Genomic DNA, 55,127 nt, shown 5'->3' with positions numbered 1-55,127 from the left:
CAATCAGCACAACCGCGAGGTTGGTGGCCACAAACAGCAAGATGCGCATCATGGTTGTTACGTTCTCCTGACGGATAAAAATGTAGCGTATGCGGGTATATAAGGTGCCCGCCCCGCTGATTCAACCGGGGGACTATTTCAAACTGTGTACTTACCCGCGTGGCAGGCACCGGATTTTTTCGCGCGCCAACGCTGTAATGGCTGTAGGAAAAAACCTTATTAGGTGTGAGACCTGCGCCAGGGGCGGCGCAGGCTGGTTTTGCGGTGCGTTACTGCTTGTACGTCTTGAGGAAATTGCCGATACGACCGATTGCCTGTTCCAGGTCATCCACACGTGGCAGTGTCACGACACGGAAGTGGTCCGGCCATGGCCAGTTGAACGCAGTGCCCTGGACGATCAGCAGCTTCTCGGAGAGCAGCAGGTCGAGAACAAACTTCTCGTCGTTGAAGATCGGGCAGACTTTCGGATCGATTTTCGGGAACGCATAGAGCGCACCCATCGGTTTCACGCAGCTGACGCCGGGGATGTCGTTGAGCAGTTCCCAAGTGCGATTGCGTTGCTCGAGCAGACGCCCCTGTGGCAGTACCAGGTCGTTGATGCTCTGGTAGCCGCCCAGTGCGGTCTGGATGGCGTGCTGGCTCGGTACGTTGGCACATAGGCGCATGTTGGCCAGCATGTCGATGCCTTCGATGTAGCTCTGGGCATGCAGCTTGGGCCCGGAGATGGCCAGCCAGCCGGAACGGAAGCCCGCAACCCGGTAGGACTTGGACAGGCCGTTGAAGGTCAGGCAGAGCAGGTCGGGTGCCAACGAGGCGGTGCTGATGTGCACGGCTTCGTCATAGAGAATCTTGTCGTAGATTTCGTCGGAGAACACCACCAGGTTGTGCTGACGCGCCAGCTCGAGCATGCCCAGCAGCAGTTCGCGGGAATACACCGCGCCGGTCGGGTTGTTCGGGTTGATGATCACCATGGCCTTGGTGTTTGGCGTGATCTTGGCCTTGATATCGTCCAGGTCTGGGAACCAGTCGGCCTGCTCGTCGCACAGGTAGTGAACCGGTTTGCCACCCGCCAGGCTGACTGCTGCGGTCCACAGTGGGTAGTCCGGTGCCGGGATCAGGACTTCGTCACCGTTGTTGAGCAGTGCCTGCATCGACATCACGATCAGTTCGGACACGCCGTTGCCCAGGTAGATGTCTTCGATACCGACACCTTCTACCTGTTTCTGCTGGTAGTACTGCATTACGGCCTTGCGCGCACTGAACAGGCCTTTGGAGTCGCTATAGCCTTGTGCAGTCGGCAGGTTGCGGATCACATCCTGGAGAATTTCCTCCGGTGCCTCGAAACCAAAGGGCGCCGGGTTGCCGATGTTCAGCTTGAGGATGCGGTGGCCTTCCTCTTCCAGGCGTTTGGCGTGCTTGAGCACCGGGCCGCGAATGTCATAGCAGACATTGGCGAGCTTGTTCGATTTGCTGACCTGCATGATGTGATCCCGATTAGAAAAGATCGCCGCGCATTGCGCTGTGAAAACGTTTGAAATGCGTGTAACGCGGGTGCCAGACTGGCGTCTGATGAGGCGCAATAATACGTGCCACCCGCGTTGCCGAAAAGACACGACGCGGGCTTTTTCCGTTACAGAGGTTTCCCCATGGACAAGATCGACAAAACCCTCGACGAATGGCGTGCAATGCTTGACCCGGAGCAGTACCAGGTCTGTCGTCTGAAGGGCACCGAGCGGCCGTTCAGTGGCAAGTACAACGCAACCAGGACTGATGGCGTCTACCATTGCATCTGCTGCAGTGCGCCGTTGTTCGACTCTCGGGCAAAATTCGATTCGGGCTGCGGCTGGCCCAGCTTTTACGAGCCGATTGCCGACAGCGCCATGATCGAAATCCGTGATACCTCGCACGGCATGATCCGTACCGAGGTGACGTGCGCGGTCTGCGATGCTCACCTTGGGCATGTCTTTCCCGATGGCCCGCCGCCGACAGGCCTGCGTTATTGCATCAATTCGGTGTGCCTGGACCTGGTTCCTCGAACCTGACCTGTAGACTATTCAAGGAGAGTCGGTCATGGCTGACGCACTGTTGAGCATCCCTTGCACCACGATCAAGGGCGAGCAGAAAACCCTGGTGGACTTCCCGGCCAAGGCGGTGTTGCTGGTCAATACCGCCAGCGAATGCGGGTTCACCGGGCAGTACAAGGGCCTTGAGCAGCTCTGGCAGCGTTACCGTGAGCGAGGCCTGGTGGTGCTGGCATTTCCCTGCAATCAGTTCGGTAAGCAGGAGCCGGGTGATGAACGGGCCATTGCAGGTTTCTGTGAGTTGAACTTCGGCGTCAGCTTTCCGCTGTTTGCCAAGGTCGATGTCAACGGGCCTGCGGCTCATCCCTTGTTCGTTGAGCTGAAAAAGCGAGCCCCGGGGTTGCTGGGGTCTCAGGCGATCAAGTGGAACTTCACCAAGTTCCTCTTCGATCCGGCAACGGGCCGAGTCAGTCGTTTTGCGCCCAGTACCAAGCCGGAGGCCTTGGTGGAGCAGATCGAGTCGCTGCTCAAGTGAGCACTGTCGGCAGTATGCGGCGTGTTACAGGGGCACCCACTGATTGATCAGGGTGAGCAGCTCCTCGCGGCGAAACGGTTTGGCCAGGTAGTCGTTCATGCCCGCCGCGCGGCAGCGCTCACGTTCCTCGGGCATGGCGTTGGCGGTCAGGGCGATAATCGGCAGCGTTGGCCAGCGTCCGCTCTGGCGGATCCTCCGGCTGGCCTCGTAGCCATCCATCACCGGCATGTTGCAGTCCATCAGCACCAGGTCGAAGTCGTTTCGCTCAAGCTGTTCCAGAGCCTCCACGCCTTGCTTGGCGACACTGACGTCACAGCCGAGCTTGGCCAGCATGCCTTTCGCGACCAGTTGGTTAACCGGGTTGTCCTCGACCAGCAGGATGTGTGCTCGACGCTCGCTGTTCAGGCTGCCCTGCTGGGGCGGCGAGGTGGGGCTGTCTGAGCCGTGCAGGGCGCGTTGCAATGACTGGTACAGGGCGCTGCGGGTGAGGGGGCGTGCTTGTTGTTGCAAGGGCGCCAGTTGTGCGGCGTGTTCGCTGGACAGGAAGTTACCGTATGCCGTGATCAGCAGGATCGGTGCTTTGACGGTGGGGCGCAGGTCGAACAGCCCGCTCAGGTTGTCGGTGATCAGCAGATCAGGTTGCTGTTCGGGCAGCGTGTCGAGGTTGTCGTGCCGCCGATAATCAAGGCCCCAGGCAGGCAGCAGTGTCGCCAGCAGTTCATCCAGGCCGCTGTCTGCAGTGCTGATGGCAGCAATCCGTCCTTGTAACGGTGCCGGTGCGATTGCCAGCGTGTGGGCTGGCAACGGTAACTCGGCACTGAACTGGCTGCCAAAACCTGCTTCGGAACTGATGCTGAGACGGCCTTGCATGGCCTCGCAGAGATTATTGGTCAGGGTCAGGCCCAGGCCGGTGCCACCATACTGGCGTGTGATGCCAGCCCCGGCCTGGGTGAAGGGTTGAAATATCCTGACTTGTGCATCGTAGGGAATACCGATGCCCGTATCGCAGACATCCAGGCGTACGCCGCCAGATTCGCTGCGCAGGCGTACGTCCACGCGCCCAAAGCGGGTGAATTTCAGGGCGTTGGACAGCAGGTTGCTGACGATCTGCCTTACCCGAGTCGGGTCGCCAAGCACCAGTGCTGGAAATTTCGGATCGATGAGGCAGGTGAGTTCGACGCTGGGTGCGGCATTCTGCGAAAGCAGGCTGGCGGTGTCCTCCACCAGCGTGCCGAGGTCGAACGGGATTCGTTCCAGTTCCAGCTGTCCGGCATCGAACTTGGAGAGGTCCAGAATATCGTTGAGCAGTTCCACCAGTACTTTGCCCGAGTCGTGGGCAATCGACAGTTGCTGGCGCTGTTCGGCATTCAGTGGGCTGTCCAGTGAAAGTGCGATCATGCCCAGCAAACCGTTCAGCGGTGTGCGGATTTCGTGGCTCATGTTGGCCAGGAAGGCTGCTCGAGCCTGCGCCATGTCCAGGGCGCGGCGTCGGGCGACTTCGAGTTCTTCATTGGAACGGCTGAGGCTTGCGTTGCTGGCCCGCAGTTCATTGGTGCGTGCCGAGACGATGTTTTCCAGTTCGCTCAGGTAGTCAGTCAGGCGATTTTCGGCATTGCGCCGTTGTTGGATCTCGGTCGCCATGCTGACGAATTGCTGGTTGGCGACTTTTACCAATACCCCAATCTCATCCTGTTCATGGCCTGGCGGGAAGGAGAGCTTGTTTTGGTTGGGGTTGCGTGAGTCACTGTTGCTCAGCGCACGGATTACCCGAACCAGCGGTTTGGTCAGCATGAAGTAAAACAGGGTCAGCAGAATGCACGTCAGCACCAGGCTGCGTACAAAGCCGCTGAGCAGGGTGACTTCCGCACGTTTCAGGAAGCGGCTGCCGAAGGCGAAGGTATCGACTTCCAGAAACAGCGTGCCGAGGTACTCATCCGGCATGTGGCTGAGCTGCAGGCGTTCCTGGAATTCACGATGTTCGCCGAACAGAAAATCGCTGAGCACCCGGTAGCGGCTTTCCAGGCGTGGGCGCTGGACATCAGCCAATACGGTGTCGTTGTTGTCGATCAGGCGTACCTGGATGATCGCGGGAGACTGCAGCAGGCCCTGAGCCAGTTCCTGGGCGAGCTCCGAGTCGATGTTGTAGGCAATTCGGGAGGCCGGGTTGTGACTGATTTCCAGGAGTGCACGCATCTCGCGGTTGATGGAGGCGTCTTCACTGGCATAATCGATGCCGATCTGGAGAAGACTGAGCAAGGTACCCAGGACGAAGCCTGCCAGGACTGTCAGCCTGGCTTGCTTATAGGACAGGCGATTGGTGAACTTGATATCCATGGGTTCCGAGCCAGTTTCACATTCCGTGCGCTGCGCAAGCATAGCCGATCAGCCCCGGCTCCTGGCACGTCCTGTTGCATATTCCGCTTGCCCATTTGCCTGAATCTGTCTTGAGGAATTGATGTGGACTCTCGTGTGAATGCTTTTCTTGAGCGCGCTGAAGCTGTATTGGCGCGGTTGGAACCTCTTTTGCCTGCGCCACGCCCGGCCATTGATTGGGGGCATTGCCTGGCTGCCCGTTGGCAGCGTGAAGGGCGCAGTGGCTTCCTGCTGCCGCTGGACGTGAGCCTGGACATGCGTTTGTCCGACCTGATCGGCATCGATCAGCAGCGTGAGCAGTTAAGGCGCAATACCCGTCAGTTTCTCGATGGCATGCCGGCCAATCATGCGCTGCTGTGGGGATCGCGTGGTACGGGTAAATCGTCGTTGGTGCGTGCGTTGCTGGCGGAGTATGCGACGGCAGGTTTGCGGTTGATCGAAATCGAGCGTGACCACTTGGCGGATTTGCCGCGGGTGGTTGAGCAGTTGCACAAACTGCCTCAGCGCTTTGTGTTGTTCTGTGACGACCTCTCGTTCGAGGCCGGGGAGAGCGACTATCGCGTGCTCAAAAGTGTGCTGGATGGTTCGTTGGAGCAGGCGCCGGACAATGTGCTGTTGTACGCCACGTCCAACCGTCGGCACCTCGTGCCAGAGAAGCAGAGCGACAATGAAAACTGGAAAATGATCGACGGCGAGCTTCACCCCAACGAGGCAGTGGAGGACAAGATCGCCCTGTCTGACCGTTTTGGCCTGTGGCTGTCGTTCTATCCCTTCACTCAGGAACACTTTCTGGATGTGGTCGAGCACTGGATCAGTCAGCTGGCGCAAGCCTCGGACCTGGTCTGGGTGCGTGATGAAACACTGGAAAAGGCTGCGATTCGCTGGGCCACGGGGCGTGGCAATCGTAATGGCCGTTGTGCTTATCAGTTCGCCCGTTACTGGGTAGGACTTAAATTGCTGGAGCAGAAACATGATTGATTTGAATGCAACCGGTGCCGGCTTGTCTGGCTATGGTCTGCTGGCTGCGCAACTGGAGGCCTTGCTGGCTGACGAGCGCGACTTTATTGCCAATGCTGCTCAGTTCTCGGCCTTTCTCTATAGCCAGGTCGATGACCTGAACTGGGCGGGCTTCTACCTTAATCGTAACGAAGAGTTGGTGTTGGGGCCGTTTCAGGGGCAGGTTGCCTGTGTGCGTATTCCGTTTGGCCGTGGGGTGTGCGGTGCCGCTGCCGCTACTCGGCAGACCCAGCGGGTTGAAGATGTGCATGCGTTTCCAGGGCACATTGCCTGCGACAGCGCCTCGAACAGCGAGCTGGTGATCCCGCTGGTCAAGGACGGGTGCTTGATTGGGGTGCTGGACCTGGACAGCCCGAAGCTTGCGCGGTTTACGGTTGAGGATCAGGCCGGGCTGGAACGTCTTGCCGAGATCTTCCTGCGCTCAACGGACTGCTCCCGGGGGAGGTAGGCAGCACGCTGCTCACGGGCAAGTCTGCTTCCAGGGTGTTGCACACGGTATGGAAGCGGGGCTCGCTAACATTGCAGGCGTTGTGTTCTCACTGACACCCCCTGATGCCGTTGCAGGGGGTGTTTCCTGTTTCAGTCGTAGATGACTTTCTTCTTCCAGTCTTCCGTGGTGTCGGACTTCAAGCCCTCGGTGAGTTCGTTGACCTCGTCTTCGGCAGGTTCAAGCGTACTCAGCACCTGTGCATTGGCGCGCGCCAGCAGCTTCTCCATATAAGCGAGCTGCTCCTGGTAGACAGCAGGTTCCGGCTGCTTTCGCAGGTATTGCACGCCGCGCTCGAAGGCCAGGCGGGCATGGCCCGGTTGGTTCTGCTGCAAGGCCTGTTGGCCCAGGTTGTTGAAGAACTCGATATGCAGCAGCACCAGAATATGACGGACTTCCTTGACCCAGTACTTGGCTTCGTTGGTCGGCAGGAAACCTTCCTGGGCTGCACGGGTCACTTGATTGTGCAAGCCTTCAAGTAGAAAGCGCACATCCTTGGCGCGGGCTTCGGTCTGGATCGGCCCTGGCGGATTGTTTACCGGCAAGGCCTCACCTTTGGCAATCAATCCTTCCAGTTCGGCGATGCGTGCCTTGATCTCACTGTTGTGCTTGTCCAGCGCCAGTTGGCGCAGGTTCAGGTTGAGCTCCAGGCGAGTCAGCAGCAGCTTCAATGCCGGGGTCATCAACTGGCCAGGAAAGGTTTCTGTGATTTCGCCACAACGGCGCAGGCGTTCGGCCAGCTCGACTTTCAGTCGGGCCCGCTCCAGCTTGTTGTTCTCGACTACATTGTTCAGGTAGCCGATCACGATCAATAGTGCGATCCCGGCCACTATAAGCAGGGTGATCAGAAGTGGTGTCACCGTTAACGCCTCATGCAGGGTTATTTACCGTTTGAGTGTAGTGGCTTAGCTTTTAACCGGATAGACCTGTTCGAGGGTCGTCGCTTATCAGTAAAGGCGCAGTGCCTTCCCCTGTGTCGGCTGATCCTGCCGAGCCTTGAGCGTGCTGGAAAGCAGGGGGAAGTCATTGATTTAAATAAATTTGTATCTGGGGGTTGACGACTCTTCAAAGCACCCCTAGAATGCGCGCCACTTGCAGCGTAAAGCACACAGCGAAACGCGGCAGGGAGTGAAAAGTTGTAGTGTGTCCCCTTCGTCTAGTGGCCTAGGACACCGCCCTTTCACGGCGGTAACAGGGGTTCGAGTCCCCTAGGGGACGCCAATGCGGGAATAGCTCAGTTGGTAGAGCACGACCTTGCCAAGGTCGGGGTCGCGAGTTCGAGTCTCGTTTCCCGCTCCAGTTTTAACGGTCTTGCTCAAGGGCAGGGCTGGTAAGAAAATCCAGGTTAGGGTCTAAGATTCTGATCTGGTCACTGAAACATGCGTTGCATGTTTTGGGCAGCGTCCCCTTCGTCTAGTGGCCTAGGACACCGCCCTTTCACGGCGGTAACAGGGGTTCGAGTCCCCTAGGGGACGCCATTTTGCGGGAATAGCTCAGTTGGTAGAGCACGACCTTGCCAAGGTCGGGGTCGCGAGTTCGAGTCTCGTTTCCCGCTCCAATTCAAAGAAAACGCCGTTCGATTGAACGGCGTTTTTTTTTGCCTTTGAAAAGCCCATGCACGGTATTTTCCGCCTCAGGATCAGGCCTGTGCGGTTTGCTGCTCTGGCTTTGCTGCGCTGGTCGTTGTGTCAGTGGCCTTGAGCGGTGTTCAGGCAGCGCCCTTGAAGAGCCCTGCCTTCACCTTTGCGTTGTCTTAGTGCTTGCTGTCGTCGTTCGACATGCTCAGCAGCTGTTTTTCCTGGTTCCAGTCGAATGGCTCGTCATTCTGCTCCGCTTCGTAGCGGCGCTCTTCCAGTGCCTGATACAGGTCCAGCTCATCGTCTGGCATGAAATGCAGGCAATCGCCACCGAAGAACCACAGCAGGTCGCGTGGCACCAGGTGGGCAATCTGTGGGTAACGCTGAATGACCTGGCACATCAGGTCCTGGCCCAGGTATTGGCTTTCCAGTGGGTCTTGTGGAAGTTGCGTCAGCAGTTCGTCGAAGCGTTCGAGGAACAGGGCATGGCTCTCTTCCGGTACCTGTTCGGCTTCGCCCAGTGCAACCAGGATGGTGCGCAGGTGGTTGAGCAGGTTGAGATGGTAATCCAGATGCGCGTTGGCCATGCTGGCGATCCTCTTGAGCAAAACGGGCGCGGGAGTATACGGCCCCCGGCGCCCGATGTCCCGGTTCGATTGCCTTTAGCGCACCTTGCCGGCGACCGGTAGCAGTGCATCCTTGTCGAAGGCGTCCACGTCAATGACCCGGCGTCGCGCCCGTTCTGCAGCGTGCAGGGTGAGTGCTTCGCTGGCCTGAAGCACACCAGCCTGCAAGGCTGCGTCAATGGGGGGCTGCCCGGGCGCGGGCACTACCTGACCGCTTTTCAGGGCCTGGTGCAGGGTGTGCTGCAATGGTTCACTGGCGACGAGTTGTTGGCTGGCATGGTGCAGGGCGCCAACCGGGTCTTCGGGGTTCTCTGGCCGGTAGCAGCCGGACAGCAGCGCCTCCAGTGCCGGGTCGCCTTGCGCTCGACCGATCAGCGCCGCGACTTCAGCGTCCAGTTCATCGCTTGGGCCGGTATGGCGGCGCCCAAACGGAAACACCAGCAGCCGCAGCGCGCAGCCGAGAAAGCGATTGGGGAAGTTGTCGAGCAGGCGGTCCAGGGCTTTTTCAGATTGGCCGAGGTTTTCTTCCATGGCCCAGCGCAGCAACGGTTGCAAGTGATTGGGTGACGCCTGGTCGTAATAGTGCTTCAGTGCTGCCGAGCTCAGGTACAGGTGGCTGAGCACATCACCCAGGCGAGCCGAAAGCCGTTCGCGCCGTTTCAAGCTGCCTCCCAGCAGCATCATGCACAGGTCTGCCAGCAAGGCAAAGGCGGCAGCCTGGCGATTCAGGGCGCGGAAATAGCCTTGGCTGAGTGCGTCGCCCGGCGCTTTCTCGAAATGCCCCAGGCCAAGGCCGAGTATCAGGGTGCTGGCGGCATTGCCCATGGCAAAACTGATGTGGCGCAGCACAAGGGCGTCGAACTCCTTGAGTGCCTGATCGTGGTCCTCGCGCCCGGCCAAGGCCATTTCCTTGAGTACAAAGGGGTGGCAGCGGATGGCCCCCTGACCAAAGATCATCAGGTTGCGCGAAAGGATATTGGCGCCTTCGACGGTGATGAAGATTGGCGCACCTTGCCAATTGCGCCCCAGGTAATTGTTCGGCCCCATGATGATGCCCTTGCCGCCATGAACGTCCATGGCGTGCTGGATGCATTCGCGGCCGCGCTCGGTCAGGTGGTACTTGAGAATGGCAGAGAGGACCGACGGTTTTTCCCCGAGATCGACCGCCTTGGCCGTCAGTATGCGAGCGCTGTCCATCAACCAGGCGTTGCCGGCGATGCGCGCAAGGGATTCCTGGATTCCTTCGAAGGCGGCCAGCGGCACGTTGAACTGCTCACGAATTCGCGCGTATTGGCCGGTCACCAGGCTGGTGTACTTGGCAACGCCTGTACCCACAGCCGGCAGTGAGATGGAGCGACCCACCGAGAGGCAGTTCATCAGCATCATCCAGCCTTTGCCCAGCATGGCTTGGCCGCCGATGAGGTAATCCAGCGGTATGAACACATCCTTGCCGCTGTTTGGGCCGTTCATGAAGGCGGCACCGAGCGGTAGATGACGTTTGCCGATCTCGACACCGGGCGTGTCGGTAGGAATCAGCGCCAGGCTGATGCCGAGGTCGTCTACGTCGCCCAGCAGGTGTTCGGGGTCGTAGGCTTTGAAGGCCAGGCCCAGCAGGGTGGCTACCGGGCCAAGGGTGATGTAGCGCTTTTCCCAGTTCAGGCGCAGGCCGAGCACTTCCTGACCTTGCCATTGGCCCTTGCAGACGATGCCGGTGTCGGGCATCGACCCGGCATCGGAGCCGGCCAGTGGCCCTGTCAGGGCAAAGCAGGGGATTTCATCGCCGCGTGCAAGGCGAGGCAGGTAATGGTTGCGTTGTGCTTCGGTGCCATAGTGCAGCAGCAGTTCGGCAGGGCCCAGTGAGTTGGGAACCATCACGGTGGAGGCCAGATCGCCGCTGCGGGTCGCCAGTTTCATGGCGACCTGTGAGTGGGCATAGGCCGAGAACCCCTTGCCGCCATATGCTTTGGGAATGATCAGGGCGAAGAAGCCCTGTTCCTTGATAAAGGCCCAGGCCTCAGGGGGCAGGTCGAGATCCTGGCTGATCTGCCAGTCGCTGACCATGGCGCAGAGCTGTTCGGTCGGGCCGTCAATGAAGGCCTGTTCCTCTTCGCTCAATTGTGCTTTTGGGTACGCCAGCAGGGTGTTCCAGTTCGGGCGACCGCTGAACAGCTCGCCATCCCACCACACCGTACCGGCATCGATTGCGTCGCGCTCGGTTTGTGACAGGGGGGGGAGCGTGCGCTGGAACCAGGCAAACAAGGGGGCGCTGAACCATTTACGGCGCAATTCTGGCAGCACAAAAATGCATGACTTGATGATCAGCATCAACCAGAGCAGGGTCATCAACCACGTGGGGGCGCTGCTGAACAGGCCCATTGCCAGCAAGTAGGCAGCAACGATGCCCAGAATCGGCAGTACAGCGATGCGGCGATGCATCAAGTAGGCTGAACCGACTACGAGAACCACGAACCACAACAGCAACATAGGTCTTCCTCCGTGAAACGTCAGGGCAACGGGTCGTCCCTGACAGCGTAGACGGCATCGCCCAAACGGCCGCCTCAGATCACTGACCGTGGCGCTGGGCAGGTGTTCAGTAGTGAGTGTGTCGAACGATTACCTGAGCAAACGACTGGGTTAGACTGAGGGCACCACAAATGGCTTAAGGATTTGTCATGCTCAAGATTTGGGGCCGAAAGAACTCGACCAATGTCAGGAAGGTACTGTGGTGTGCAGAAGAGCTGGGCCTGGACTACCAGTCGATTGACGCTGGCGGTGCTTTCGGGGTGGTGCAAGAGCCGGAATACCTGGCGAAGAATCCGAATGGGCTGGTGCCACTGATCGAAGAGGACGGCCTGGTGCTGTGGGAGTCCAACACCATCGTGCGCTATCTGGCGGCACGTCATGCGCCGGATTCGAGCTGGTACCCGAGTGATGTTCGGCAGCGGGCCGAGGCGGAAAAATGGATGGACTGGGTAACGTCCTCCTTGGCTACGCCGTTTCGCCCATTGTTTTGGGGCATGCTGCGGACACCGGCAGAACAGCGTGATTGGGTCGCCATCAACGCAGCGCACAAGACCTGCGCCCAGGTCTTGTCAATTGCCGATCAGGCGCTGGCGCGGCAACCTTACCTCAGCGGTGATGCACTCGGCTTTGGCGATGTGCCGCTGGGCTGTTTCGCCTATGCCTGGTTCGAGATGCCCATTGAGCGTCCAGAGATGCGTCACCTGCGTGCCTGGTATGAACGGCTGAAAGAGCGCCCGGCCTATCAGGTTGCCGTGATGACGGCGCTGACCTGATTGCAGCGCTTATTCTGATAGTTATTATCGATACACGTGACTGTACTTGTGTGGCCGCGCCCCTCACCATGGCCACTCAGCCTGTTGTTCTTAAACCCTTCCACACTGGTGCATAGACCCGTTATGAGTTCTGCTCTGTCCATAAGGCAGCTAACCAAGACCTACGGCAACGGCTTCCAGGCCCTCAAGGGCATTGACCTGGATGTCGCCGAAGGTGACTTTTTTGCCTTGCTCGGCCCCAACGGCGCCGGCAAATCCACCACCATCGGCATCCTCTCCACGCTGGTGAACAAGACCAGCGGTACCGTGAAGGTCTTTGGCCATGACCTGGACCGCGAACCGGCCGCGCTCAAGCGCTGCCTTGGCGTGGTGCCCCAGGAGTTCAACTTCAACCAGTTCGAGAAGACGTTCGACATCGTCGTGACCCAGGCGGGTTACTACGGCATTCCGTCGAAGGTGGCCAAGGCCCGTGCCGAGCAGTATTTGACCCAACTGGGGCTGTGGGACAAGCGCGATGTGCCATCGCGTTCGTTGTCCGGTGGCATGAAGCGCCGCCTGATGATTGCCCGGGCGCTGGTTCATGAGCCGCGCTTGCTGATCCTCGATGAGCCAACCGCTGGTGTGGACATCGAGTTGCGGCGTTCGATGTGGAGTTTCCTGACTGAGCTGAACGAGCAGGGCATCACCATCATCCTGACGACGCATTACCTCGAAGAGGCTGAGCAACTGTGCCGCAACATCGGCATCATTGATCACGGCACCATTGTCGAAAACACCAGCATGCGCAAACTGCTGGGTTCCTTGCATGTGGAGACCTTCCTGCTCGACCTTAAGCAGGAGTTGCCACAGGCCCCGCAGTTGGCCGGCTACCCGTGCCGACTGATCAGCCCGCACACCCTGGAAGTCCAGGTGGACAAGGCCGCGGGCATCACCGCGCTGTTCGGCCAGTTGGCCCTGCAGAACATCGAGGTGCAAAGCCTGCGTAACAAAACCAACCGTCTTGAGGAGCTGTTTGTGTCCCTGGTGGAGAAGAATCTGGCGAAGGTGGCGGTATGAGTTCGGAGCTGCGCGGCAATCTGGTCGCCCTCAACACTATCGTCTACCGCGAAGTGCGCCGTTTTACCCGGATCTGGCCGCAGACCCTGCTGCCGCCGGCGATCACCATGGTCTTGTATTTCGTGATCTTCGGTAACCTGATCGGTCGGCAGATCGGTGATATGGGTGGCTTCACCTATATGGAATACATCGTGCCGGGCCTGATCATGATGTCGGTGATCACCAACTCCTATGGCAACGTGGTTTCCAGTTTCTTTGGCAGCAAGTTCCAGCGCTCCATCGAGGAACTGATGGTCTCGCCAGTGTCGCCACACACCATCCTTATTGGCTACACCCTGGGTGGCGTGTTGCGCGGGTTGGCGGTAGGGGTCATCGTGACCCTGTTGTCACTGTTCTTTACCCAACTGCAGGTGCACCATCTGGGTGTAACGGTGTTGGTGGTGTTGCTGACGGCAACGATCTTCTCGCTGTTGGGCTTCATCAACGCAGTGTTTGCACGTAATTTCGACGATATCTCGATTATCCCGACATTCGTGCTGACCCCGTTGACCTACCTGGGGGGCGTTTTCTACTCGATCAACCTGCTGCCGCCGTTCTGGCAGACGGTATCGTTGGCCAATCCCGTGCTGCACATGGTCAACTCGTTCCGCTACGGCATTCTGGGCGTGTCCGATATTCGCATTGGCGTGGCCATCAGCTTCATGCTGGTCGCGACCGCCGTGCTGTACGTCGGCTGCGTGCGGCTACTGGTCAGTGGTCGAGGAATGCGTAGCTGATTTTTCCTTGCGCTGGCGCCACTGCCTGCCCACCCACCAGCGCCAATAGAGCATGGTCAGGCAGTAGGCCAGCCCACCCAGCAGCAGGCCGCAGACCACTGAGCCCAGCAGGAAGGGTTGCCACAGTGTCGAGAGCTGATCGGTGATCCATTCCCAGGTCAGCTCGTCGGGCAGGGTGCGGGGAGGGATCTGCATCAGCCAGGCGCCCATCTGATAGGTGCAGAAGAACACCGGCGGCATGGTAATCGGGTTGGTCAGCCAGACCAGGCTGACGGAAATCGGCATGTTGCCCCGCGCCAGTATTGCCAGGCTGGCGGCCAGCAACATTTGCATCGGGATCGGTATGAATGCGGCGAACAGGCCGACAGCCATGGCGCGTGCCACTGAATGGCGATTCAGGTGCCAGAGGTTGGGGTCGTGCAGCAGTCGCCCGAGAAAGCGTAAGGATTTGTGTTCCCGAATGCTGGTCGGATCGGGCATGTAGCGTTTGAAAAGTCGACGCGGCATGTGGGTTCTCGGCGTTCTTGATCCGCCAGTATGCACGGATTCTAAAAGCCTCCAATTCAGACTTTGTGACAATTAATAAGCAAGCATATGCCGTCGCTGATCTAAGCCTCTGGGGTGATTCTTTTTCAGGAGCTTCAGATCATGCGCACAGGGATGATTGCGCTTGCACTCGGGCTGTTATGCCTGCGTTGGCTTCCTGCACTGCCTTCGGTCGGGGTGTGGGTTGCGCTGATACTGCTTGGGCTGTGCTGTCTGCCGTCGCGGGCGTACCCCTTGGGGTGTTTCCTGCTGGGTTTTTGCTGGGCCTGTGTATCGGCGCAAGGCGCGCTGGATGATCGCCTGTCGCCAGAACTGGACGGCCGCACGCTGTGGGTGGAGGGGCGAGTGGTTGGCTTGCCTGAACACACGGCGCAGTCGGTGCGCTTTGAACTTGCCGAGGTCACCTCACGCCGCGCCCAGCTGCCTCAGCACTTGCGTCTGAGCTGGTATGGCGGGCCGCCTGTTAACAGCGGAGAGCGCTGGCGCCTTGCCGTCAGCCTCAAGCGTCCGGCGGGCCTGCTCAACCCTCATGCGGCCGATCAGGAAATGACCCTGTTGGCGCGTCGTATCGGCGCGACCGGCAGTGTCAAGGACGGTGAGCGCCTGGCGCCCGCGAGCATGGCCTGGCGCGACGCGATTCGACAACGGCTAATGGCGGTCGATGCCCAAGGGCGCGAAGGGGTACTGGCTGCCCTGGTGCTAGGCGATGGTAGTGGCCTGGCACGCGCTGACTGGCAGGCGTTGCAGGCCACCGGCACGGTACACCTGTTGGTGATCTCAGGGCAGCACATTGGTTTGCTGGCCGGGTTGGTCTATGCGGTGGTGGCGGGGCTGGCGCGTTTCGGGCTCTGGCCGCGTGCGCTGCCCTGGTTGCCCGCGGCCTGCTTGCTGGCGCTTGCCGCTGCGCTGGGGTACGGCCTGCTCGCCGGGTTTCAGGTGCCAGTGCGTCGAGCCTGCATCATGTTGGCGGTGGTGTTGCTCTGGCGTCTGCGTTTCCGTCATCTGGGGGTAACGCTGCCGTGGCTGCTGGCGCTCAATGCGGTATTGCTGATTGAACCGCTGGCCAGCCTGCAGCCGGGGTTCTGGTTGTCCTTTGGTGCTGTCGCGATCCTGATCTTCACCTTTAGCGGGCGGCTGGGTGCCTGGCGTGTCTGGCAGGCATGGACCCGGGCGCAATGGATGATCGCCTTGGGGTTGCTGCCATTCTTGCTGGTGCTTGGGTTGCCCGTGAGCCTCAGTGCGCCGCTGGCCAATCTGCTGGCGGTGCCCTGGATCAGTGTGCTGGTGTTGCCCGTCGCCCTGGCAGGGACGTTACTGCTGGGTGTGCCGGTTCTCGGTACAAGCCTGCTGTGGCTGGCAGGTGGTTTGCTCGATGTGCTGTTTGGTCTGCTCGGGCAGGTCGCCGATTGGCAGCCAGCGTGGGTGCCGGCCGCCTTGCCGTTATGGGCATGGCTGCTGGTCTGCCTTGGGGTGTTCCTGGTGTTGTTGCCCAAAGGGCTGCCGATGCGGGTATTGGGTTGGCCGGCTGTCCTGCTGGCGGCGTTTGCCCCGCGTGATGAGGTGCCAGAGGGGCAGTTGGACGTCTGGCAACTGGATGTAGGGCAGGGGCAGGCCTTCATTCTGCGTACCCGTCACCACACCCTGTTGTATGACGCGGGGCCGGCCATGGGGGAGGTCGATCTGGGGGAGCGCATCGTACTGCCTACGCTCCTTAAGCTGGGGGTGAGTACGCTCGACCTGATGTTGCTCAGTCATGCCGATGCCGACCACGCCGGAGGCGCGCTGGCGGTGAAGCGTGGTTTACCGGTTGCGCGGGTGCTGGCCGGTGAGGTGCAGAGGTTGCCCCAGGCCTTGCAGGCGCAGCCCTGTGTTGCCGGTGAACACTGGGAGTGGGATGGCGTACGCTTTTCTGTATGGCAATGGCACGATGCCGCCGACAGCAATCAAGGCTCATGCGTGTTGTGGGTCGAGGCGTCGGGTGAGCGTTTGCTGCTCACCGGGGACATCGATGCGGACGGTGAGCGCGCTTGGCTCCAGGCCGCGACAGCGCCCCACGTCGACTGGCTGCAGGCGCCCCATCATGGTAGCCGCAGCGCTTCCAGCCTGGCTTTTCTTGAGGCGTTGGCACCCAAGGGGGTCTTCATTTCGCGCGGGCGTTACAACGCCTTCGGCCATCCTCATCCCGAGGTGATGGCGCGTTTTGCGATGTTGGGTATCACGCCCTACGACAGCGCAGTGGAAGGTGCGCTGTCGCTGCGCTTGGGACGTTTTGACGAGCCTGAAGGGATACGCAGCCAGCGGCGCTTCTGGCGTTAGCCGACATGACGACCTGCGGGCGGTGGGAGCCCTATGGTAAAGTGGCGGACTTTTTCGAGGGGGTCGTTACTGTGTGGGAATTGGTCAAGTCTGGCGGTTGGATGATGCTGCCGATCATTCTGAGTTCCATCGCCGCCATGGCGATCGTCGCCGAGCGCCTGTGGACCCTGCGCGCCAGCCGCGTCACCCCGCCACACCTGCTGGGTCAGGTCTGGCGCTGGATTCAGGACAAGCAACTCAATAGCGAAAAGCTCAAGGCCTTGCGCGCCGATTCGCCACTGGGCGAGATCCTCGCCGCGGGCCTTGCGAACTCGCGGCACGGTCGCGAAATCATGAAAGAGTGCATTGAGGAAGCCGCTGCCCGGGTCATTCACGAGCTGGAGCGCTACATCAATGCACTGGGCACCATTGCGGCCATGGCACCACTGCTCGGCTTGCTGGGAACGGTGTTGGGCATGATCGATATCTTCAGCTCGTTCATGGGCACGGGCATGTCGGCCAACGCCTCGGTGCTGGCGGGCGGTATTTCCAAGGCGTTGATCACCACGGCGGCCGGCCTGATGGTGGGTATCCCTGCGGTCTTTTTCCACCGCTTCCTGCAGCGACGTATCGACGAGCTGGTAGTGGGTATGGAGCAAGAAGCAATCAAGCTGGTCGAAGTGGTTCAGGGCGACCGTGATGTTGATCTGGCCGAGGGCAGGGCGTGAAATTCCGGCGCAAGCCACGGGAGACCGTGGACATCAACCTGGCCTCACTCATCGATGTGGTGTTCATCCTCCTGCTGTTCTTTGTGGTCACCACCACCTTCACGCGTGAAACCCAGTTGCGCGTCGAGTTGCCGGAGGCGGTCAGTGGTACGCCGGCCCCGGAGTCGGAGCTCAAGCAGCTGGAAATCACCATCAGTGCTGAGGGCGTGTACTCGCTGAACAATAACCTGCTGCCCAAGAGTGATCTGGCGACGCTGATCGATGCCTTGCAAAAAGAGTCGGGTGGGGACACCCGCCTGCCGTTGTCGATCAGCGCTGATGGCAAGACGCCGCATCAGGCGGTGGTCACCGCGATGGATGCGGCGGGCAAGCTGGGCTTCAGCCAGTTACGCATGACCACGGTCGAGGCGGCGCCGGGGAATCCTTGATGGCCTTTGCCGATCGATTGCTCAAGGCCTGGTATGCCGGGCATCCGGCCCTTGGCTTGTTGCGGCCGCTGGAAGCCCTCTACCGGCGCGTGGTGTTGCGCAAGCGCCAGCGTTTTCTGGCCGGTGAGAGCAGCAGTTACCGTGCCCCGGTACCGGTGGTGGTAGTGGGTAATATCACCGTCGGCGGTACCGGCAAGACCCCCCTGATTCTTTGGCTGATCGAACACTGCCGCCGCCAGGGGCTGCGTGTCGGTGTGGTGAGCCGCGGCTATGGCGCCACACCGCCGCAGCTCCCCTGGCGCGTGCGTGCCGACCAGTCTGCTGCTCAGGCGGGCGATGAGCCGTTGTTGATCGTCCAGCGTAGCGGTGTGCCGCTGATGATCGATCCCGACCGGTCGCGCGCGGTCCAGGCGTTGTTGGCTGCCGAGCCGCTGGACCTCATCCTCAGTGATGACGGTTTGCAGCATTATCGGCTGGCCCGCGATCTGGAACTGGTGCTGATCGATGCTGCACGCGGCCTGGGCAATCGTCGCTGCCTGCCGGCGGGCCCACTGCGTGAGCCGGTCGAGCGCCTGCATGAGGTCGATGCGGTACTGTTCAATGGTGCTGCGGCCGACAGTGACGAAGGCTATGCCTTTGGGCTTGAGCCGACCGCGCTGGTCAATGTTCGCAGTGGCGAGCGTCGTGGCGTCGAGCATTTTCCGCCTGGTCAGGCCGTGCATGCGGTGGCCGGGATCGGCAATCCGCAGCGTTTCTTCAATACCTTGCAGGGGCTAAACTGGCGACCAGAGCCACATCCCTTTGCCGATCATGCGGTCTATAGCGCCGAGGCCTTGAACTTTACGCCGTCCTTGCCGCTGGTGATGACCGAAAAGGATGCGGTGAAATGCCGTGCCTTCGCCGCTGCCGACTGGTGGTACCTTGCTGTAGATGCGGTGCCTTCGCCGTCCTTCGCCCGCTGGTTCGACGGCCAACTGGCGCGTTTGCTGCCCGGGCATCGGCAACCCTGAACCTTTTCTTTTTCCGGCCACAGGCCTGAGGAATTTCCATGGACACCAAATTGCTCGATATCCTTGCTTGCCCGATCACCAAGGGCCCGCTCAAGCTCAGCGCTGACAAGACCGAGCTGATCAGCAAGGGCGCCGGTCTTGCCTACCCGATTCGCGACGGTATCCCGGTCATGCTGGAGAGCGAAGCGCGCACCCTGACCGACGAAGAGCGCCTGGAAAAATGAGTCAAGCGTTCACGGTTGTGATTCCGGCCCGTTTGCGTTCCACCCGGCTGCCGGGCAAACCGCTGCTGCTGATTGCCGGCAAGCCGATGATCCAGCATGTCTGGGAGCAGGCGCGCAAGAGCAGCGCGGCACGGGTGGTCGTGGCCACCGATGATGCCGAGATCTTCAAGGCCTGTGAGGCCTTTGGCGCTGAAGTGCTGATGACCCGTGAGGATCATGACTCGGGTACCGACCGTCTGGCCGAAGTGGCGACCCAGTTGGGCCTGCCTGCCGACGCGATCGTGGTCAACGTGCAGGGCGACGAGCCCCTGATTCCGCCCGTGATCATCGATCAGGTGGCGGCTAACCTGGCCGCTCACCCGGAGGCCGGTATCGCTACCCTGGCCGAACCGATTACCGAGGTCGAGGCCTTGTTCAATCCGAATGCGGTCAAGGTGGTCAGTGATTGCAACGGTCTGGCCCTGACCTTCAGTCGTGCCCCGTTGCCATTTGCCCGTGATGCCTTTGCGCAGAGCCGCGATCAGCTTCCGCCGGGTGTTCCGTATCGCCGACACATTGGCATGTATGCCTACCGTGCCGGTTTCCTGCAGGACTTCGTCGGCTGGGGGCCGTGCTGGTTGGAGAAAACCGAGTCGCTTGAGCAGTTGCGGGCGCTTTGGAACGGTGTGCGTATCCATGTGGCCGATGCCCTGGAGGCCCCGCCGGTGGGGGTTGATACCCCTGAAGATCTTGAGCGCGTGCGGCGCTTGCTGGAGGCTTGATGCGGGTTCTTTTTGTCTGCCTGGGCAACATCTGCCGCTCGCCGACCGCTGAGGGTGTTTTGCGCCATCAGTTGAAGGAGGCGGGCCTGGCTGAGGTGATCGAGGTGGCATCGGCCGGAACTGGTTACTGGCATGTCGGCAACCCTCCAGACAGCCGTACCCGGCGTGCGGCTCAGTTGCGTGGCTATGATCTGTCCCAGCAGCGTGCGCAGCAGGTCAGTGTCGCCGACTTCGAGCGTTACGACCTGATCCTGGCGATGGATAACAGTAATCTGGGGCACTTGCAGGCGATGCGTCCAGCGCAGGCCAAGGCAGAGCTGGACCTGTTTCTGCGGCGCTTCGAGGGTGCTGTCGATGAAGTACCAGACCCTTACTACGGTGGCGAGCAGGGCTTTGAGCGGGTGCTCGACCTGATCGAGAGCGCCTGTCGGGGGCTGGTTGTCGAGTTGAAGGGGCGTTTATGAGCGTACAGGTGCTATCAGGTGTTTCGCTCAAGCCTTACAACACCTTTGGTATTGATGTGCGTGCAGCGCATTTTGCCGAAGCGCACACCGATGCGGAGGTGCGTGAGGTATTGGCCCATGCGGCTGCGCAGCAGTGGCCGGTGCTGGTGATTGGGGGCGGCAGCAACCTGTTGCTCACGGCCAATATCGACGCGTTGGTACTGCGCATGGCCAGCAAGGGGGTGCGGATTCTCGCCGATGACGGGCAGCGGGTCATCGTGGAGGCCGAGGCTGGTGAGCCGTGGCATGCGTTTGTCCAGTGGACCCTGGCGCAGGGGCTATCGGGGCTTGAAAACCTCAGCCTTATTCCGGGTACGGTCGGTGCTGCGCCGATGCAGAACATCGGTGCTTACGGCGTAGAGATCAAGGATGTATTTGTCGGGCTGACTGCGTTGGATCGTCAGACCGGTGAACTGCATGAGTTTGCCCTTGAAGACTGTGCATTTGCCTACCGTGACAGCCTGTTCAAGCGTAATCCCGGGCGTTGGTTGATCCTGCGTGTGCGCTTTGCGCTGAGCCGGGTCATGCACTTGCATCTGGACTATGGGCCAGTGCGTCAGCGCTTGAGCGAGCAGGGTATCGAACAGCCAACGGCGCAGAATGTCAGCGATGCGATTTGCAGCATTCGCCGGGAAAAACTGCCGGACCCTGCTGAATTGGGCAATGCGGGAAGTTTCTTCAAGAACCCAGTGGTGTCTGCTGCGTTGGCTGAGCATATTCGTCAGGCTCATCCAGGGCTTGTGGCATACCCTCAGGCAGATGGTCGGGTGAAGTTGGCGGCGGGCTGGTTGATCGAACTGGCCGGCTGGAAAGGCTATCGTGATGGCGATGCTGGAGTTCACCGACTTCAGGCATTGGTGCTGGTCAATTACGGTCAGGCCAGTGGCGCACAGCTTCATCGGCTGGCACAGAAGATCCAGGTCGATATCCTTGAGCGTTTTGGTGTCGAACTGGAGATGGAGCCTAATCTGTACTGAGTGTGGCGCAGCCGCCGTGTGCGGTGTCGCGGTGAGTCCGAGTTGAGTTTCAAGCCAATAAAAAAGCCCCGCCAGCGTTAGCTGGCGGGGCTTTTTTTCAGCCGTTGGAATCAGGCGAGCGGTTTAGGCTCTTCTGTGGTTTCCAGGGCTTTTGGGCTTTGCTCGGTCACTTCTTCTGCCGTTACGACAGCTTCGGTGGACGGTTGCTCAGCTTGTGCGGGGGCTTCTACTGGGGCCTCGACGGCTGCAGCAGGTGCCTCTGCGGCTTTAGCGGCTGCCGCGGCTGCAGCAGCTTCAGCTTCGCGCTTGCGACGACGCACTTCGCGTGGGTCGTTTGGTGCGCGGCCACTGCTTGGTAGCGGCAGGGCAGGTGCTTCGGCGGCGACTACCGGCTCGGCAGCGGGTGCTTCAACCACAACCGGAGCAGGTGCTTCGACTGCAGGCTCGGCCTCCTTGGCAGCAGCGATCGGGGCCTCGACCACAACTTCAGCTGGGGCTGAGGTGACTTCCACCACCGGAGCTGCGCCGGGTTCAACGGCTTCGACAGGTGCCGCAGGCTGTTCGGCGGCAGGGGCAATGTCGACCACGGCAGATTCAACTACTGCAGCTTCAACTACCGCAGGTGCGGCTTCTACCGGTGCTGCTTCGACTGCAGGTGCAGCCTCTGCGACGACCTCGGTAGCGGCTACAGGTGCTTCGACAGCAGCGGTAGCGTTTTCAGCTTGCTGGTTGGCCTGTGCTTCGGCTTCAGCGCTGATGGCTGCGCCTGCAGCAACGACAACGCCCGCTGCCTGTTCGGCACTCGACTCTTCAGCCGCTTCTTCGCTGCCTTCAACGACGTTGCCATTGGCATCACGTTGACGTTCACGACGGTTGCTACGGCGACGCTGACCGCGAGAGCGGCGACGTGGGCGCTCGCCATCGGCGCCTTCGGCTTCTTCTTGCAGCAGCTCTTCGTTTGGCAGTTGCTCTTCGGTCGCTTCGGCAGCAACCTCGGCAGGACGTGGCTGACGCTCTTCACGTGGTGGGCGCGGTTGGCGCTCTTCGCGTGGTGCACGTTCTTCGCGTGGTGCACGCTCTTCACGTGGCGCGCGTTCTTCACGCGGTGCACGCTCTTCGCGTGGAGCGCGTTCTTCGCGGGCTACGCGTTCTTCACGAGGGGCGCGCTCAGGACGCTCTTCGCGTACGGCCGGTGCGGCGGCAGCAGCCGGTGCAGTGGCATCCAGGGGCTCGCGCAGTTCACGAACGCGTTCGTCACGGCGACGCTCTTCACGCGGTGGGCGTGGTTGGCGCTCTTCGCGCGGCGGGCGTGGTGCGCGTTCTTCGCGGGCCGGGGTTTCTTCACGGGCTTCGCGCGGCTGACGCTCTTCGCGTGGGGCACGCTCGGCGCGTTCTTCACGTGGCTTGCGCTCTTCGTCACGACGACCGTTGCGGCTGCGGCTCTGCTGACGACCGCTACGGCGCTCTTCGTTGCGCTGTGGGCGTTCGGCGGCCGGCTTCTCGGTGACAACCGGTGCGGCGGCAGGCGTTTCCTTGCTGGCGAACAGGCTCACCAGTGACTTGACCAGGCCTTTGAACAGGCTTGGCTCCGGCGCAACGTGCACGGGGGCGGCAGGCTGTTCTGGTGCGGCAGGTACCGGTGCATTGGCGCGGGCCGGTGCAGTCTTGACCGCAGCTTCCTGGCGAACCAGGGTGCGAGTCGCGGCAACTGGCTGGACTTCTTCGGTCTCGGTGGCGGCGATTTCGTAGCTGGACTGGCCGCTCAGCGCTTCTGGATTGTCATCGCGCAGGCGCTGCACTTCGAAGTGCGGGGTTTCAAGGTGATCATTTGGCAGGATCACGATGCGTGCACGGGTACGCAGTTCGATTTTGGTGATCGAGTTGCGTTTTTCGTTGAGCAGGAACGCTGCGACCGGAATCGGCACTTGGGCGCGCACTTCAGCAGTGCGGTCCTTCAGGGCTTCTTCTTCGATCAGGCGCAGGATGGCCAGCGACAGGGATTCGACGTCACGGATGATGCCGGTGCCGCTGCAGCGTGGGCAGACGATGCCGCTGCTCTCGCCCAGAGATGGGCGCAGGCGTTGGCGGGACATTTCCAGCAGGCCGAAACGCGAGATGCGGCCAACCTGAACGCGTGCGCGGTCGGCTTCCAGGCATTCACGTACCTTCTCTTCGACGGCGCGCTGGTTTTTCGCCGGCGTCATGTCGATGAAGTCGATGACGATCAGGCCACCAATGTCGCGCAGGCGCAGCTGGCGAGCGATTTCTTCGGCTGCTTCCAGGTTGGTCTGCAGCGCGGTCTCCTCGATGTCGCTACCTTTGGTGGCGCGCGCCGAGTTGATGTCGATGGAGACCAGGGCTTCGGTTGGATCGATGACGATCGAGCCGCCCGACGGCAGTTCGACCACGCGCTGGAAGGCGGTTTCGATCTGGCTTTCGATCTGGAAACGATTGAACAGCGGGACGCTGTCTTCGTAGAGCTTGATCTTGCTGGCGTACTGCGGCATCACCTGACGGATGAAGGTCAGGGCTTCTTCCTGGGCGTCGATGCTGTCGATCAGTACTTCGCCGATGTCCTGGCGCAGGTAGTCGCGGATGGCACGAATGATGACATTGCTTTCCTGGTAGATCAGGAAAGGAGCCGCGCGGTCCAGGGAGGCTTCCTTGATTGCAGTCCAGAGCTGCAGCAGGTAGTCCAGGTCCCATTGCATCTCTTCGCTGCTGCGGCCCAGGCCGGCAGTGCGAACGATCAGGCCCATGTCGGCAGGGGCGACCAGGCCATTGAGGGCTTCGCGCAGTTCGTTGCGCTCTTCGCCTTCGATGCGGCGCGAGATGCCACCGGCACGCGGGTTGTTCGGCATCAGTACCAGGTAGCGGCCAGCCAGGCTGATGAAGGTGGTCAGGGCGGCGCCCTTGTTGCCACGCTCTTCTTTCTCGACCTGGACGATGACTTCCTGGCCTTCGCTCAATACTTCCTTGATGTTGACGCGGCCTTCTGGGGCCTTCTTGAAGTATTCGCGGGAAATTTCTTTCAGTGGCAGGAAGCCATGGCGCTCAGAACCGAAGTCGACAAATGCGGCTTCGAGGCTGGGTTCGATCCGGGTAATCCGGCCTTTATAGATGTTGGCTTTCTTCTGCTCGCGAGCGCCGGACTCGATATCCAGGTCGTAGAGACGTTGGCCGTCCACCAGAGCAACACGCAACTCTTCGGGTTGAGTTGCGTTAATCAGCATTCTTTTCATGTAGTACCGTCGGTTTCCGGGCTGCCGGAAACGGCGTTCGGCACACACGACTTCTCACGGTCGGTGTCAGGGTGCGTCAGGGGTGGCGGGCCACTCCCGTGTCTAGCGAGATTCGGCCTGACTGGAATCCAGTGCTGCCGAAGTCGCGACGACGCGTCCTGCTAGCTGTGGTGTCAAATGCACTCAGTCAGGAGGAGGAATCAGCCTTCGGCCATGGACGCCACGGGGGCATCTTGATCAAGAACGGGTCTGGACGAGTGGGCCCGTAGAGGCCTGTCGACCGGACGCATTACTACACGGTCCGACGGTTGTGCATCTCCACCCTACACGTATCCCTGATAATTCGGGTGCTGCCGCGCGCTGAATCCGCAACGGGTTGCATTTATCGCCGGCTCCGTACGGGAGCCCGCGCATTTATGGCTAAGGCTTGTATTTCCGAAGCGTTCGCCATAACTGCGCGGAAGCGATTGCACTGACGGAGTGGCATCGAAAAAAACGTGAAGGGAGGGTAATGCACCGCTCTTTTTGTTTTTTATCGGTCTTCTCTCGTCTGCGCTGGTGGCTATTCCAGGCATTTTGTAAACTGGCAAACACCCCGTCGGACGGCCTCGCGTCCTCAAGAATTGCGTAGGTCAGGGCCGGCTCAAAGCCATTGGTCCGCTGGCCAGCCGCTTTTGGCGGCGTTCGCGACTATAGCAGCAATCATTAAGTGCTTCAAATCCATAAAAAATTGTTATGATGCGCAAATGACGACCAATACCCCTCCGACCCCCGGCGTTCAGCTGATTGAGGTCGCGCCGGAACTTGCCGGCCAACGTATCGACAATTTTCTTATCACTGCACTCAAGGGCGTTCCCAAGACCTTGATTTACCGCATTTTGCGTAAAGGCGAAGTGCGGGTTAACAAGGGGCGGATCAAGCCTGAGTACAAATTGCAGGCGGGCGATGTGGTGCGCGTGCCGCCCGTTCGTCTGCCCGAGCGCGACGAGCCGGCGCCGGTTGCCCAGGGTTTGCTGCAGCGCCTGGAAGCGGCCATTGTCTACGAAGACAAGGCACTGATCGTGCTGAACAAGCCTGCCGGGATCGCCGTGCATGGTGGCAGCGGCCTGAGCTTCGGTGTCATTGAAGCCTTCCGTCAGTTGCGCCCCGATGCCAAGGAGCTGGAGCTGGTCCACCGCCTCGATCGGGATACCTCTGGCCTGCTGATGATCGCCAAGAAGCGCAGCATGCTGCGCCACCTGCACGCGGCCTTGCGCGGTGACGGCGTAGACAAGCGCTATATGGCGCTGGTGCGCGGTCATTGGGCGACGGCCAAGAAGCAGGTCAGCGCGCCGTTGCTCAAGAGCAACCTGCGCTCCGGTGAGCGGATGGTCGAGGTGAACCCTGAAGGCAAGGAGGCGTTGACGCTGTTCCGTGTTCTGCGCCGTTTCGGTGAGTTCGCCACGATGGTCGAGGCGCGTCCGGTGACGGGGCGTACTCACCAGATCCGGGTGCATGCCTTGCATGCCGGGCATTGCATTGCTGGCGACAGCAAGTATGGCGATGAAGACTTCACTCGCGAGATCCGTGAGCTGGGTGGCAAGCGCTTGTTCCTGCATGCCTATGCCTTGAATGTGCCGATGCCTGATGGCGGCGTGCTCAAGCTTGAGGCGCCGGTGGATGACATGTGGTCCAAGACTGTGGAGCGTCTGAGTGCGTCGTGAGTACGACCTGCTGATCTTCGATTGGGACGGCACGCTGACCGACTCGATCGGGCGTATTGTCGAGGCGATGCACCTGGCGGCAGATCGTGGCGGCCACCCGCGCAGCGAAGTCGAGGCGGTCAAGGGGATTATCGGCCTGGCCTTGCCTGAGGCGATCAGCACGCTGTATCCGCAGCTTGATGCGTCGGCGGTGGCGGCGTTCCGGCAGCACTATGCTGACGTTTACATGGCGCTGGATCAGCAGCCATCGCCGTTGTACGACGGGGTTGTCGAGGCGCTTGAGGCGTTTCGCGCGGATGGCTATCGGCTGGCGGTTGCGACCGGAAAGGCGCGTCGCGGCCTTGATCGGGTGCTCCAGGCCAATGGCTGGGAGCATTTCTTCGATATCACCCGTGCCGCTGACGAGACCCGGGGCAAGCCCCATCCCTTGATGTTGGAAGAGATTCTCGCGCATTGTGGTGTCGAGCCTGCGCGTGCGCTGATGGTCGGGGATTCGGCGTTTGACCTGTTGATGGCGCGCAATGCAGGTGTGCATTCGGTTGCGGTCGGTCATGGTGCGATGTCGCTGGAGGTGTTGCGCGCCTATGAGCCTCGGCTGTCCATCGATCATTTTTCTCAGTTGCAGGATTGGCTGGGCCTTGCTGGCGCGCCGGTCGGCTGTGACGGTATCCCAGGGTAGGTGAGCATGGCTGATGAATGGAAAGCGCCCAGCGCTGAAAAGAATGAAGAGCAGAAAAGCTGGCAGTTGCTTGAAAAAACGCTGCTGGCCGGCGTGCAGGAGCAGCGGCGCGCCAGGCGCTGGGGCATCTTTTTCAAGCTGTTGACCTTCGCTTATCTGTTTGGCGCCCTGATGCTGTTCACGCCGTTGATGGATGTCGAGAAGGCGGCGGCTCGTGGCTCCAGTCATACCGCGCTGATCGAAGTGCGTGGCATGATCGCTGATCAGGAGCCTGCCAGTGCCGACAACATAGTCGGTAGCTTGCGTGCGGCGTTTGAAGATCCCAAGACCAAGGGCGTGATCCTGCGCATTAACAGCCCGGGCGGCAGCCCGGTGCAGTCTGGGTACATTTATGACGAGATTCTTCGTCTGCGTGCGCAGTACCCGGCGATCAAGGTGTACGCCGTCATCAGTGACCTGGGGGCGTCTGGTGCCTATTACATCGCCAGTGCGGCTGATCAGATTTATGCCGACAAGGCCAGCCTGGTAGGGTCGATTGGTGTGACTGCTGCAGGTTATGGCTTTGTCGGAACCATGGAGAAGCTGGGTGTTGAGCGCCGTACCTACACGGCCGGCGAGCACAAGGCATTCCTGGATCCGTTCCAGCCGCAGAAGCCTGAAGAAACCAGGTTCTGGCAGGGTGTGCTGGAGACCACTCATCGGCAGTTCATTGCCAGCGTCAAGCAGGGGCGAGGTGAGCGACTCAAGGATAAAGAGCATCCAGAGTTGTTCAGCGGCCTGATCTGGTCGGGCGAGCAGGCGGTGAAGTTGGGGCTGGTGGACGGCCTTGGCAGTGCCAGTTATGTCGCGCGCGATGTGATCGGCGAGAAAAACCTGGTGGACTTTACGATTGAAGAGTCGCCGTTTGATCGCTTCTCCAAGCGCCTGGGGGCCAGTGTTGCCGAGCATTTGGCAATGTGGATGGGTTTTCAGGGGCCGACGCTGCGCTGATCGTGTCGCGGTGTTGCGTGTTTAGGCAGAAGCCGACCTGAGGGTCGGCTTTTTTGCGCCTCAAGGAATGGTGACGCCTTCCTTGAGCAGCATGTCCACCAGGCGAATCAGCGGCAGGCCCACCAGGCTGGTTGCGTCGACGCCGTGGGTGCTTTGAAACAGGCTGACGCCCAGGCCTTCGGCCTTGAAGCTGCCGGCGCAGTCATAGGGTTGTTCGGTGCGCAGGTAGCGCTCGATGCGTGGCAGATCCAGTTCGCGCATGTTGACCGTGAAAGGCACGCAGTCAACCTGAGCGTGGCCAGTGCTGCTGTTGAGCAGGGCAAGCCCGGTGAGGAAGGTGACATGATTGCCGCTGGCTGCCAGCAGCTGTTCGCAGGCCTTGTCGAAAGTGTGCGGCTTGCCGAGAATCTGCTCGCCCAGTACCGCGACCTGGTCGGAACCGATGATCAGGTGGTTGGCGTGGGTGGTGGCCAGCGCTTCGGCTTTTTCCAGTGCCAGGCGCTTCACCAGCTCTACGGCGGGCTCTTCATCCAGGCGTCGCTCGTCAATGTCCGGGGCGGCCCAATTGAAGGGGAGTTGCAGGCGCGCCAGCAATTCGCGCCGGTAGGGTGAGCTTGAAGCCAGTAATAAAGGCAGCATGATGAACTCCTGAGCGGGTTCGCCAATTCTAACATGAGCCATGGGGCCTAATTTCCTTTGACAGGGGCGGGGGGCATCCCTAGAATGCTGCGCCTATGTTGAATGACCCGATTCCACCTCACGTTGACCCGCGCAAATTGGCAGATCGTGGCGTTTCCCTTGAAGGGAAAGTGCTGCTGGCCGATTTGGAGAGACTCTGCGACCCGCTTTCCGACAATGTCGGTATGGTGCAGGCGAAATTCGATTTTGAGCGAGACGAGCAGAAGACAGTGGTTATACACACTGACCTCAACGTCGAAGTCAAAATGGTTTGCCAGCGTTGTCTTGAGCTGGTTACCCTGCCGATCCATAGCGAATGTACTTACGCTGTGGTGAAGGAGGGTTCGAATACCCAGTCGTTACCGAAAGGTTATGACGTGCTGGAACTGGGCGAAGATCCATTGGATCTGCAGGCATTGATCGAGGAGGAGCTTTTGCTCGCCTTGCCCATTGTGCCTGCTCATCATCCGGAAGAATGCCAGCAGCCGGCGGGCGCCGATGAGCCCGAGCCGAGCGAGGACGAGGTAACGCGGTCCAACCCGTTCAGTGTATTGGCGCAGTTAAAGCGTGACCCAAACGTTTAGGAGTTAATCAATTATGGCTGTTCAGCAGAACAAAAAATCCCGCTCTGCCCGTGACATGCGCCGTTCGCACGACGCCCTCGAGGCCAGCGCTCTGTCCGTAGAAAAAACCACCGGTGAAGTTCACCTGCGCCACCACGTATCGCCAGAAGGCGTATACCGTGGTCGTAAAGTGATCGACAAGGGCGCTGACGAGTAATCCTTGTCCGCTCAGATCATCGCGATCGACGCAATGGGCGGGGACTTCGGTCCCCGCAGCATTGTTCAGGCGAGCATTGCTTGCCTTTCGGCTACCCCCTCGCTGCACCTGACCCTCGTTGGTCAACCCTCCCTCCTTGAAGATTTGATCGCTGGCCAGTCGGCAGCGGATCGCTCGCGTCTGCAGATTGTTGCGGCCAGTGAAGTGATCGGCATGGATGAGCGGCCTTCGCAGGCGTTGCGTGGCAAGCCGGATTCGTCCATGCGCGTCGCCCTTGAATTATTGCGTGATGGCAAGGTTCAGGCCTGCGTGAGTGCTGGCAATACCGGTGCGCTGATGGCGCTGTCGCGTTATGTGCTGAAAACGCTGCCAGGTGTTGATCGCCCGGCGATGGTGGCAGCCATTCCTACGCAGGCAGGCTACTGTCAGTTGCTTGATTTGGGGGCCAATGTCGATTGCAGTGCCGAGCACCTTTATCAGTTTGCAGTGATGGGCTCGGTGGCGGCTCAGGCGCTGGGTGTCTATCGTCCGCGCGTGGCGCTGCTCAACATAGGCACTGAAGACATCAAGGGTAATCAGCAGGTCAAGCTGGCTGCCAGCCTGTTGCAGAATGCCAAGGGCTTGAACTACATCGGCTTCGTCGAGGGTGATGGCTTGTACCGTGGTGAGGCTGATGTCGTGGTCTGCGACGGTTTTGTCGGCAATATCCTGCTCAAATCCAGTGAAGGCCTGGCAACCATGATCGGTGCGCGTATTCAGGCGCTGTTCCGTGAGGGGGTGTTTGCTCGCGTGGCAGGTGCCATGGCCATGCCATTGCTCAAGCGCTTGCAGGCCGATCTTGCGCCAGCGCGACACAATGGTGCGAGCTTTCTGGGGTTGCAGGGTATTGTTATCAAAAGCCATGGTTCTGCGGGCGTTCAGGGGTTTCAGAGTGCTATTCAGCGTGCACTGATCGAAATCCAGGAAGATCTGCCGCAGCGCTTGCATGGGCGTCTTGAGGATCTGTTGCTTTAGGCATATCGGCAAGGAAGTGGTTAAATGTGACCGCTTGGTTCTCGTTACCATCCAATTTTCAGTTTCTTGCGATCAGTCCTGCGACTGTTCGCTCAATTTTCGACGACAAGATCATTAGGGGCTTGTTCAATGTCTGCATCCCTCGCATTCGTCTTTCCGGGTCAAGGTTCGCAGTCCCTCGGCATGCTGGCCGAGCTGGGCGCCCAGTACCCACTGGTCATCGATACCTTCCGCGAGGCCTCCGAGGCTCTGGGTTATGATCTCTGGGCACTGACCCAGCAGGGCCCGGAAGAGCAACTCAATCAAACTGACAAAACTCAGCCGGCTATCCTGACCGCTTCGATCGCCCTGTGGCGCCTGTGGTTGGCGGAGGGTGGTGCTCGCCCTGCGTTCGTCGCCGGTCACAGCCTGGGCGAATACAGCGCCCTGGTGGCCGCGGGTAGCTTGTCCCTCGGCGATGCCGTGAAACTGGTCGAGCGTCGCGGTCAGCTGATGCAGGAGGCCGTACCGGCCGGGCAGGGCGCCATGGCTGCGGTCTTGGGCCTGGATGATGCGGATGTCATCGCTGTGTGCGCTGAAGCGGCACAGGGTGACGTCGTCAGCGCGGTCAACTTCAACTCGCCTGGCCAGGTCGTCATCGCCGGTTCGAAGGCCGCTGTCGAGCGCGCAATCGAAGGGTGCAAGGCGCGTGGCGCCAAGCGTGCCTTGCCACTGCCGGTCAGCGTGCCGTCGCACTGTGAACTGATGCGCCCGGCTGCTGAACGGTTCGCTGAATCGGTTGCTGCCATCGATTGGCAGGCGCCGCAGATTCCGGTCGTGCAGAACGTCAACGCGACGGTCTCTGCTGATCTGGACACGCTCAAGCGCGACTTGCTGGAGCAGTTGTTCAAGCCAGTGCGCTGGGTTGAATGCGTTCAGTACCTCGCAGCACAAGGCGCTACCTCGCTGGTCGAGTGCGGCCCAGGCAAGGTCCTGGCTGGTTTGAACAAGCGCTGCGCTGACGGTGTGACCACCTATAACCTCAATACCCCAGACGCTGTCGCCGCCACCCGTGCGGCGCTGGCCTGAAATTAGGAGAAGCTTGCATGAGCCTGCAAGGTAAAGTTGCACTGGTGACTGGTGCCAGCCGTGGCATTGGCCAGGCCATCGCCCTGGAGTTGGGTCGCCTGGGCGCTACGGTCATCGGTACGGCCACCTCGGCTGCTGGTGCCGAGCGCATCGCTGCGACCCTCAAGGAGCACGGTATCGCGGGTACCGGCCTTGAGCTGAACGTCACCAGTGATGAGTCGGTTACCGCCACCCTGGCCGCGATTCAGGAGCAGTTCGGTGCGCCGACGATCCTGGTCAACAACGCCGGTATCACCCGCGACAACCTGATGCTGCGGATGAAGGATGATGAGTGGTTCGATGTTATCGATACCAACCTCAACAGCCTGTACCGTCTGTCCAAGGGCGTGCTGCGCGGCATGACCAAGGCGCGCTGGGGTCGTATCATCAGCATCGGTTCGGTAGTCGGTGCCATGGGTAACGTCGGTCAGGTCAACTATGCAGCTGCCAAAGCTGGCCTGGAAGGCTTCAGCCGTGCGCTGGCGCGTGAAGTGGGCTCCCGTGCGATCACCGTCAACTCGGTGGCGCCTGGTTTCATCGACACTGACATGACGCGCGAGCTGCCAGAAGCGCAGCGCGAAGCCCTGCAGACCCAGATTCCTCTGGGGCGTCTGGGACAAGCCGAGGAAATCGCCAAAGTCGTGGCTTTCCTGGCGTCCGAGGGTGCAGGTTATGTCACCGGTGCAACCATTCCGGTCAACGGCGGGATGTACATGTAAGGCAAATGTGACGGATTGCTTCAAAAAAATGTCATACGTGGCGTGTAAAATCCGTTATAAAGCTGCAACCAAATTCTAGTCAGCGGTTGGGTGTGACGTTCGAGAAGCGCTTGGCGCTTGAAAAGCCAAACTCTTTCTATACACTTACACCCCGGCCAGCTGCCTGACATATGTCCATTAGGAGTGAAAACAAGGTATGAGCACCATCGAAGAACGCGTCAAGAAAATCGTCGCCGAGCAACTGGGCGTTAAAGAAGAAGAAGTAGTGAACACTGCTTCCTTCGTCGAAGATCTGGGTGCCGATTCCCTTGACACCGTTGAGCTGGTGATGGCTCTGGAAGAGGAATTCGAGACCGAAATCCCTGACGAAGAAGCCGAGAAGATCACTACTGTTCAAGCAGCTATCGACTACGTCACCAGCCACCAGGCTTAAGACGTTGTAGTCGTCGCTTCTTGTCATGGAAAAACCGCACTGCCTTCACTGGCGTGCGGTTTTTTCTTTGCGAGAGATGTAGACCTTAGAAAAAGGAGAGTGCTGTGTCGCGTAGACGCGTCGTGGTCACCGGTATGGGTATGCTGTCGCCACTGGGTACGGACGTGCCGAGCAGTTGGCAGGGCATTCTGGCTGGCCGCAGTGGCATTGGTCTGATCGAACATACAGACCTTTCTGCTTACTCCACCCGTTTTGGCGGCTCGGTAAAGGGCTTCGAGGTTGAGCAGTACCTGTCGGTCAAGGAAGCTCGCAAACTCGACCTTTTTATCCAGTACGGCCTGGCGGCCGGTTTTCAGGCAGTGCGTAATGCTGGCCTGGAAGTGACCGATGCCAACCGTGAGCGTATCGGCGTGGCCATGGGTTCGGGCATCGGTGGCCTGACCAATATCGAAGAAACCAGCCGCACCTTGCATGAGCAGGGGCCTCGGCGTATTTCGCCGTTCTTCGTGCCAGGCTCGATCATCAACATGATTTCCGGCTTCCTGTCGATCCACCTGGGCGTACAGGGGCCTAACTACGCCATTGCCACGGCATGCACGACCGGTACGCATTGCATTGGCATGGCCGCACGCAATATCGCCTTTGGCGAAGCCGATGTGATGATTGCCGGTGGTGCTGAAATGGCTGCGTGTGGCTTGGGTATGGGGGGCTTTGGCGCTTCTCGTGCGCTGTCGACCCGCAACGACGAGCCGACCCGTGCCAGTCGTCCATGGGACAAGGGCCGTGATGGCTTTGTTCTGGCCGACGGCGCCGGTGCGCTGGTGCTTGAAGAGCTGGAGCACGCTAAGGCCCGTGGTGCGACCATTTATGCCGAGCTGGTAGGTTTCGGTATGAGCGGCGACGCGTATCACATGACCTCGCCACCGGAAACCGGTGCCGGTGCTGCACGCTGCATGGCCAATGCCCTGCGTGATGCTCGCCTCGACCCGAGCGAAGTCAGCTACATCAACGCCCATGGCACGTCGACTTCGGCGGGTGACCTGGCGGAAGCATCGGCGATCAAGTCGGTGTTTGGTGAGCATGCGTACAAGCTGGCGGTCAGTTCCACCAAGTCCATGACCGGTCACCTGCTGGGCGCTGCCGGGGCTGTGGAAGCGATCTTCAGCGTGCTGTCGATCAACGGCCAGGTGGCTCCACCGACCATCAACCTCGATGAGCCGGACGAAGGGTGTGACCTGGACTTCGTGCCGCATCAGGCGCGTGAAATGTCGATCGATGTGGTGTTGTCCAACTCCTTCGGTTTTGGCGGTACCAACGGCTCGCTGGTGTTCCGCCGGTTCGCTGGTTGATGCAAAGCTGGGTCGATGGTCAGCCGGCCGATACCCTGGCACTGCAAAGTCGAGGGTTGGCCTACGGCGATGGTCTGTTTGAGACCATCGCGGTCAAGGCCGGCAGGCCATCATTGTTCGAGTATCACCTCGAACGCTTGGCGCTGGGTTGCCAGCGCCTTGCGATTAACGCCGATCTGGCACTGATTCGCGATGAGTTGAGCCGTTACGCCAGCCTGCTGGGCGAGGGCGTGCTCAAGCTCATTCTGACCCGGGGTGACAGTCAGCGTGGCTATGCGCCCGCCGCTGGCGTGCCGCCGCGGCGTATCTTGCAGGGCAATCCGCCAGCGGCTTACCCCGCTGGCAATGCCGAGCATGGTGTGAAGCTGTTCGAATGCCGTACCCGCCTGGCGGAACAGCCGCTGTTGGCGGGGCTCAAGCACCTCAATCGTCTTGAGCAGGTATTGGCCCGTTCCGAGTGGCAGGATCCCGACTATGCCGAAGGGTTGATGCGTGACATCACCGGCCGCGTGGTCGAAGGGGTCTACAGCAATCTGTTTCTGGTCAGGGATGGCGTGTTGTTGACTGCCGACCTCAGCCGTTGCGGGGTTGCCGGGGTCATGCGTGCGGCGCTGATGGTCGAGGCTGCGCGCCTCGGGATCGACGTTCGTGTCGGCGACCTGGCCCTTGAGGATCTTGCGCGAGCCGATGAGGTCTTTCTCTGTAACAGTGTTTACGGTATCTGGCCGGTGTGCTCGTGTGGATCGATGAACTGGTCGTCGGGCCCGGTCACCCGTAAACTGCAGGCCATTGCCCGTACGTTACTGGATGCCTGATTTGTGAGACGTAAATTCTTGGTACTGCTGGAGATCGGCCTGATCCTGGGTGGCCTGCTGTTGGGGTACTCCGCCTGGAAGTTGAACTCGGCCCTTCAGCAGCCGCTGCATGTGTCCCAGGAGCAGTTGCTCGATGTGCCGACCGGTACGACGCCCAATCGCATGTTCTACCGTATGCAAACGGATGGCTTGCTCAAGGATGCTTTCTGGTTACGCCTGTACTGGCGTTTCAATATGGTCGGTGTGCCGCTGCACACAGGCGAGTATCGTCTCAGCCCAGGCATGAGCGTGCGCGAGCTTTTCGAGCTGTGGCGTCGCGGTGAGGTGGTGCAGTACAACCTGACGCTGGTTGAAGGCTGGAACTTCCGTCAGGTGCGCGCCGCTTTGGCCAAGCACGAAAAAATCGAACAGACGCTTAACGGTCTGAGCGACAGCGAGGTCATGGAAAAGCTCGGGCACGCTGGTGTGTTTCCGGAGGGGCGCTTTTTCCCGGATACCTACCGCTTTGTGCGCGGCATGACCGATGTCGAGTTCCTCCAGCAAGCGTATGCGCGCCTGGAAGAGGTGCTGGCTCAGGAGTGGAATGCCCGTGCCCCTGAAACCCCTTATCGCGATCCTTATCAGGCGCTGATCATGGCTTCGCTGGTGGAAAAGGAAACCGGCGTTCCTCAGGAACGTGCCCAGATCGCGGGTGTATTTGTGCGACGCATGCAAATCGGCATGTTGCTGCAGACGGACCCAACGGTGATTTATGGCATGGGCGAGCGCTACAACGGCAAGATCACCCGTGCTGACCTGCGCGAGCCGACCCCTTACAACACCTATGTGAATGCGGGCTTGCCGCCGACGCCAATTGCCATGGTGGGGCGTGAGGCGATTCATGCGGCGTTGAACCCATTGCCTGGCAGCAGCCTGTACTTCGTGGCGCGTGGCGATGGCAGTCATGTCTTCTCCGATGACCTGGACGCGCACAATTCGGCGGTGCGTGAGTATCAGCTCAAGCGTCGCGCCGATTATCGCTCGAGCCCGGCACCGCAAGCCCAACAGTCGACACCCGATGACATGGTCGTCGAACCGAGCGAGTCTTCGACAGCGGTCGATGAGTCCTCCCGTACTGATCAAAATTAAGGACTGCCTGTGAGCGGCTTGTTTATTACCCTGGAAGGCCCTGAAGGTGCGGGCAAGAGCACCAACCGCGAGTACCTGGCCGAGCACCTGCGCAGCCAGGGCGTGGACGTGCTGCTGACCCGGGAGCCGGGTGGCACGCCGCTGGCGGAGCGTATTCGCGAGCTGTTGCTGGCGCCCAGTGAAGAGCTGATGCACCCCGATACCGAGCTGTTGTTGGTCTTCGCTGCGCGTGCCCAGCACCTGGCCGAAGTGATCCGCCCGGCATTGGCACGGGGCACCGTCGTGCTTTGTGATCGCTTCACGGATGCGACCTACGCTTATCAGGGTGGCGGTCGCGGCTTGTCGCTAGAGCGCATTGCCACGCTTGAGCAGTTCGTTCAGGGTGAGTTGCGCCCTGACCTGACCCTGGTGTTCGATCTGCCGGTGGAGGTTGGCCTGGCGCGCGCTGCCGCGCGTGGCCGTCTCGACCGCTTCGAGCAGGAGGGGCAGGCGTTTTTCGAGGCTGTGCGTCAGGCTTATCTGGCGCGTGCCGAGGCCACGCCTGCGCGTTATCGCCTGATCGATGCCGCCTTGCCGCTGGAGCAGGTGCAGCGTGCCATTGATGCCTTGCTGCCTGAAATCCTGGAGCGTTGCCGTGGCTGAGGCCTACCCTTGGCAGGACGCGCTGTGGCAACAGTTGGCAGGGCGTACGCAGCATGCTCATGCCTACCTGCTGCACGGTCCTCAGGGCATCGGCAAGCGGGCGTTGGCCGAGCGCCTGATGGCCTTGCTGTTGTGCCAGCGTCCCAAGGGGCTGCAGGCCTGCGGTGAGTGCAAGTCATGCCTGTTGCTGGCGGCTGGCAGCCATCCGGACAACTATGTCCTGGAGCCGGAAGATACCGACAAGCCGATCAAGGTCGATCAGGTGCGTGACCTGGTGTCGTTCATCGTCCAGACTGCCCAGTTGGGTGGTCGCAAGGTGGTGCTGATCGAGCCGGTAGAAGCGATGAACATCAATGCGGCCAACGCCCTGCTCAAGAGCCTTGAGGAGCCGTCCGGCGATACCGTGTTGTTGTTGGTGAGCCACCAGCCCAGCCGGCTGCTGCCGACCATCAAGAGCCGCTGCCTGCAGCAAGCTTGCCCGTTACCGGGTTTCGAGCAGAGCCTGGCCTGGCTCGGCAAGGCGTTGCCCGACAGTGACGAGCAAGAGCGCCTGGAGTTGTTGACCTTGGCTGCGGGCTCGCCGCTGGCGGCTGTCAGCTTGCAGGCACAGGGCGTGCGCGAGCAGCGTGCGCTGGTGGTCGACGGGGTGAAGAAGTTGCTCAAGCAACAGTCGTCGCCCAGCCAGCTTGCCGAGGCCTGGAGCGCGGTGCCGCTGCTGTTGCTGTTCGACTGGTTTTGCGACTGGTCCAACCTGGTCCTGCGCTACCAGTTGACCCAGGATGAGGAGGGGCTTGGCCTCGCCGACATGCGCAAGGTGGTGCAGTACCTTGCGCAAAAAAGCAGCCAGGGCAAGGTGCTGGAAATTCAGGACTGGATTCTTGCCCAGCGCCAGAAGGTGCTGGCCAAAGCCAACCTTAACCGCGTGTTGCTGCTCGAGTCCTTGCTGGCCTCATGGGCGATGCTTACGGCTCAGCGCTGAGCGCCGATTTTTCAATTACTTCTGTGTAAAGACCTCATGCTTGTAGATTCCCATTGCCACCTCGACCGTCTCGACCTTACCGCCTGCCAGGGCTCTCTGGATGCTGCCCTGGATGCTGCCAGGGCGAGGGGGGTTGGGCACTTTCTGTGCATTGGCGTCAGTGCGGAGAATGCCGCAGCGGTGAAGGCAGTCACTGAGCGCTACGGTGATGTCGACTGTTCGGTAGGGGTTCACCCACTAGACCTGGCACCCGGTGCCGAGCCGGCCCTGGACTGGTTGCTGCAGGAGCTGAATCACCCCCATGTCGTGGCGATCGGTGAGACCGGCCTGGATTATCACTACGAGCCTGAAGCTGCCGAGCTGCAGCAGGACTCTTTTCGCCTGCACCTGGATGCCGCGCGTATCACCGGCAAGCCGGTGATCGTGCATACCCGTGCGGCGCGCGCCGATACCCTGGCACTGCTGCGTGAAGCTGCATTGCCGCAGGCTGGCGTGCTGCATTGCTTTACCGAGGACTGGGACATGGCCAAGGCTGCGTTGGACCTGGGTTTCTACATTTCCCTTTCCGGCATCGTCACCTTCCGTAATGCGGATGCCTTGCGCGATGTCGCACGCCAGGTGCCGGTCGATCGCCTGCTGGTGGAAACCGACTCGCCGTACCTTGCGCCGATTCCATACCGCGGCAAGCCAAACCTGCCGCAGTATGTGCGGGAAGTTGCGGAGTTCGTTGCCATGCTGCGTGGGGAAACCTACGAGCGGCTTGCCGAGCAGACTACAGCTAACTTCAAGCGCCTGTTTCCATTGGCGCGTGTCGCCAAGCACTGAATCGCAGGCAAAAAAAACCCGGGTTCTGGGGGGTGAATCCGGGTTAAGACCATTAGGAGTAAAACAAAGGTACTCAATCCTTTCGCACCTTTATCAGCGCGACACTTGGGGGGGGTATGCCGCGCTAACAGTTCAAGTATTGGTCAGGATTGGCGCTATTCCACTGCAGGTTGGTCGATTTTTAAACAAATTTGGAATACGCGTGGGGTTGTTGAGCACTCATTGCTCTGCAAGCCGGCGTACCAAGGCCAGTGTTTCGTCGATCACGCGCTTATCTGTGTAAAAATGTGGGGAAAAGCGTATACCCGGTCCTCGCGGTATGCAGACGACCTGTTCGGCTTTGAGTGACTGGTACACCTGCGCATGTTCCTGGCCATCGATGCTGAACGAAACAATCCCGGCGCGGCGGGAGGGCTCCAGTGGGCTGTGCAGGCGCACGCCGGGGATGGCGGCAAGCCCATTGCTCAGCCATTGCACGCGTTCTTCGATGGCGCTGGCCACGCGCTCCATGCCCACTTCTTCCAGCAACGACAGGCTGGCCTCCAGGGCCACAGCACCGAGCATGTTCGGGCTGCCACATTCAAAGCGCCGTGCACTGCGCGCCGGTTCCCAGGTGGTACGGTTGTAATCACCCATATGTTCAAGCATATGCCAGCCATACTCGCTGAGCTCCAGCTGTGGCCGAATTTCGGCGCGGCAGTAGAACACCCCGAGCCCCTCCGGGCCGAGCATCCACTTGTGGCCGTCAGCCATGGCAAAGTCGCAGTCATAGGCCTGGACATCAAAGGGCAGGGCGCCCAGTTGCTGAATGGCATCGATGCAGAACAGCACGTTGCGCTCGCGGCAGCCGCGCCCCAGGCGCGTAAGGTCCAGGCGAAGCCCGCTGGCGAACTGCACGGCACTGATTGCCAGTAGCCGCGTGCGCGCATCACAGGCCTCCAGCAGGTCGCCTTCCGGGTCGTGGCCCTTGAGGCTGACTTGTCGGACCTTCACGCCTTGGTTGGCCAGCGCCTCCCAGACCACCCGATTGGAAGGGAACTCCTCATCGCTGATGACGATTTGATCGCCAGCCTGCCAGTCGAGGCCGAAGGCGACGAACGACAGTGCTTCCGAGGTGTTTTTGACCAGCGCGATATCATCCGTCGACGGTGCGTTCGTCAGGCGCTTGAGCCGTTCGCGAAGTCTCTGCTCCATGGCCATCCAGTCTGGATAGTCGCGGGCGCCGATCAAAACGTTCTCGTTGGCGAAGCGTGAGACCGCCTCGCTCGCGCGTTTTGGCCAAGGGGCGACGGCGGCATGGTTCAGATAGCGGAGGCCGTCAGCGTGTGGGAACTCATCATGAAACATAGACATGGTTGGATGATCCGTGCATTTTGGCGCAAGTTAGGCATAATACCTGGCTTCGATTTTGATCCAGTCCTTCTTATGCAGAAAGAACCTCGTAAGGTCCGTGAGTTTCGTCGCCGTGAGCAAGAGATTCTCGACACCGCGCTCAAGCTGTTTCTCGAACAGGGTGAAGACAGTGTCACCGTCGAGATGATCGCTGATGCTGTCGGTATCGGCAAAGGCACGATCTACAAGCACTTCAAGTCCAAGGCGGAGATCTACCTGCGCCTGATGCTCGACTATGAGCGCGATTTGAACCAATTGCTGCACTCTGCCGACGTCGACCGCGATAAGGAAGCCCTGTCGCGTGCCTATTTCGAATTCCGGATGCGTGATCCGCAGCGCTACCGGTTGTTCGACCGCCTGGAAGAAAAGGTGGTCAAGGGCAATCAGGTGCCGGAGATGGTCGAGGAGCTACACAAGATCCGCGCATCCAACTTCGACCGTCTGACCCTGTTGATCAAAGGGCGTATCAGTGAAGGCAAGCTTGAGGATGTCCCGCCATACTTCCATTACTGTGCCGCCTGGGCGTTGGTGCATGGTGCCGTAGCGCTCTATCACTCGCCGTTCTGGAGCAATGTGCTGGAAGATCAGGAAGGCTTTTTCCAGTTCCTGATGGATATCGGTGTGCGTATGGGCAACAAGCGCAAGCGTGACCCCGAAGCCTCCGGTAACTGAGCCGCTCGGCAGAGCTTTAGTGCTACTGGCGTGAGTCACTCGGGAATATACTCGAGGATGAGGCTTGCAAATACCTGATTTTTGAGTCAGGTTTTGCAAGCCAACTTCATTCGTGCCGGAGTCATCATGATCGTCGATCATCAAGGCAGACGCTTTCGCAATTTGCGTGTCAGCCTTACTGCCGCCTGCAACTACGCCTGCACCTATTGTGTGCCGGACGGCAAGCGGCTGGTCGCGGCTCAGGATGAGCTGTCGGCTGAGGCAATGGCGCGTGGTGTTGCCTACCTGATCGAGGCGGCCGGTATCGAGCGCCTGCGCATCACGGGCGGGGAACCGCTGGTCAGCCCGAAACTTGAAGCCTTTCTCAAGGCCGTTGCCGGTTTCGGCCTGGATGAAATCAGCCTGACCACCAACGGCCAATTGCTGGCGCGCAAGCTGCCGTTGCTGATAGAGGCCGGAATTGCGCGGCTTAACGTCTCCCTCGATACCCTGAATGCCGAAGCCTTTCGCAGCATTGCGCGTGGCGGCGACCTGGCCACTGTGCTCGACGGCATGCGTCAAGCCAGCGCTGCGGGAATGAAGATCAAGGTCAATATGGTGCCGCTGAACGGGCAGAACCTTGATCAGGTGCTACCGCTGCTGGATTACTGCCTGGAGCACGGCTATGAGCTTCGCTTCATCGAGTTGATGCGCATGGGGCATCTGGCGCGCGACAGTAATGCCTTCTTGCAGCAGTTTGTTGGCCTGCAGCAGTTGCTGCAGGTAATTGGTGAGCGCTACGAGTACTTGCAGGCCGATGCGCCGGTCGATGCGACCGCCTTGCGCTACTGCATTCCCGGCCAGGGCTTCTTTGGTGTGATTGCCAATGAAAGCGTGCCGTTTTGTCGTACCTGCTCGCGTTTGCGGTTGTCGTCCACAGGCTGGTTGCATGGCTGCCTCTCTTCCAGCAATCGTCACTATGTCGGTGATCTTCTGGACAAGCCGCGCCACCAGGCACTTCCCGCGTTGCAGGGCTTGCTGGTCAAGGCATTGGCTGACAAGCAGCCGGTGGCCTTCTCGGGTGGTGCAACGGTGATGAAAATCATCGGTGGTTAACCTGGTCCTTCTGGAGCTGGCGCAAAATCTGCATCTGCCGGCTATTCGCCGGTTTTCCGTCGCCGGCCATTGGAGGAAAGATGCGTAGCCTGGTTGTGCTGCTGGCGCTGACGGCGCTGAGCGGCTGCATGAATGTCAGCGATATGGGCGAGGGTGCCCGTTACCATTTGAGCGATGCCGGCTTGCTCGATCACAGTGAGACTCGGCGCTCGATGTCATTGCGGCTGCAACCCGACTCGTTTATCTATATCGGTCAGGGGGCGTTCGTACCGCCTGGCGGCGCTTACCCGCGCCCTAACGTTGTGGCTGAAGAGGCGTTCAAGGGGTTCATTGAGTACTTCCCGATGGTGCGTCGTGCTCAGGGGCCATTGGGGCTCGAAGACGCGTTGAATGAGGCGCGGTCAGTGGGGGCGCATTACCTGTTGTATGCACGCTTTGCCAAGGCCGATGACCGTATTGGCAATGGCGACGAATGGTATGACCAGCAGGCGGTCGATCGTCTGGGGATCGACACCGGTGTGATTCAGTTGATGTTGATCGAAACCAATACCCGCTACTTGATCGATACGGCTCGGATCAAGAGTCGTGGCGGTTTGCTGACGTTCCACGACAATAAACCGGAAGATTTGCTTGCCCAGCCGCTGGAAGACTACGCTCGCAGCCTGTTGGGCATGAGTCTTTGAGGAAGGGATGATGGACGGTACCGGCAAGGCTAACGATTTATTGGCGCAGATCCCCAAAACAGAAAAGGGGCTGCCACCGGTGCATCTGTGGAATCCGGACTTCTGTGGCGATATCGACATGCGTATCGCCCGTGATGGCACCTGGTACTACATGGGTACCCCGATCGGTCGCAAGCCGATGGTTCGGTTGTTCTCGACCATCATCCGTCGAGATGGCGATGACTACTTCCTGATTACGCCGGTAGAAAAGGTAGGTATCAAGGTTGACGATGCGCCTTTCGTTGCTGTCAGCCTGGAGGTGCAGGGGAGTGGCGAGCAGCAACTGCTGCGCTTTACCAGCAACGTCGACGAGCAGGTCGAGGCCGGTGCTGAGCACCCATTGCGTTTTGAAATTGACCCGCTAACGCAGGAGCCTTCGCCCTACGTACACATGCGCAGCAACCTTGAAGCGCTTATCCACCGCAATGTGTTCTACCAGTTGGTGGAGCTGGCGGTGCATCGGCGGATTGATGAGGAAGACTGGCTGGGTGTGTGGAGTGGGGGGCGTTTCTTCCCGATCGGTCGAACCTGACAGCGCGGTCGTTCAGCACATTGATTGTCAGTACGGATTGTCAGTGTGCTGAAACGAAAAAACCTCCAGTGCTTGCGCAACTGGAGGTTTTTCATATGTTTGGCTCCGCGACCTGGACTCGAACCAGGGACCCAATGATTAACAGTCATTTGCTCTACCGACTGAGCTATCGCGGAATCTGTGGCGTATCTTACTGATTGCTAAGGGGAAGTCAAGCTTTTGCTAACTTCCCCTTGGCAAAAAACAGCTTACAACACCTCGACGATTGCCTTGGTCACCACGTGAATGTTGCTCTGGTTCAGCGTGGCGACGCAAATGCGGCCGGTATCCAGGGCATAGATACCGAATTCGCTCTTCAGGCGGGCAACCTGCTCAACTGTCAGGCCGGAGTAGGAGAACATCCCGCGCTGGCGACCGACGAAGCTGAAGTCGCGCTTGGCGCCGTATTCGGCCAGCAGTTCGACCATCTGCTTGCGCATGCCGTGGATGCGCTGGCGCATTTCACCCAGCTCGGCTTCCCACATGGCACGCAGTTCCGGGCTATTGAGCACGGCGGCGACGATGCTTGCACCGTGAGTCGGTGGGTTGGAGTAGTTGGTGCGAATAACGCGTTTGACCTGCGACAGTACCCGCGCGCTTTCTTCCTTCGACTCGGTCACGATGGACAGTGCGCCAACGCGCTCACCGTACAGCGAGAACGACTTGGAGAACGAGCTGGAAACGAAGAAGCTCAGGCCCGACTCAGCGAACAGGCGCACAGCAGCGGCGTCTTCGGTGATGCCGTCGCCAAAGCCCTGGTAGGCCATGTCGAGGAATGGCACGTGACCTTTGGCCTTGATGACCTCCAGGACGTTTTTCCAGTCTTCTGGGCTCAGGTCGACGCCAGTCGGGTTGTGGCAGCAGGCGTGCAGGACGATGATGGAACCCGACGGCAGGGCGTTCAGGTCTTCCAGCATGCCGGCGCGGTTTACGTCATTGGTGGCGGCATCGTAGTAACGGTAGTTCTGTACCGGGAAACCAGCGGCTTCAAAGAGCGCGCGGTGGTTTTCCCAGCTTGGGTCACTGATGGCGACGACAGCGTTTGGCGACAGTTGCTTGAGGAAGTCGGCACCAATCTTCAGTGCGCCGGTACCACCGACGGCCTGGGTGGTGATCACGCGGCCAGCGGCCAGCAGTGGCGACTCGGCACCGAACAGCAGCTTCTGTACCGCCTGATCGTAGGCAACAATACCGTCGATCGGCAGGTAGCCACGGGAGGCGTGCAGGGCGGCGCGTTGGGTTTCGGCTTCGATGACCGCGCGCAGCAGTGGAATGCGCCCCTCTTCGTTGCAGTAGACCCCTACACCCAAGTTGACCTTGTTGGTGCGGGTATCGGCGTTGAATGCTTCGTTGAGGCCCAGAATGGGATCGCGTGGTGCCAGCTCGACAGCGGAAAACAGGCTCATTATTACCTTGGCTCTGAATGGAGGGTGAAAGAGGTCGCACGCTCCAGTCGGATGCACTAGAGCGGTGCATAAACGGGGAGTCAGTATAGTGATACCCATCGGTCACGGCGACAGCCTGACGCAGCTTTTCCTGCTGTTTGGCCGATTATTTTTTTACCGTTAGTCGATTTACCGGGTTGAATGCAGGAAAAGCACCGCATGTCAGGTTGAAACTGGCGTCAGGTGCCCTTCATTCGGTATAAATACTGTCTATAAATACAGTTGCCTGTATCCGTACATTTCAGGGGTTTGTCATGTCCGAGTTTCAACTCGTCACCCGTTTCCAGCCAGCTGGTGATCAGCCAGAAGCCATCCGCCTGATGGTCGAAGGTATCGAGGCCGGGCTTGCACATCAGACCCTGCTCGGTGTGACCGGCTCTGGCAAGACGTTCAGCATTGCCAACGTCATCGCTCAGGTTCAGCGGCCAACATTGGTACTGGCGCCGAACAAGACCCTTGCGGCGCAGTTGTACGGCGAATTCAAGGCGTTTTTCCCGAACAACGCCGTGGAGTACTTCGTTTCGTACTACGACTACTACCAGCCTGAGGCCTATGTACCGTCGTCTGACACCTTCATCGAGAAAGATGCGTCGATCAACGACCATATCGAGCAGATGCGCCTGTCGGCGACCAAGGCGTTGCTGGAGCGACGCGACGCGATCATCGTGACCACCGTGTCCTGCATCTACGGTCTGGGCAGCCCGGAGACCTACCTGAAAATGGTGCTGCACGTGGACCGTGGCGACAAGCTCGACCAGCGTGCCTTGCTGCGTCGTCTGGCCGACCTGCAGTACACCCGCAATGAAATGGATTTTGCTCGTGCCACCTTTCGCGTGCGCGGCGATGTGATCGATGTGTTTCCGGCCGAATCGGACCTGGAGGCCATTCGCATCGAGTTGTTCGATGACGAAGTGGAGAACATTGCCGCGTTTGATCCCTTGACTGGCGAAGTGATTCGCAAGCTGCCGCGCTTCACCTTTTACCCCAAGAGTCACTACGTCACTCCGCGTGAAACCCTGCTGGAGGCGGTGGAGGGCATCAAGGAGGAGCTCAAGGAGCGTCTGGAGTACCTGCACAAGGCGAACAAGCTGGTCGAGGCGCAGCGTCTTGAGCAGCGTACCCGTTTCGACCTGGAGATGATCCTTGAGCTGGGCTACTGCAACGGTATCGAAAACTACTCGCGCTACCTCTCGGGACGTCCTGCCGGTGCGCCGCCGCCAACCTTGTACGACTACCTGCCCGATGACGCCTTGCTGGTCATTGACGAATCCCACGTCAGTGTTCCTCAGGTTGGCGCCATGTACAAAGGCGACCGTTCGCGCAAGGAAACCCTGGTCGAGTACGGTTTTCGCTTGCCGTCGGCGCTGGATAACCGACCGATGCGTTTCGATGAATGGGAGAGCGTCAGCCCCCAGACCATTTTTGTCTCGGCAACCCCGGGGCCTTACGAGGCCGAGCATGCGGGGCGGGTGGTCGAGCAGGTGGTGCGGCCGACAGGGCTGGTCGATCCGCAGGTCGAGATACGTCCGGCAACCACGCAGGTGGACGATCTGCTTTCGGAAATCCGCAAGCGTGTCGCGGTCGAGGAGCGGGTGCTGGTGACCACCCTGACCAAGCGCATGGCTGAAGACCTGACCGACTACCTTGCTGATCATGATGTTCGGGTGCGTTACCTGCACTCGGACATCGACACGGTCGAGCGGGTCGAGATTATCCGCGACCTGCGCCTTGGAACCTTCGATGTCCTGGTAGGCATCAACCTGTTGCGCGAAGGCCTGGATATGCCGGAAGTGTCGCTGGTGGCCATTCTCGATGCCGACAAGGAAGGTTTCCTGCGTTCGGAACGCTCGCTGATTCAGACCATTGGCCGGGCTGCGCGGAACCTCAATGGCCGGGCGATTCTCTATGCCGACCGTATGACCGGTTCGATGCAGCGCGCCATCGATGAAACCGAGCGCCGTCGGGAGAAGCAGGTGGCCTTTAACCTGGCCAATGGCATCGTGCCCAAGGGCGTGGTCAAGGACATCACCGACATCATGGAAGGAGCCACTGTCCCCGGTTCGCGCAGCAAGAAACGCAAAGGCATGGCCAAGGCGGCAGAGGAGAGTGCGCGTTACGAAGCCGAACTGCGTTCACCGGCCGAGATCACCAAGCGCATCAAGCAGCTGGAAGAGAAAATGTACCAGTTGGCCCGAGACCTGGAGTTCGAGGCCGCGGCCCAATTGCGGGACGAGATCGCGGCCTTGCGTGAGCGCTTGTTGACGGTCTGACCGCACAGGTCAGTGTGCTTCCCCGGCCTTGAGTCCTGCTGGCAGTTTACGTGTCAGCAGGACCACCAGCATGCTGATTGCCAACCCGAGCCCAACCCAGTGGAACGCATCGTTGTAGGCCATGATTTGCGCCTGCTGATGGGTGATCTCGCTGAGCTTGCCCAATGCTGCGGTTTCACTGCCCAGCTTCTCCGCGAGCAACCCCAGGCGTTCGGCAACCTGCGGATTGCTGGGCACCAGTGATTCGCGCAAATAGTCGAAGTAGACCTTGGTGCGGGCGTCCAGCAAGGTTGCCAGCAGGGCAATGCCGATGGCACCCCCGAGGTTGCGCAGGATATTGAACAGGCTCGATGCCGAGCCCGCGTCCTGGGGCAGGATGTAAGCGGTAGCAATCAGCGAAATGGTCACCATGATCATCGGTTGGCCGAGGGCGCGGATGATCTGGATCTGGTTGAACTGACTGCCGGCAAAGTCCGGGTTCAGTACCCCGGAGCTGAAGCTGGCGATGCCGAACAGGGCAAAGCCCAGCGTGCAGAGGATTTTTGGCGAAATCACCTTCATCAATTGTGGAACCAGCGGAATCAGAAACAGCTGGGGGATGCCCATCCACATGATGACTTCACCGATCTGCAGGGCGTTGTAGTGCTGAATTTGCGCCAGGTACAGCGGCAGCAGGTAGACCGAGCCATACAAGCCAAAGCCCATGCCGAGGCTGGCAATACTGCACAGGCCAAAATTACGGTTGCCAAGGATGCGCAGGTTGATCAGCGGGTTGGGTTTGGAAAACTGCAGAATGACAAAGGTAATCAGGCTGAAGGTGGCGATGCTGAGCAGGCTGACGATCAGGCTCGATTCGAGCCAGTCTTTGCGGTGACCTTCCTCCAGGAAGACCTGCAGGCAGCCCAGGCCTATACCCAGGCTGACGATGCCTGCGTAGTCGGTGCTTTTTAGCAGCTCCCAGTGCGACGCCTTTTTCTCCAGGCCATAGAGCATGCCGGCAATCATCAGCAGCCCGGGCGGGATGTTGATATAGAAGATGTATTCCCAGCCCCAGTTTTCGGTCAGCCAGCCGCCCAGTGTCGGGCCGATGGAGGGCGCGAAGGTGGCGGTCATGGCAAACATGGCCATGCCCTTGGCGCGGTGGTGTTCCGGTAGCTTGATCAGGGTGAGGCTGAAGGCCAGCGGGATAAGTGCGCCGCCGGTGAAGCCCTGCATTGCACGAAAGATGATCATGCTTTCCAGGTTCCAGGCCATCGAACACAGCAAGGATGACCCCAGAAAGCCCAGCGATACCCAGGTCGCCAGGCGTCGAGCCGAAAGCAGTTGTACCAGCCACGCGGTGAGCGGAATCATGATGATTTCCGCGACCAGATACGAGGTGGAAATCCAGGAGCCTTCTTCCAGGGTCGCTGACAGCGCCCCCTGGATATCCTGGAGCGAGGCGTTGGTGATCTGGATGTCCAGCACCGCCATGAACGCGCCAAGCATCGCGCTCATGACGGCAATCCAGTCCCGTCGGCTCGGTTCGCCGATGGGGCGGATCAAGGCGTCACCGGCCATTGTCAGGGTTGCCGGTGCTGCGCAGGTCGACTGTGGCAGTGACAGACATGCCAGGCCGAATCTTGCCGTGCAGTGCGTTGTCTGGGGCGAAGGTCAGTTTCACCGGAATGCGCTGAACCACCTTGGTGAAGTTGCCAGTGGCGTTGTCCGGTGGCAGCAGGCTGAACTGGGCGCCAGAGGCTGCGAACAGACTGTCGATCCGGGCTTCGATCGGCGTATCCGGGTAGCTGTCGAAGCGCAGTTCGGCGCGCTGGCCGGGTTGCATCTTGCCGATCTGGGTTTCCTTGAAGTTGGCCTGAACCCAGATGTCCTGGTCTGGAACGATCGACAGCAGGTAGGCGCCGGCCTGCACATATTGGCCATTGCGCGCGGCACGTTGCCCGATAAAGCCGCTGATCGGCGCATGGATTTCGCTGCGCGTCAGGTTCAGTTCGGCCTGGGCCAGCTCGGCGCGGGCACTGGCGATCTGTGCGTCGAGGCGTTTGATCTCGGCACTGAGGGCGTTGACCTGTTGGCGCTGGCCCTGCAGGTCAGCCTGGGCCTTGCTCACCTGGGAACGTGCGACATGGCTTTCCGCTGACAGCGTGGTAACGCGCTCCTCCGAGACAAAACCGGGTTTACGCAGTGCTTCTGCCCGATTGAGGTCCAATTGGGTGCGCTCGAGCGTGGCTTCGTTGGCGGCAACCTGTGCTTGCCCTGCGGCGATCAGGCTGGCTTGTTGGGTCAGGCGGCTTTCGGCTTGCAAGCGCTCGGCCTCTCGTGTCGCGAGGTTGGCGCGAGCGTGTTCCACCGCCAGGTCGAAGTCGTCACGTTCCAGGCGAACCAGTACCTGGCCTTTCTCCACCCGTTGGTTGTCCTCGACCAGTACCTCGTCGATACGTGCGCCAAGTTGGCTGGAAATACGCGTGATTTCACCTTGAACATAGGCGTTGTCGGTGGTTTCGTAGAAGCGTCCCTTGAGGTACCAGTGCGCCAGGAAGGCGAGGGCGATGAGCAGAGCCAGCGTGAAGAAAATCAGCAGGCGACGTTTGAGTTGGGCAGGCATGGGTACGATCGTTCTAAAAATGTAAGCAGATTTAACAGCGTTTGGATCCGCTGGCACAAGTGACGATCGCGCCCATTGCTGGAGCCGAGTGCCCGCTCCCTGTTAACATCCAGCCTTTGTTTCATCTCTTGTTCGAGACTCTCAATGACCACCGTTCGCACGCGAATCGCGCCATCGCCGACTGGCGATCCCCATGTCGGCACCGCTTACATCGCCCTGTTCAACTACTGCTTTGCCAAGCAGCACGGCGGTGAGTTCATCCTGCGTATCGAAGATACCGACCAACTGCGATCGACCCGTGAGTCCGAGCAGCAGATCTTCGACGCCCTGCGCTGGCTCGGTATCGAGTGGAGCGAGGGGCCGGACGTCGGTGGCCCGCACGGCCCTTACCGGCAGAGTGAGCGTGGCGATATCTACAAGCAGTACGCTCAACAACTGGTCGACATGGGGCACGCCTTCCCGTGCTTCTGCACCGCCGAAGAACTGGACCAGATGCGTGCCGAGCAGATCGCGCGTGGCGAGACGCCGCGTTATGACGGTCGCGCCTTGCTGCTCTCGCCTGAGGAAGTACAGCGCCGTCTGGCCGCGGGCGAGCCTCACGTTATCCGCATGAAGGTACCGACCGAAGGTGTCTGCGTGGTGCCGGACATGCTCCGTGGCGACGTCGAAATCCCGTGGGACCGTATGGACATGCAGGTCTTGATGAAGACCGATGGCCTGCCGACCTACTTCCTGGCCAACGTCGTCGATGACCACCTGATGGGCATCACCCACGTCTTGCGCGGTGAAGAATGGCTGCCCTCGGCACCGAAGCTGATCAAGCTCTACGAGTACTTCGGCTGGGAGCAGCCGGTGCTGTGCTACATGCCGCTGCTGCGTAACCCGGACAAGAGCAAGCTGTCCAAGCGCAAGAACCCGACCTCGGTGACGTTCTACGAGCGTATGGGCTTCATGCCCGAGGCCATGCTCAACTACCTGGGGCGCATGGGCTGGTCGATGCCGGACGAGCGTGAGAAGTTCTCCCTGGCCGAGATGGTCGAGCATTTCGATCTGTCGCGGGTTTCCCTGGGTGGGCCGATCTTCGATATCGAGAAGCTGTCCTGGCTCAACGGTCAGTGGTTGCGCGATCTGCCGGTCGAGGAGTTTGCTGCTCGCGTTCAGCAGTGGGCCTTCAACAGCGATTACATGATGAAGATCGCACCGCACGTGCAGGGCAGGGTGGAAACCTTCAGCCAGATCGCGCCACTGGGCGGGTTCTTCTTTGAAGGTGGCCTGAAGCTCGATGCGACGCTGTTCGAGCACAAGAAACTGTCCGCTGATCAGGTTCGTCAACTGATGCAGTTGATCCTGTGGAAACTGGAAAGCCTGCGTCAGTGGGAAAAGGATCGCATCACCGGCTGCATTCAGTCCGTGGTCGAGGCGTTGTCGCTTAAGCTGCGCGATGCCATGCCGCTGATGTTTGCCGCGATTACCGGTCAGGCCAGTTCGGTCTCGGTGCTCGACGCCATGGAAATCCTTGGCCCGGACCTGACCCGCTACCGCTTGCGCCAGGCGCTGGACCTGCTGGGTGGTGTGTCGAAGAAAGAAAACAAGGAGTGGGAGAAGCTGTTCGCGTCCATCGCGTAAGCGTGCTGCCTTGCATAACGCCCCTGTGGCGCCGGCAACCCCGGCCTCACGGGGGCGTACACCCCTGAATTACCGGGTGTTTTCCCGGTGAGGGCGGTAAGTGTTTGTTATCTCGGAAAAAAACTTTGGATTTTGTTGAAAATTTATTTGACAGGTCTTTGATCCGATCTTAATATGCGCCCCGTCCACAGCGATGAACGAAACGAAACGCGAAGCACCCAGCCCAGCGATTCAGTTCAAAGCGACTTGTGGGGCTATAGCTCAGCTGGGAGAGCGCCTGCATGGCATGCAGGAGGTCAGCGGTTCGATCCCGCTTAGCTCCACCAATTTCCAGGTTCGCAGTTGTTGTCTAACTGCGAATACGATCAGGATGAAGTCTGATCGATTGGTAGAAGGGTTGCGTCCCCTTCGTCTAGTGGCCTAGGACACCGCCCTTTCACGGCGGTAACAGGGGTTCGAGTCCCCTAGGGGACGCCAGTTTTACACAAGCGATGTCGTAAGAGGTCGCTGCGCCGCGAGGCGAAAAATCTGGGGCTATAGCTCAGCTGGGAGAGCGCCTGCATGGCATGCAGGAGGTCAGCGGTTCGATCCCGCTTAGCTCCACCAATTTTGCCAGGATTCGTGAAAACGGATCTGCACGAAGGTTACATGTCCCCTTCGTCTAGTGGCCTAGGACACCGCCCTTTCACGGCGGTAACAGGGGTTCGAGTCCCCTAGGGGACGCCAATTTACCCGCTTTGCGGGATTTCAAGGCTCATTCGATTATTGAATGAGCCTTTTGTTTTTGTTCCGAAAAAAGTTTTGAGCCTGGCGCGATGAGCGGCGGGCTTTTTTGCTTGCCAAAAAATATTATGTAGATAATATTTCGATCATAATATTTTGAGGTGTGCCATGAACGACAAGAAGGTCAAGACCCGCGATCGGATTCTCGACGCCGCTTGCAGTGCGTTGATTCAGCACGGTCCGGTAGAGCCTAGCGTCAACCAGGTGATGGGGGCGGCTGGGCTTACCGTCGGTGGTTTTTATGCTCATTTCGAAAGCAAGGATGCGTTGATGCTCGAGGCCTTTCGCCAGTTGTTGGGCGAGCGTCGATCCTTGCTGGCACAGGTCGATCCGGCACTTGATGGTGAAGGCCGTCGGGCCCTGGTGGCGGCATTCTACCTGTCACGTAAGCACCGAGATGCGACCGAGCATGCATGCCCGCTGCCCACTTCCTTGAGCGAAATGACGCGCTTGCCCGACAGCTTCCGTCAGGTCCTGGCCGAGCACATCGAGCTGATGATGGTTCAACTGGCCGATCGTCCTGAGGACGCCGACAAGGTCCTGGCTGATCTGGCCTTGATGGTGGGTGGTCTGGCATTGGCGCGTGCGCTTGGTACCGATGAGCTGTCTGACCGTGTCCTGCGTGCCGCCAAGTCGGCGGTGATCTGATCGTGTAACAGGAGCAAAGCGATGAGCCGTTTGAGCTGGATTCGTGGTGTGAACGGTACCCTTGGCCGGCTGGTGCCTGAGCGTGTGGCGAGCACGATGCGCCAGGCCTTCATGACCCCACGCAACCTGCCGCCCAAGGCCTGGGAGTTGCCGCTGCTGGCCAGTGCCGAGCGGATAACCCTGCGGTTCGGGCTTTCAGCACTGCGTTGGGGGCAGGGGCCAGCGGTACTGTTGATGCACGGCTGGGAAGGCAGGCCCACTCAGTTCGCGCATTTGATCCAGGCGCTGGTGGCGGCCGGATATACGGTGGTGGCGCTGGATGGGCCGGCCCATGGCCATTCCCCAGGGCAGCAGGCGCATGTGGTGCTGTTCGCCCGCGCTTTGTTGGAAGCTGCCGCCGAACTGCCACCGTTGCGTGCGGTGATCGGGCACTCGATGGGCGGTGCCAGCGTGCTGCTGGCGTTGCAGTGGGGCTTGCGCGCTGACGCCGCGGTGAGTGTGGCAGCCCCGGCGCGTCTGCTTGAGGTGCTGCGTGGTTTTGCCCAGCATCTGGGCATGCCGTCGCGGGCGCGAGCCGCGTTCATTCGGCAGGTTGAGCGGGACGTCGGTGTGCAGGTGTCACGGCTTGACGTTAACGGCTATCAGCTCGAGCTGCCCGGGTTGATCGTGCATGCGCAGAACGACGAGCGGATTTCGCCCAGTGAAGCACAAGTCATTCATGACGCCTGGTTTGACAGTCGCTTGTTGCTGTTGCCTGAGGGTGGGCATCAACGGGTGTTGTCGGCACCTCAGTTCATCGAGGCGGTATTGGCATTGCTTGAGCGCATTACCTTGGCGGCGCGCCAATCGGCCTGAGCATCCGTTACACTCTGTCGGTCTACCTAGCACCTGGAGCGGGCATGAGTTGGGATCTTGAAACGCCATTCGTCATCGACCTGCGCGTTGGCGCAGAAGACATCGATGGCCTTGGTCATGCCAATAACGCGGTCTATGTGACCTGGCTGGAGCGTTGCGCTTGGCGCCATTCGCAGCGCCTGGGCCTGGATCTGGTCGAGTATCGGCGACTTGACCGGGCGATGGCTGTGGTTCGGCATGAAATCGATTACCTGGCCAGTGCGTATCAGGACGATGAGTTGCAGTTGGCGACCTGGATCGTCGATTGGGATCAGCGCCTGAAAATGACACGTCGTTTTCAGTTGGTGCGTCCCAGCGATGGCGCCACCTTGCTACGGGCGCAGACCACCTTTGTCTGCATCGAGTTGTCCACAGGCAAGCCTAAGCGCATGCCCGCAGAGTTTCTTGAGGGGTATGGTCAGGCGCTGATGGCCGGGGCCCGATAGACCTGGCTTTTTGCTAGACTGCGCGCCTTCTTCGCTCGAGACACAACCTATGCAAATTGCCCTGGCCCCCATGGAGGGGCTGGTCGACAACATTCTGCGCGACGTCCTGACCCGGGTTGGCGGCATCGACTGGTGTGTCACTGAGTTCATTCGGGTCTGCGACCGTTTGTTGCCGGCTGCGCATTTCCACAAGATGGCGCCTGAGTTGGCCTTGGGCGCGCAAACCGCAGCCGGCGTACCGCTGCGCGTGCAATTGCTGGGTTCCGACCCGGTGTGCCTGGCCGAGAACGCCGCGTTGGCCTGTGAGCTTGGCGCGCCGGTGATTGACCTGAACTTTGGTTGCCCGGCCAAGACGGTGAACAAGTCGCGCGGTGGCGCAGTATTGCTCAAGGAGCCTGAGCTGCTGCACGCCATTGTTCGCGAGGTGCGGCGGGCAGTGCCGGCGCATATTCCGGTGACCTCGAAGATGCGCCTGGGTTTTGACAGCCCGGACGGTGCGCTTGACTGCGCCACGGCGCTGGCCGAAGGCGGTTCGGCGCACCTGGTGGTGCATGCGCGCACCAAGGTGGATGGCTACAAGCCGCCTGCCCATTGGGAGTGGGTGGCGCGGGTGCAGGACGTGGTCAAGGTGCCGGTGTTTGCCAACGGTGAGGTCTGGACCCTGGAAGACTGGCGACGTTGCCGTGAAATCAGTGGTGTCGAGGACATCATGCTGGGTCGTGGCCTGGTATCCCGGCCGGACCTGGCGCGGCAGATCGCCGCCGAGCGCGATCGGGTCGAATTTGTGCCGCTGGACTGGCAGGCGCTGATGCCGTTGCTCCAGGACTTCTGGCGCCAGGCCAGGGCCGAGCTGACGCCACGTGCGGCACCTGGGCGCCTGAAACAGTGGGTGGCGATGCTGACCCGTACCTACCCCGAAGCGACCGCGCTGTTCACCGAATTGCGCCGGGAAACCGACTGTGATCGCGTCGGGCAATTGCTCGGTATGCCGTTCACTGAGGCGGCCTGAAAAATTTTTCAGAGGGCGCTTGAAATCGTTTGTCGGGTCCACATCTAGGGAGTACGCGATGCCGAATTCGGGTCGCGTTGAATCCCTCGCTGATTATCAGGAGATGTACCATGACGACTGCTTTTTCTTTGGCTCCACTGTTCCGCCATTCCGTTGGTTTCGACCGTTTTAATGACCTGTTCGAATCGGCGGCACGTAATGAAGCGGGTAGCAGCTACCCACCTTACAACGTGGAAAAGCATGGCGATGACCACTATCGAATCGTCGTTGCCGCTGCTGGCTTCCAAGAGCAGGACCTTGACCTGCAAGTGGAGAAAGGCGTCTTGACCGTTGTTGGCGGCAAGCGCGACAGCAACGCCGAAAGCGTGACCTACCTGCATCAGGGCATTGCCCAGCGGGCTTTCAAACTGTCGTTCCGGCTGGCCGACCATATTGAGGTCAAGGCCGCAGCCCTGGCCAACGGCCTGCTCAGCATCGACCTGCTGCGCATCGTTCCGGAAGAGGCCAAGGCCAAGCGTATCCCGATCAATGGGAACCAGCCTGCACTCAACTGAGTGCGCATGGCGATGAAAGGGGCGCCTCTGGGTGCCCTCACGCTGCACACGAACCCCCGCTTTTAGCGGGGGTTCG

54 protein-coding genes and 9 tRNA genes (1 of these 63 running past the window's edge) are annotated in these 55,127 nt (G+C 60.0%); 49 read left to right on the top strand and 14 right to left on the bottom strand.

The window, feature by feature from the left end; translation table 11 throughout:
• Nucleotides 1-52, bottom strand: the 5' end (the start) of a protein-coding gene (htpX, locus tag ACZ9H3_RS08975) for a protease HtpX (protein ID WP_065760469.1). Its footprint begins 836 nt before the window's first position; the window shows 52 of its 888 coding nt (coding positions 1-52); its start codon is at nt 50-52; the stop codon falls past the left edge of the window.
• 217 nt (nt 53-269) lie between these two features.
• Nucleotides 270-1,481: a pyridoxal phosphate-dependent aminotransferase gene (locus tag ACZ9H3_RS08970; protein ID WP_065760468.1), complete on the bottom strand. Its 1,212-nt coding sequence runs from the start codon at nt 1,479-1,481 to the stop codon at nt 270-272.
• A 165-nt stretch (nt 1,482-1,646) separates the two neighbouring features.
• On the opposite strand from ACZ9H3_RS08970, the gene msrB reads away from it, so the two are divergent.
• Complete coding sequence (msrB, locus tag ACZ9H3_RS08965) at nt 1,647-2,042, top strand: peptide-methionine (R)-S-oxide reductase MsrB (RefSeq protein ID WP_065760467.1); 396 nt, start codon at nt 1,647-1,649, stop codon at nt 2,040-2,042.
• 28 nt (nt 2,043-2,070) lie between these two features.
• Entirely contained in the window at nt 2,071-2,556 is a 486-nt protein-coding gene (locus ACZ9H3_RS08960; RefSeq protein WP_065760466.1) for a glutathione peroxidase, read from the top strand.
• Between the two features lie 24 nt (nt 2,557-2,580).
• Here ACZ9H3_RS08960 and ACZ9H3_RS08955 read toward each other — a convergent pair whose 3' ends face one another.
• The gene (locus ACZ9H3_RS08955) at nt 2,581-4,932 is read right to left on the bottom strand and encodes a response regulator (protein ID WP_476220416.1); all 2,352 of its coding nucleotides are present in this window, start codon (nt 4,930-4,932) and stop codon (nt 2,581-2,583) included.
• Nucleotides 4,933-5,013: 81 nt separating this feature from the next.
• On the opposite strand from ACZ9H3_RS08955, the gene ACZ9H3_RS08950 reads away from it, so the two are divergent.
• Together ACZ9H3_RS08950 and ACZ9H3_RS08945 are read left to right on the top strand one after the other, a co-directional pair.
• On the top strand, nt 5,014-5,907 hold the full coding sequence (locus tag ACZ9H3_RS08950; RefSeq protein WP_099775467.1) for an ATP-binding protein: 894 nt from the start codon (nt 5,014-5,016) through the stop codon (nt 5,905-5,907).
• On the top strand, nt 5,900-6,394 hold the full coding sequence (locus ACZ9H3_RS08945) for a GAF domain-containing protein (RefSeq protein ID WP_330523469.1): 495 nt from the start codon (nt 5,900-5,902) through the stop codon (nt 6,392-6,394). The genes ACZ9H3_RS08950 and ACZ9H3_RS08945 overlap by 8 nt, the downstream gene beginning before the upstream one ends.
• A 131-nt stretch (nt 6,395-6,525) precedes the next feature.
• Here ACZ9H3_RS08945 and ACZ9H3_RS08940 read toward each other — a convergent pair whose 3' ends face one another.
• Complete coding sequence (locus tag ACZ9H3_RS08940) at nt 6,526-7,293, bottom strand: hypothetical protein (protein WP_065760462.1); 768 nt, start codon at nt 7,291-7,293, stop codon at nt 6,526-6,528.
• 285 nt (nt 7,294-7,578) lie between these two features.
• Between ACZ9H3_RS08940 and ACZ9H3_RS08935 the strand changes: the two genes are divergently transcribed.
• From ACZ9H3_RS08935 to ACZ9H3_RS08920, 4 genes are all read left to right on the top strand, one after another.
• A tRNA-Glu gene (locus ACZ9H3_RS08935) sits at nt 7,579-7,654 on the top strand.
• 2 nt (nt 7,655-7,656) lie between these two features.
• Nucleotides 7,657-7,732, top strand: a tRNA-Gly gene (locus ACZ9H3_RS08930).
• A 103-nt stretch (nt 7,733-7,835) separates the two neighbouring features.
• A tRNA-Glu gene (locus ACZ9H3_RS08925) sits at nt 7,836-7,911 on the top strand.
• A 4-nt stretch (nt 7,912-7,915) separates the two neighbouring features.
• Nucleotides 7,916-7,991, top strand: a tRNA-Gly gene (locus ACZ9H3_RS08920).
• Between the two features lie 195 nt (nt 7,992-8,186).
• Here ACZ9H3_RS08920 and ACZ9H3_RS08915 read toward each other — a convergent pair.
• Together ACZ9H3_RS08915 and ACZ9H3_RS08910 are read right to left on the bottom strand one after the other, a co-directional pair.
• A complete protein-coding gene (locus ACZ9H3_RS08915) occupies nt 8,187-8,597 on the bottom strand; it encodes a PA2817 family protein (RefSeq protein ID WP_065761473.1) in 411 nt (136 codons plus the stop codon).
• A 75-nt stretch (nt 8,598-8,672) separates the two neighbouring features.
• Entirely contained in the window at nt 8,673-11,120 is a 2,448-nt protein-coding gene (locus ACZ9H3_RS08910; protein WP_476220411.1) for an acyl-CoA dehydrogenase, read from the bottom strand.
• Between the two features lie 188 nt (nt 11,121-11,308).
• On the opposite strand from ACZ9H3_RS08910, the gene ACZ9H3_RS08905 reads away from it, so the two are divergent.
• From ACZ9H3_RS08905 to ACZ9H3_RS08895, 3 genes are all read left to right on the top strand, one after another.
• The gene (locus tag ACZ9H3_RS08905) at nt 11,309-11,932 is read left to right on the top strand and encodes a glutathione S-transferase family protein (protein WP_476220410.1); all 624 of its coding nucleotides are present in this window, start codon (nt 11,309-11,311) and stop codon (nt 11,930-11,932) included.
• 123 nt (nt 11,933-12,055) lie between these two features.
• The gene (locus ACZ9H3_RS08900) at nt 12,056-12,988 is read left to right on the top strand and encodes an ABC transporter ATP-binding protein (RefSeq protein ID WP_476220408.1); all 933 of its coding nucleotides are present in this window, start codon (nt 12,056-12,058) and stop codon (nt 12,986-12,988) included.
• On the top strand, nt 12,985-13,764 hold the full coding sequence (locus tag ACZ9H3_RS08895) for an ABC transporter permease (RefSeq protein WP_099775464.1): 780 nt from the start codon (nt 12,985-12,987) through the stop codon (nt 13,762-13,764). The genes ACZ9H3_RS08900 and ACZ9H3_RS08895 overlap by 4 nt, the downstream gene beginning before the upstream one ends.
• On the opposite strand, the gene ACZ9H3_RS08890 is transcribed toward ACZ9H3_RS08895, so the two are convergent.
• On the bottom strand, nt 13,732-14,271 hold the full coding sequence (locus ACZ9H3_RS08890; RefSeq protein WP_065761468.1) for a DUF2062 domain-containing protein: 540 nt from the start codon (nt 14,269-14,271) through the stop codon (nt 13,732-13,734). The genes ACZ9H3_RS08895 and ACZ9H3_RS08890 overlap by 33 nt on opposite strands.
• Nucleotides 14,272-14,412: 141 nt before the next feature.
• On the opposite strand from ACZ9H3_RS08890, the gene ACZ9H3_RS08885 reads away from it, so the two are divergent.
• From ACZ9H3_RS08885 to murB, 8 genes are all read left to right on the top strand, one after another.
• The gene (locus ACZ9H3_RS08885) at nt 14,413-16,626 is read left to right on the top strand and encodes a DNA internalization-related competence protein ComEC/Rec2 (RefSeq protein WP_476220405.1); all 2,214 of its coding nucleotides are present in this window, start codon (nt 14,413-14,415) and stop codon (nt 16,624-16,626) included.
• Between the two features lie 71 nt (nt 16,627-16,697).
• The gene (locus tag ACZ9H3_RS08880) at nt 16,698-17,333 is read left to right on the top strand and encodes a MotA/TolQ/ExbB proton channel family protein (RefSeq protein ID WP_177442416.1); all 636 of its coding nucleotides are present in this window, start codon (nt 16,698-16,700) and stop codon (nt 17,331-17,333) included.
• Nucleotides 17,330-17,761 (top strand): ExbD/TolR family protein, encoded by a 432-nt coding sequence (locus ACZ9H3_RS08875; protein ID WP_065761466.1) that lies wholly within the window; start codon nt 17,330-17,332, stop codon nt 17,759-17,761. Before ACZ9H3_RS08880 ends, ACZ9H3_RS08875 begins: the two co-directional genes overlap by 4 nt.
• Nucleotides 17,761-18,771, top strand: coding sequence for a tetraacyldisaccharide 4'-kinase (gene lpxK / locus ACZ9H3_RS08870; RefSeq protein ID WP_476220403.1), 1,011 nt, complete (start codon nt 17,761-17,763; stop codon nt 18,769-18,771). Before ACZ9H3_RS08875 ends, lpxK begins: the two co-directional genes overlap by 1 nt.
• A gap of 38 nt (nt 18,772-18,809) precedes the next feature.
• The gene (locus ACZ9H3_RS08865) at nt 18,810-18,995 is read left to right on the top strand and encodes a Trm112 family protein (RefSeq protein ID WP_065761464.1); all 186 of its coding nucleotides are present in this window, start codon (nt 18,810-18,812) and stop codon (nt 18,993-18,995) included.
• On the top strand, nt 18,992-19,756 hold the full coding sequence (gene kdsB, locus ACZ9H3_RS08860) for a 3-deoxy-manno-octulosonate cytidylyltransferase (RefSeq protein ID WP_099775461.1): 765 nt from the start codon (nt 18,992-18,994) through the stop codon (nt 19,754-19,756). Before ACZ9H3_RS08865 ends, kdsB begins: the two co-directional genes overlap by 4 nt.
• The gene (locus ACZ9H3_RS08855; RefSeq protein WP_476220400.1) at nt 19,756-20,220 is read left to right on the top strand and encodes a low molecular weight protein-tyrosine-phosphatase; all 465 of its coding nucleotides are present in this window, start codon (nt 19,756-19,758) and stop codon (nt 20,218-20,220) included. The genes kdsB and ACZ9H3_RS08855 overlap by 1 nt, the downstream gene beginning before the upstream one ends.
• Nucleotides 20,217-21,236: a UDP-N-acetylmuramate dehydrogenase gene (gene murB, locus ACZ9H3_RS08850; protein WP_099775459.1), complete on the top strand. Its 1,020-nt coding sequence runs from the start codon at nt 20,217-20,219 to the stop codon at nt 21,234-21,236. The genes ACZ9H3_RS08855 and murB overlap by 4 nt, the downstream gene beginning before the upstream one ends.
• Nucleotides 21,237-21,346: 110 nt before the next feature.
• Here the strand turns inward: murB and rne are convergent, their stop codons facing one another.
• Entirely contained in the window at nt 21,347-24,478 is a 3,132-nt protein-coding gene (gene rne / locus ACZ9H3_RS08845) for a ribonuclease E (RefSeq protein ID WP_102053576.1), read from the bottom strand.
• A 746-nt stretch (nt 24,479-25,224) separates the two neighbouring features.
• On the opposite strand from rne, the gene rluC reads away from it, so the two are divergent.
• From rluC to ACZ9H3_RS08830, 3 genes are read left to right on the top strand one after another with little or no spacing between them, the layout of a single operon-like run.
• A complete protein-coding gene (gene rluC / locus ACZ9H3_RS08840; RefSeq protein WP_065761306.1) occupies nt 25,225-26,181 on the top strand; it encodes a 23S rRNA pseudouridine(955/2504/2580) synthase RluC in 957 nt (318 codons plus the stop codon).
• Entirely contained in the window at nt 26,171-26,860 is a 690-nt protein-coding gene (locus tag ACZ9H3_RS08835) for an HAD family hydrolase (protein WP_476220397.1), read from the top strand. Before rluC ends, ACZ9H3_RS08835 begins: the two co-directional genes overlap by 11 nt.
• Before the next feature lie 6 nt (nt 26,861-26,866).
• On the top strand, nt 26,867-27,850 hold the full coding sequence (locus ACZ9H3_RS08830) for a S49 family peptidase (RefSeq protein ID WP_102053577.1): 984 nt from the start codon (nt 26,867-26,869) through the stop codon (nt 27,848-27,850).
• Between the two features lie 60 nt (nt 27,851-27,910).
• On the opposite strand, the gene ACZ9H3_RS08825 is transcribed toward ACZ9H3_RS08830, so the two are convergent.
• On the bottom strand, nt 27,911-28,489 hold the full coding sequence (locus tag ACZ9H3_RS08825; protein ID WP_065761309.1) for a Maf family protein: 579 nt from the start codon (nt 28,487-28,489) through the stop codon (nt 27,911-27,913).
• 95 nt (nt 28,490-28,584) lie between these two features.
• Here ACZ9H3_RS08825 and ACZ9H3_RS08820 point away from each other — a divergent pair, with 95 nt between their 5' ends.
• The 12 genes from ACZ9H3_RS08820 to ACZ9H3_RS08765 all read left to right on the top strand — a co-directional run bounded on the left by ACZ9H3_RS08820 (nt 28,585) and on the right by ACZ9H3_RS08765 (nt 38,319).
• Entirely contained in the window at nt 28,585-29,112 is a 528-nt protein-coding gene (locus tag ACZ9H3_RS08820; protein WP_065761310.1) for a YceD family protein, read from the top strand.
• Nucleotides 29,113-29,125: 13 nt separating this feature from the next.
• Entirely contained in the window at nt 29,126-29,308 is a 183-nt protein-coding gene (rpmF, locus tag ACZ9H3_RS08815) for a 50S ribosomal protein L32 (protein ID WP_010447173.1), read from the top strand.
• A 3-nt stretch (nt 29,309-29,311) separates the two neighbouring features.
• The gene (plsX, locus tag ACZ9H3_RS08810; RefSeq protein WP_083199879.1) at nt 29,312-30,322 is read left to right on the top strand and encodes a phosphate acyltransferase PlsX; all 1,011 of its coding nucleotides are present in this window, start codon (nt 29,312-29,314) and stop codon (nt 30,320-30,322) included.
• Between the two features lie 129 nt (nt 30,323-30,451).
• The gene (gene fabD / locus ACZ9H3_RS08805; RefSeq protein WP_065761311.1) at nt 30,452-31,390 is read left to right on the top strand and encodes an ACP S-malonyltransferase; all 939 of its coding nucleotides are present in this window, start codon (nt 30,452-30,454) and stop codon (nt 31,388-31,390) included.
• Nucleotides 31,391-31,407: 17 nt separating this feature from the next.
• Complete coding sequence (fabG, locus tag ACZ9H3_RS08800; protein WP_065761312.1) at nt 31,408-32,148, top strand: 3-oxoacyl-ACP reductase FabG; 741 nt, start codon at nt 31,408-31,410, stop codon at nt 32,146-32,148.
• Between the two features lie 196 nt (nt 32,149-32,344).
• A complete protein-coding gene (acpP, locus tag ACZ9H3_RS08795) occupies nt 32,345-32,581 on the top strand; it encodes an acyl carrier protein (protein WP_003175607.1) in 237 nt (78 codons plus the stop codon).
• 104 nt (nt 32,582-32,685) lie between these two features.
• Nucleotides 32,686-33,930, top strand: coding sequence for a beta-ketoacyl-ACP synthase II (fabF, locus tag ACZ9H3_RS08790; RefSeq protein WP_099775455.1), 1,245 nt, complete (start codon nt 32,686-32,688; stop codon nt 33,928-33,930).
• Entirely contained in the window at nt 33,930-34,745 is an 816-nt protein-coding gene (gene pabC / locus ACZ9H3_RS08785; RefSeq protein ID WP_065761314.1) for an aminodeoxychorismate lyase, read from the top strand. Before fabF ends, pabC begins: the two co-directional genes overlap by 1 nt.
• A 3-nt stretch (nt 34,746-34,748) precedes the next feature.
• Nucleotides 34,749-35,873 (top strand): endolytic transglycosylase MltG, encoded by a 1,125-nt coding sequence (gene mltG / locus ACZ9H3_RS08780; protein ID WP_065761315.1) that lies wholly within the window; start codon nt 34,749-34,751, stop codon nt 35,871-35,873.
• Nucleotides 35,874-35,882: 9 nt separating this feature from the next.
• Nucleotides 35,883-36,515 (top strand): dTMP kinase, encoded by a 633-nt coding sequence (gene tmk, locus ACZ9H3_RS08775; protein WP_065761316.1) that lies wholly within the window; start codon nt 35,883-35,885, stop codon nt 36,513-36,515.
• Entirely contained in the window at nt 36,508-37,494 is a 987-nt protein-coding gene (locus ACZ9H3_RS08770; protein WP_409278759.1) for a DNA polymerase III subunit delta', read from the top strand. Before tmk ends, ACZ9H3_RS08770 begins: the two co-directional genes overlap by 8 nt.
• A gap of 36 nt (nt 37,495-37,530) precedes the next feature.
• Complete coding sequence (locus tag ACZ9H3_RS08765) at nt 37,531-38,319, top strand: TatD family hydrolase (RefSeq protein ID WP_065761318.1); 789 nt, start codon at nt 37,531-37,533, stop codon at nt 38,317-38,319.
• A 219-nt stretch (nt 38,320-38,538) separates the two neighbouring features.
• Here the strand turns inward: ACZ9H3_RS08765 and ACZ9H3_RS08760 are convergent, their stop codons facing one another.
• Nucleotides 38,539-39,672 (bottom strand): aminotransferase class V-fold PLP-dependent enzyme, encoded by a 1,134-nt coding sequence (locus ACZ9H3_RS08760; RefSeq protein ID WP_065761481.1) that lies wholly within the window; start codon nt 39,670-39,672, stop codon nt 38,539-38,541.
• A gap of 72 nt (nt 39,673-39,744) precedes the next feature.
• Between ACZ9H3_RS08760 and ACZ9H3_RS08755 the strand changes: the two genes are divergently transcribed.
• The 4 genes from ACZ9H3_RS08755 (at nt 39,745) to ACZ9H3_RS08740 (ending at nt 42,732) form a co-directional block, all read left to right on the top strand.
• Nucleotides 39,745-40,383, top strand: coding sequence for a TetR/AcrR family transcriptional regulator (locus ACZ9H3_RS08755; RefSeq protein ID WP_065761482.1), 639 nt, complete (start codon nt 39,745-39,747; stop codon nt 40,381-40,383).
• A gap of 126 nt (nt 40,384-40,509) precedes the next feature.
• Nucleotides 40,510-41,478, top strand: a complete 969-nt coding sequence (locus ACZ9H3_RS08750; RefSeq protein WP_409278755.1) for a GTP 3',8-cyclase MoaA — start codon at nt 40,510-40,512, stop codon at nt 41,476-41,478.
• Between the two features lie 80 nt (nt 41,479-41,558).
• Nucleotides 41,559-42,161, top strand: a complete 603-nt coding sequence (locus tag ACZ9H3_RS08745; RefSeq protein ID WP_065761483.1) for a DUF4823 domain-containing protein — start codon at nt 41,559-41,561, stop codon at nt 42,159-42,161.
• A 10-nt stretch (nt 42,162-42,171) separates the two neighbouring features.
• Nucleotides 42,172-42,732, top strand: coding sequence for a DUF1285 domain-containing protein (locus tag ACZ9H3_RS08740; RefSeq protein WP_476220384.1), 561 nt, complete (start codon nt 42,172-42,174; stop codon nt 42,730-42,732).
• A 100-nt stretch (nt 42,733-42,832) separates the two neighbouring features.
• Here the strand turns inward: ACZ9H3_RS08740 and ACZ9H3_RS08735 are convergent.
• Nucleotides 42,833-42,908, bottom strand: a tRNA-Asn gene (locus tag ACZ9H3_RS08735).
• A 72-nt stretch (nt 42,909-42,980) separates the two neighbouring features.
• The gene (locus ACZ9H3_RS08730) at nt 42,981-44,177 is read right to left on the bottom strand and encodes an amino acid aminotransferase (protein WP_065761485.1); all 1,197 of its coding nucleotides are present in this window, start codon (nt 44,175-44,177) and stop codon (nt 42,981-42,983) included.
• A gap of 293 nt (nt 44,178-44,470) precedes the next feature.
• Here ACZ9H3_RS08730 and uvrB point away from each other — a divergent pair, with 293 nt between their 5' ends.
• A complete protein-coding gene (uvrB, locus tag ACZ9H3_RS08725) occupies nt 44,471-46,486 on the top strand; it encodes an excinuclease ABC subunit UvrB (RefSeq protein WP_065761486.1) in 2,016 nt (671 codons plus the stop codon).
• A 9-nt stretch (nt 46,487-46,495) separates the two neighbouring features.
• Here the strand turns inward: uvrB and ACZ9H3_RS08720 are convergent, their stop codons facing one another.
• Nucleotides 46,496-48,046, bottom strand: coding sequence for an MDR family MFS transporter (locus tag ACZ9H3_RS08720; protein ID WP_476220381.1), 1,551 nt, complete (start codon nt 48,044-48,046; stop codon nt 46,496-46,498).
• The gene (locus tag ACZ9H3_RS08715) at nt 48,036-49,091 is read right to left on the bottom strand and encodes an HlyD family secretion protein (RefSeq protein ID WP_476220379.1); all 1,056 of its coding nucleotides are present in this window, start codon (nt 49,089-49,091) and stop codon (nt 48,036-48,038) included. The genes ACZ9H3_RS08720 and ACZ9H3_RS08715 overlap by 11 nt, the downstream gene beginning before the upstream one ends.
• A gap of 144 nt (nt 49,092-49,235) precedes the next feature.
• Between ACZ9H3_RS08715 and gltX the strand changes: the two genes are divergently transcribed.
• From gltX to ACZ9H3_RS08665, 10 genes are all read left to right on the top strand, one after another.
• Nucleotides 49,236-50,717: a glutamate--tRNA ligase gene (gene gltX, locus ACZ9H3_RS08710; RefSeq protein ID WP_102053701.1), complete on the top strand. Its 1,482-nt coding sequence runs from the start codon at nt 49,236-49,238 to the stop codon at nt 50,715-50,717.
• Nucleotides 50,718-50,967: 250 nt separating this feature from the next.
• Nucleotides 50,968-51,043, top strand: a tRNA-Ala gene (locus ACZ9H3_RS08705).
• Between the two features lie 75 nt (nt 51,044-51,118).
• Nucleotides 51,119-51,194, top strand: a tRNA-Glu gene (locus ACZ9H3_RS08700).
• A gap of 53 nt (nt 51,195-51,247) precedes the next feature.
• Nucleotides 51,248-51,323, top strand: a tRNA-Ala gene (locus ACZ9H3_RS08695).
• Nucleotides 51,324-51,367: 44 nt separating this feature from the next.
• A tRNA-Glu gene (locus ACZ9H3_RS08690) sits at nt 51,368-51,443 on the top strand.
• Nucleotides 51,444-51,608: 165 nt separating this feature from the next.
• Nucleotides 51,609-52,148, top strand: coding sequence for a TetR/AcrR family transcriptional regulator (locus tag ACZ9H3_RS08685; RefSeq protein ID WP_476220376.1), 540 nt, complete (start codon nt 51,609-51,611; stop codon nt 52,146-52,148).
• Between the two features lie 21 nt (nt 52,149-52,169).
• Nucleotides 52,170-53,003, top strand: coding sequence for an alpha/beta hydrolase (locus ACZ9H3_RS08680; protein ID WP_330523452.1), 834 nt, complete (start codon nt 52,170-52,172; stop codon nt 53,001-53,003).
• Between the two features lie 44 nt (nt 53,004-53,047).
• On the top strand, nt 53,048-53,488 hold the full coding sequence (locus tag ACZ9H3_RS08675; RefSeq protein WP_065761957.1) for an acyl-CoA thioesterase: 441 nt from the start codon (nt 53,048-53,050) through the stop codon (nt 53,486-53,488).
• Between the two features lie 49 nt (nt 53,489-53,537).
• On the top strand, nt 53,538-54,497 hold the full coding sequence (locus tag ACZ9H3_RS08670) for a tRNA dihydrouridine synthase (protein ID WP_099775447.1): 960 nt from the start codon (nt 53,538-53,540) through the stop codon (nt 54,495-54,497).
• Nucleotides 54,498-54,607: 110 nt separating this feature from the next.
• The gene (locus tag ACZ9H3_RS08665; RefSeq protein ID WP_099775446.1) at nt 54,608-55,051 is read left to right on the top strand and encodes an Hsp20 family protein; all 444 of its coding nucleotides are present in this window, start codon (nt 54,608-54,610) and stop codon (nt 55,049-55,051) included.
• Nucleotides 55,052-55,127: the final 76 nt, after the last annotated feature.

This window comes from Pseudomonas sp. TE3910 (assembly GCF_056279025.1).
Note: the sequence above shows the minus strand (reverse complement) of the source record. Positions and strands in the feature narration are given on the sequence as shown.

Bases quoted from the DNA above. Each gene is read 5' to 3' on its own strand.
- ACZ9H3_RS08970 (WP_065760468.1), bottom strand. From the start codon at position 1,481: ATGCAGGTCAGCAAATCGAACAAGCTCGCCAATGTCTGCTATGACATT.
- msrB (WP_065760467.1), top strand. From the start codon at position 1,647: ATGGACAAGATCGACAAAACCCTCGACGAATGGCGTGCAATGCTTGAC.
- ACZ9H3_RS08960 (WP_065760466.1), top strand. From the start codon at position 2,071: ATGGCTGACGCACTGTTGAGCATCCCTTGCACCACGATCAAGGGCGAG.
- ACZ9H3_RS08955 (WP_476220416.1), bottom strand. From the start codon at position 4,932: ATGCTTGCGCAGCGCACGGAATGTGAAACTGGCTCGGAACCCATGGAT.
- ACZ9H3_RS08945 (WP_330523469.1), top strand. From the start codon at position 5,900: ATGATTGATTTGAATGCAACCGGTGCCGGCTTGTCTGGCTATGGTCTG.
- ACZ9H3_RS08915 (WP_065761473.1), bottom strand. From the start codon at position 8,597: ATGGCCAACGCGCATCTGGATTACCATCTCAACCTGCTCAACCACCTG.
- ACZ9H3_RS08910 (WP_476220411.1), bottom strand. From the start codon at position 11,120: ATGTTGCTGTTGTGGTTCGTGGTTCTCGTAGTCGGTTCAGCCTACTTG.
- ACZ9H3_RS08905 (WP_476220410.1), top strand. From the start codon at position 11,309: ATGCTCAAGATTTGGGGCCGAAAGAACTCGACCAATGTCAGGAAGGTA.
- ACZ9H3_RS08900 (WP_476220408.1), top strand. From the start codon at position 12,056: ATGAGTTCTGCTCTGTCCATAAGGCAGCTAACCAAGACCTACGGCAAC.
- ACZ9H3_RS08895 (WP_099775464.1), top strand. From the start codon at position 12,985: ATGAGTTCGGAGCTGCGCGGCAATCTGGTCGCCCTCAACACTATCGTC.
- ACZ9H3_RS08890 (WP_065761468.1), bottom strand. From the start codon at position 14,271: ATGCCGCGTCGACTTTTCAAACGCTACATGCCCGATCCGACCAGCATT.
- ACZ9H3_RS08885 (WP_476220405.1), top strand. From the start codon at position 14,413: ATGCGCACAGGGATGATTGCGCTTGCACTCGGGCTGTTATGCCTGCGT.
- lpxK (WP_476220403.1), top strand. From the start codon at position 17,761: ATGGCCTTTGCCGATCGATTGCTCAAGGCCTGGTATGCCGGGCATCCG.
- ACZ9H3_RS08865 (WP_065761464.1), top strand. From the start codon at position 18,810: ATGGACACCAAATTGCTCGATATCCTTGCTTGCCCGATCACCAAGGGC.
- kdsB (WP_099775461.1), top strand. From the start codon at position 18,992: ATGAGTCAAGCGTTCACGGTTGTGATTCCGGCCCGTTTGCGTTCCACC.
- ACZ9H3_RS08855 (WP_476220400.1), top strand. From the start codon at position 19,756: ATGCGGGTTCTTTTTGTCTGCCTGGGCAACATCTGCCGCTCGCCGACC.
- murB (WP_099775459.1), top strand. From the start codon at position 20,217: ATGAGCGTACAGGTGCTATCAGGTGTTTCGCTCAAGCCTTACAACACC.
- rne (WP_102053576.1), bottom strand. From the start codon at position 24,478: ATGAAAAGAATGCTGATTAACGCAACTCAACCCGAAGAGTTGCGTGTT.
- rluC (WP_065761306.1), top strand. From the start codon at position 25,225: ATGACGACCAATACCCCTCCGACCCCCGGCGTTCAGCTGATTGAGGTC.
- ACZ9H3_RS08830 (WP_102053577.1), top strand. From the start codon at position 26,867: ATGGCTGATGAATGGAAAGCGCCCAGCGCTGAAAAGAATGAAGAGCAG.
- ACZ9H3_RS08825 (WP_065761309.1), bottom strand. From the start codon at position 28,489: ATGCTGCCTTTATTACTGGCTTCAAGCTCACCCTACCGGCGCGAATTG.
- ACZ9H3_RS08820 (WP_065761310.1), top strand. From the start codon at position 28,585: ATGTTGAATGACCCGATTCCACCTCACGTTGACCCGCGCAAATTGGCA.
- rpmF (WP_010447173.1), top strand. From the start codon at position 29,126: ATGGCTGTTCAGCAGAACAAAAAATCCCGCTCTGCCCGTGACATGCGC.
- fabD (WP_065761311.1), top strand. From the start codon at position 30,452: ATGTCTGCATCCCTCGCATTCGTCTTTCCGGGTCAAGGTTCGCAGTCC.
- fabG (WP_065761312.1), top strand. From the start codon at position 31,408: ATGAGCCTGCAAGGTAAAGTTGCACTGGTGACTGGTGCCAGCCGTGGC.
- acpP (WP_003175607.1), top strand. From the start codon at position 32,345: ATGAGCACCATCGAAGAACGCGTCAAGAAAATCGTCGCCGAGCAACTG.
- pabC (WP_065761314.1), top strand. From the start codon at position 33,930: ATGCAAAGCTGGGTCGATGGTCAGCCGGCCGATACCCTGGCACTGCAA.
- ACZ9H3_RS08765 (WP_065761318.1), top strand. From the start codon at position 37,531: ATGCTTGTAGATTCCCATTGCCACCTCGACCGTCTCGACCTTACCGCC.
- ACZ9H3_RS08760 (WP_065761481.1), bottom strand. From the start codon at position 39,672: ATGTCTATGTTTCATGATGAGTTCCCACACGCTGACGGCCTCCGCTAT.
- ACZ9H3_RS08755 (WP_065761482.1), top strand. From the start codon at position 39,745: ATGCAGAAAGAACCTCGTAAGGTCCGTGAGTTTCGTCGCCGTGAGCAA.
- ACZ9H3_RS08750 (WP_409278755.1), top strand. From the start codon at position 40,510: ATGATCGTCGATCATCAAGGCAGACGCTTTCGCAATTTGCGTGTCAGC.
- ACZ9H3_RS08745 (WP_065761483.1), top strand. From the start codon at position 41,559: ATGCGTAGCCTGGTTGTGCTGCTGGCGCTGACGGCGCTGAGCGGCTGC.
- ACZ9H3_RS08740 (WP_476220384.1), top strand. From the start codon at position 42,172: ATGGACGGTACCGGCAAGGCTAACGATTTATTGGCGCAGATCCCCAAA.
- ACZ9H3_RS08730 (WP_065761485.1), bottom strand. From the start codon at position 44,177: ATGAGCCTGTTTTCCGCTGTCGAGCTGGCACCACGCGATCCCATTCTG.
- uvrB (WP_065761486.1), top strand. From the start codon at position 44,471: ATGTCCGAGTTTCAACTCGTCACCCGTTTCCAGCCAGCTGGTGATCAG.
- ACZ9H3_RS08720 (WP_476220381.1), bottom strand. From the start codon at position 48,046: ATGGCCGGTGACGCCTTGATCCGCCCCATCGGCGAACCGAGCCGACGG.
- ACZ9H3_RS08715 (WP_476220379.1), bottom strand. From the start codon at position 49,091: ATGCCTGCCCAACTCAAACGTCGCCTGCTGATTTTCTTCACGCTGGCT.
- gltX (WP_102053701.1), top strand. From the start codon at position 49,236: ATGACCACCGTTCGCACGCGAATCGCGCCATCGCCGACTGGCGATCCC.
- ACZ9H3_RS08685 (WP_476220376.1), top strand. From the start codon at position 51,609: ATGAACGACAAGAAGGTCAAGACCCGCGATCGGATTCTCGACGCCGCT.
- ACZ9H3_RS08680 (WP_330523452.1), top strand. From the start codon at position 52,170: ATGAGCCGTTTGAGCTGGATTCGTGGTGTGAACGGTACCCTTGGCCGG.
- ACZ9H3_RS08675 (WP_065761957.1), top strand. From the start codon at position 53,048: ATGAGTTGGGATCTTGAAACGCCATTCGTCATCGACCTGCGCGTTGGC.
- ACZ9H3_RS08670 (WP_099775447.1), top strand. From the start codon at position 53,538: ATGCAAATTGCCCTGGCCCCCATGGAGGGGCTGGTCGACAACATTCTG.
- ACZ9H3_RS08665 (WP_099775446.1), top strand. From the start codon at position 54,608: ATGACGACTGCTTTTTCTTTGGCTCCACTGTTCCGCCATTCCGTTGGT.